At 47.4% G+C, this 57671-nt stretch carries 40 protein-coding genes and 2 pseudogenes; 24 read left to right on the top strand and 18 right to left on the bottom strand.

All coding sequences use genetic code 11. The features are described 5' to 3' along the window. Positions 1-187 (top strand): annotated as a pseudogene (locus PN462_RS07145) (photosystem II q(b) protein); the annotation flags it as partial. Positions 188-400: 213 nt separating this feature from the next. Here PN462_RS07145 and PN462_RS07150 read toward each other — a convergent pair. The 6 genes from PN462_RS07150 to PN462_RS07175 all read right to left on the bottom strand — a co-directional run bounded on the left by PN462_RS07150 (position 401) and on the right by PN462_RS07175 (position 6392). Further along, entirely contained in the window at positions 401-2299 is a 1899-nt protein-coding gene (locus tag PN462_RS07150) for a GTPase family protein (RefSeq protein ID WP_272127360.1), read from the bottom strand. 91 nt (positions 2300-2390) lie between these two features. Then, the gene (locus tag PN462_RS07155) at positions 2391-4652 is read right to left on the bottom strand and encodes a CHAT domain-containing protein (RefSeq protein WP_272127406.1); all 2262 of its coding nucleotides are present in this window, start codon (positions 4650-4652) and stop codon (positions 2391-2393) included. Between the two features lie 9 nt (positions 4653-4661). Further along, on the bottom strand, positions 4662-5264 hold the full coding sequence (locus PN462_RS07160) for a tetratricopeptide repeat protein (RefSeq protein ID WP_272127362.1): 603 nt from the start codon (positions 5262-5264) through the stop codon (positions 4662-4664). Continuing rightward, on the bottom strand, positions 5233-5571 hold the full coding sequence (locus PN462_RS07165; RefSeq protein ID WP_272127363.1) for a type II toxin-antitoxin system PemK/MazF family toxin: 339 nt from the start codon (positions 5569-5571) through the stop codon (positions 5233-5235). The genes PN462_RS07160 and PN462_RS07165 overlap by 32 nt, the downstream gene beginning before the upstream one ends. Continuing rightward, positions 5571-5807, bottom strand: a complete 237-nt coding sequence (locus PN462_RS07170) for a hypothetical protein (protein ID WP_272127364.1) — start codon at positions 5805-5807, stop codon at positions 5571-5573. The genes PN462_RS07165 and PN462_RS07170 overlap by 1 nt, the downstream gene beginning before the upstream one ends. Before the next feature lie 75 nt (positions 5808-5882). Beyond that, a complete protein-coding gene (locus PN462_RS07175) occupies positions 5883-6392 on the bottom strand; it encodes a hypothetical protein (RefSeq protein WP_272127365.1) in 510 nt (169 codons plus the stop codon). 108 nt (positions 6393-6500) lie between these two features. Here PN462_RS07175 and PN462_RS07180 point away from each other — a divergent pair, with 108 nt between their 5' ends. Together PN462_RS07180 and PN462_RS07185 are read left to right on the top strand one after the other, a co-directional pair. After that, on the top strand, positions 6501-7463 hold the full coding sequence (locus PN462_RS07180; RefSeq protein ID WP_272127366.1) for a hypothetical protein: 963 nt from the start codon (positions 6501-6503) through the stop codon (positions 7461-7463). Between the two features lie 56 nt (positions 7464-7519). After that, a complete protein-coding gene (locus PN462_RS07185) occupies positions 7520-7684 on the top strand; it encodes a hypothetical protein (RefSeq protein ID WP_272127367.1) in 165 nt (54 codons plus the stop codon). A 51-nt stretch (positions 7685-7735) separates the two neighbouring features. Here PN462_RS07185 and PN462_RS07190 read toward each other — a convergent pair whose 3' ends face one another. From PN462_RS07190 to PN462_RS07210, 5 genes are all read right to left on the bottom strand, one after another. Continuing rightward, complete coding sequence (locus tag PN462_RS07190; protein WP_272127368.1) at positions 7736-9175, bottom strand: glycoside hydrolase family 13 protein; 1440 nt, start codon at positions 9173-9175, stop codon at positions 7736-7738. Positions 9176-9659: 484 nt separating this feature from the next. Beyond that, positions 9660-10289, bottom strand: coding sequence for an SH3 domain-containing protein (locus PN462_RS07195; protein WP_272127369.1), 630 nt, complete (start codon positions 10287-10289; stop codon positions 9660-9662). Positions 10290-10331: 42 nt separating this feature from the next. Further along, on the bottom strand, positions 10332-10919 hold the full coding sequence (locus PN462_RS07200) for a hypothetical protein (protein ID WP_272127370.1): 588 nt from the start codon (positions 10917-10919) through the stop codon (positions 10332-10334). A 307-nt stretch (positions 10920-11226) separates the two neighbouring features. Beyond that, entirely contained in the window at positions 11227-11379 is a 153-nt protein-coding gene (locus PN462_RS07205) for a hypothetical protein (protein WP_272127371.1), read from the bottom strand. 357 nt (positions 11380-11736) lie between these two features. Continuing rightward, positions 11737-13188 (bottom strand): bifunctional orotidine-5'-phosphate decarboxylase/orotate phosphoribosyltransferase, encoded by a 1452-nt coding sequence (locus tag PN462_RS07210; protein WP_272127372.1) that lies wholly within the window; start codon positions 13186-13188, stop codon positions 11737-11739. 108 nt (positions 13189-13296) lie between these two features. Here PN462_RS07210 and folK point away from each other — a divergent pair, with 108 nt between their 5' ends. The 4 genes from folK to PN462_RS07230 all read left to right on the top strand — a co-directional run bounded on the left by folK (position 13297) and on the right by PN462_RS07230 (position 22815). Beyond that, entirely contained in the window at positions 13297-13791 is a 495-nt protein-coding gene (gene folK, locus PN462_RS07215) for a 2-amino-4-hydroxy-6-hydroxymethyldihydropteridine diphosphokinase (RefSeq protein WP_272127373.1), read from the top strand. A gap of 6 nt (positions 13792-13797) precedes the next feature. Next, positions 13798-14352: an NUDIX hydrolase gene (locus tag PN462_RS07220; RefSeq protein ID WP_272127375.1), complete on the top strand. Its 555-nt coding sequence runs from the start codon at positions 13798-13800 to the stop codon at positions 14350-14352. A 300-nt stretch (positions 14353-14652) separates the two neighbouring features. Next, positions 14653-21195: a S8 family serine peptidase gene (locus tag PN462_RS07225; RefSeq protein ID WP_272127376.1), complete on the top strand. Its 6543-nt coding sequence runs from the start codon at positions 14653-14655 to the stop codon at positions 21193-21195. Positions 21196-21366: 171 nt separating this feature from the next. Next, a complete protein-coding gene (locus PN462_RS07230; RefSeq protein WP_272127377.1) occupies positions 21367-22815 on the top strand; it encodes a DnaJ domain-containing protein in 1449 nt (482 codons plus the stop codon). A gap of 208 nt (positions 22816-23023) precedes the next feature. On the opposite strand, the gene hisD is transcribed toward PN462_RS07230, so the two are convergent. Further along, positions 23024-24328, bottom strand: coding sequence for a histidinol dehydrogenase (gene hisD, locus PN462_RS07235; RefSeq protein WP_272127378.1), 1305 nt, complete (start codon positions 24326-24328; stop codon positions 23024-23026). 711 nt (positions 24329-25039) lie between these two features. Here hisD and rpsT point away from each other — a divergent pair. The 9 genes from rpsT (at position 25040) to PN462_RS07280 (ending at position 40196) form a co-directional block, all read left to right on the top strand. Then, positions 25040-25369, top strand: a complete 330-nt coding sequence (gene rpsT, locus PN462_RS07240) for a 30S ribosomal protein S20 (protein WP_272127379.1) — start codon at positions 25040-25042, stop codon at positions 25367-25369. A gap of 148 nt (positions 25370-25517) precedes the next feature. Beyond that, positions 25518-26297, top strand: coding sequence for a TatD family hydrolase (locus PN462_RS07245; protein WP_272127380.1), 780 nt, complete (start codon positions 25518-25520; stop codon positions 26295-26297). A 242-nt stretch (positions 26298-26539) separates the two neighbouring features. Beyond that, a complete protein-coding gene (locus tag PN462_RS07250; RefSeq protein ID WP_272127381.1) occupies positions 26540-30469 on the top strand; it encodes a DNA-directed RNA polymerase subunit beta in 3930 nt (1309 codons plus the stop codon). Between the two features lie 198 nt (positions 30470-30667). Next, positions 30668-32617, top strand: coding sequence for a DNA-directed RNA polymerase subunit gamma (locus PN462_RS07255; RefSeq protein ID WP_272127382.1), 1950 nt, complete (start codon positions 30668-30670; stop codon positions 32615-32617). Between the two features lie 162 nt (positions 32618-32779). Beyond that, positions 32780-36730 carry a DNA-directed RNA polymerase subunit beta' gene (locus PN462_RS07260; protein ID WP_272127383.1) on the top strand — a complete coding sequence of 1317 codons (3951 nt, stop codon included), beginning with the start codon at positions 32780-32782 and terminating at the stop codon, positions 36728-36730. Positions 36731-36918: 188 nt separating this feature from the next. Continuing rightward, positions 36919-37224, top strand: a complete 306-nt coding sequence (locus tag PN462_RS07265) for a metal-sensing transcriptional repressor (protein WP_443029094.1) — start codon at positions 36919-36921, stop codon at positions 37222-37224. A gap of 23 nt (positions 37225-37247) precedes the next feature. After that, positions 37248-38216: an undecaprenyl-diphosphate phosphatase gene (locus PN462_RS07270; RefSeq protein ID WP_272127385.1), complete on the top strand. Its 969-nt coding sequence runs from the start codon at positions 37248-37250 to the stop codon at positions 38214-38216. Positions 38217-38232: 16 nt separating this feature from the next. Further along, entirely contained in the window at positions 38233-38862 is a 630-nt protein-coding gene (locus PN462_RS07275; protein WP_272127387.1) for a hypothetical protein, read from the top strand. A 2-nt stretch (positions 38863-38864) separates the two neighbouring features. Then, on the top strand, positions 38865-40196 hold the full coding sequence (locus tag PN462_RS07280) for a TIGR03279 family radical SAM protein (protein WP_272127388.1): 1332 nt from the start codon (positions 38865-38867) through the stop codon (positions 40194-40196). A 125-nt stretch (positions 40197-40321) separates the two neighbouring features. On the opposite strand, the gene PN462_RS07285 is transcribed toward PN462_RS07280, so the two are convergent. Further along, positions 40322-42004: a M48 family metallopeptidase gene (locus PN462_RS07285; protein WP_272127389.1), complete on the bottom strand. Its 1683-nt coding sequence runs from the start codon at positions 42002-42004 to the stop codon at positions 40322-40324. 286 nt (positions 42005-42290) lie between these two features. Here PN462_RS07285 and PN462_RS07290 point away from each other — a divergent pair, with 286 nt between their 5' ends. Continuing rightward, positions 42291-42794, top strand: coding sequence for a hypothetical protein (locus PN462_RS07290; RefSeq protein ID WP_272127390.1), 504 nt, complete (start codon positions 42291-42293; stop codon positions 42792-42794). A gap of 105 nt (positions 42795-42899) precedes the next feature. Here the strand turns inward: PN462_RS07290 and PN462_RS07295 are convergent, their stop codons facing one another. Further along, positions 42900-44234, bottom strand: coding sequence for a dihydroorotase (locus PN462_RS07295; RefSeq protein WP_272127391.1), 1335 nt, complete (start codon positions 44232-44234; stop codon positions 42900-42902). A gap of 120 nt (positions 44235-44354) precedes the next feature. On the opposite strand from PN462_RS07295, the gene lepB reads away from it, so the two are divergent. After that, positions 44355-44930, top strand: a complete 576-nt coding sequence (lepB, locus tag PN462_RS07300; protein ID WP_272127393.1) for a signal peptidase I — start codon at positions 44355-44357, stop codon at positions 44928-44930. Between the two features lie 137 nt (positions 44931-45067). On the opposite strand, the gene PN462_RS07305 is transcribed toward lepB, so the two are convergent. Continuing rightward, the gene (locus tag PN462_RS07305) at positions 45068-46060 is read right to left on the bottom strand and encodes a ribose-phosphate pyrophosphokinase (protein WP_272127394.1); all 993 of its coding nucleotides are present in this window, start codon (positions 46058-46060) and stop codon (positions 45068-45070) included. A 196-nt stretch (positions 46061-46256) separates the two neighbouring features. Here PN462_RS07305 and PN462_RS07310 point away from each other — a divergent pair, with 196 nt between their 5' ends. Next, positions 46257-48155, top strand: coding sequence for a serine/threonine-protein kinase (locus PN462_RS07310; protein WP_272127395.1), 1899 nt, complete (start codon positions 46257-46259; stop codon positions 48153-48155). Next, positions 48152-48826 carry a dethiobiotin synthase gene (gene bioD / locus PN462_RS07315; protein WP_272127396.1) on the top strand — a complete coding sequence of 225 codons (675 nt, stop codon included), beginning with the start codon at positions 48152-48154 and terminating at the stop codon, positions 48824-48826. The genes PN462_RS07310 and bioD overlap by 4 nt, the downstream gene beginning before the upstream one ends. Positions 48827-48840: 14 nt before the next feature. On the opposite strand, the gene rnc is transcribed toward bioD, so the two are convergent. After that, positions 48841-49584: a ribonuclease III gene (gene rnc, locus PN462_RS07320; protein ID WP_272127397.1), complete on the bottom strand. Its 744-nt coding sequence runs from the start codon at positions 49582-49584 to the stop codon at positions 48841-48843. A 279-nt stretch (positions 49585-49863) separates the two neighbouring features. On the opposite strand from rnc, the pseudogene PN462_RS07325 reads away from it, so the two are divergent. The 3 genes and pseudogenes from PN462_RS07325 to PN462_RS07335 form a co-directional block, all read left to right on the top strand. Next, positions 49864-51174, top strand: a pseudogene (locus PN462_RS07325) (glutamate-5-semialdehyde dehydrogenase); the annotation flags it as partial. A gap of 18 nt (positions 51175-51192) precedes the next feature. Then, positions 51193-51600: a dihydroneopterin aldolase gene (gene folB, locus PN462_RS07330; protein ID WP_272127399.1), complete on the top strand. Its 408-nt coding sequence runs from the start codon at positions 51193-51195 to the stop codon at positions 51598-51600. Positions 51601-51987: 387 nt separating this feature from the next. Next, positions 51988-53235, top strand: coding sequence for an L-lactate MFS transporter (locus PN462_RS07335; RefSeq protein ID WP_272127400.1), 1248 nt, complete (start codon positions 51988-51990; stop codon positions 53233-53235). A 119-nt stretch (positions 53236-53354) separates the two neighbouring features. On the opposite strand, the gene PN462_RS07340 is transcribed toward PN462_RS07335, so the two are convergent. Next, positions 53355-53999, bottom strand: a complete 645-nt coding sequence (locus tag PN462_RS07340; protein ID WP_272127401.1) for a DUF3386 domain-containing protein — start codon at positions 53997-53999, stop codon at positions 53355-53357. Between the two features lie 289 nt (positions 54000-54288). Here PN462_RS07340 and radA point away from each other — a divergent pair, with 289 nt between their 5' ends. After that, complete coding sequence (gene radA / locus PN462_RS07345) at positions 54289-55848, top strand: DNA repair protein RadA (protein ID WP_272127402.1); 1560 nt, start codon at positions 54289-54291, stop codon at positions 55846-55848. Between the two features lie 167 nt (positions 55849-56015). Here radA and PN462_RS07350 read toward each other — a convergent pair whose 3' ends face one another. Further along, positions 56016-57611, bottom strand: coding sequence for a glycoside hydrolase family 57 protein (locus PN462_RS07350; protein ID WP_272127403.1), 1596 nt, complete (start codon positions 57609-57611; stop codon positions 56016-56018). Positions 57612-57671: the final 60 nt, after the last annotated feature.

The raw sequence follows: 57671 nt of genomic DNA on the forward strand, positions 1-57671 counted from the left end.
GTTCAACTTCAACCAATCCATCCTTGACTCTCAAGGACGAGTGGTGAACACCTGGGCTGACATCCTCAACCGCGCTAACTTAGGTTTCGAGGTAATGCACGAACGGAACGCTCACAACTTCCCCTTAGACTTAGCTAGCAATGAAACCACTCCTGTGGCTCTGCAAGCTCCTTCCATCAACGGGTAAGTTAAAGCGAACTAAGATTTAGTTCTCCGCTAGATAACTAACCGCTAGATAACTAACACAACCCCCTCACCTCCGGGTGGGGGGGTTGTTGTTGTGTCTGCGAAGGTTTTAGGCTTTCGGGGAAGATGGGGGAGATGGGGAAGATGGGGGAGATGGGGGAGAAAAAAGAAACAACTGTTCCCTGTTCCCTTGTTCACAAACAACCAACAACAACTAACTAACTTGTTCTAAATAATCATGATATTTTTGGCGTAATTGCTCGATTGATAAATCCTGAGTCCAATATTCCACCAAACTATGACCAAACGCCCACGCATTTTGATCGGGAGTGGCAGGGTTTTCTAGGAGTAACGGCCAGAGACTGAGTAAATTAAATTTGCCAATATTATGATCGTCACTCAACAGGGAAAAGAGGTCATAGGTCATTTGTAATTTACCGATGACGATGGGTAATTGTTCTACGGGGATTTGTTCTGCGAGGAGATAGGCCAAGGTGGGTTGTCCGGTGGTGAGGGTGGAGATAAATTGCAGGACGGGACTTTTTAAGAGGGAGGTGAGTCCTTGGGTGGTGGACATTTGGAAGGTATAGCGATCGATAATTTTGGCCGCGGCATGGGTGCGAGTTTCCCGATCGCGCAAAAACCGTGCTAATCGAGATTGTTTTGCGGGTTCAAGGGTTTCTAACAGCGTCAGCGAGAGGATGTCCGCGTTCCAAGGTTGGCGGTTTTCGTTGGGTTTGCGGGTGACGAGGGGTAAGATTAAGTTGCAATATTGTTCTAATTGTTCAGCCCGGTATTGGGTAGCCTCGCGGATTGCTTTTTCTTTGGGGCGAGTGCCTTGTTTCCAGTCGTAGGGGGGTTGCCATTCCCGGACGGGCCGCAGACGGTCCACTTGGGTGACAATGGCGATCGCAGGTAAATCCGCCACTTCCTCCGTAAAATCCGCCAAAAACTCCATATCCATCTGTAAAGCCGGATCAAGGGCCGGTGTCACCAGTAGTAATAAATCGGCATTTTGGGCATAATCTAAGACCAATTCCCGTAAATCCTCCCGATTCACCTGTTCATAACCCGGAGTATCCCACAGGGTGAGAGACTCGCCAGTGGGGGATTGCCAGTGATAATTTTGGATGCGATCGGTACTGGGTAACACATCCACTTCCGCTAAATCGGCTTGAAAGAGGGTATTAATGAGACTACTTTTCCCGGCCCCCGTTCGCCCCACCAACAGCAAATTAACGGGTTTTTCCTCAATTTTCTCTGCGGGTTCGGCATTTTCGAGAATCTCCCGCAGGGTTTGGGTTTTGGCTTGGGGTAAGGCTGACTGAGACACCTCAAAGGTAGAAGCGGGCAGAGTATCGCCACTATATAACTTAGCTGCTTGGCCGCAGAGATTCCGTAAAGCAGCTTCTCGCAGCATTTGGTTAAGGTTGCCGAGGAGTTGTTCCGTTGCGCGATCGTTACTAGGTTTACTCGCCAATCTAGCGGCTGCTGCTGCGGGATTAATAAACCACTGCGCCCAATTCCAAACCTGCCAAAGTTTGCGGGCCGAGGGTTCAAGTTTTTGGTAGGTTTTATAGGCTTGATACCCTTGGCCAACGGTAACTTGTCCTAAAACAGGCGAAAGCTGCTGCATCCAGCGATCCATATCATCCACCGTCCCCCGAATTAACGCATAGGCTTGGGGGATGTAGATATTGAGGAGGGGGTATTCGACTTCCGGGTGATAGGTATTGGCCACCGCCAACACCACCTCTTGGCCTCGTTGCCAAAAGGTTTGCCAGTCCTCCCAAATGGGGGGATCATGGCGAGAATCTTCAATAATTTTATTGAGGCGAGTGGTAATCGTTTCGGTAGCCTCATCGTCTCCGGTGGGGGTAGTGGTAGCCAAATCTTGGTTGACTTGGGTGATCACATCTTCAATTTGGGCAACCGCCGGTTTTGTCCATCTCACCAGCAACCACCGCCAAGCCGCCAAGAGGAGGACAAATATCCCCCATATCCAGTTAATCCCCCAAGTATGGATTTGCAGTCCTGCTGCCACAAGGAGGAAGACGACAAGGAGTATGATGGGAGTTGCAAGGATAACCAGTTGCCAAGATTTTAAACGCATAGGTTTGAGGGAGTGAGAGTTTGGTTCTATTTTGACTCAATTTGGGAAGACCGTACGGTTAAGGAACAAAAGAAACCCGGTTTCTCCCTCCTCACCGTTTCCCCATCACCGTAAACCCCGCCCAATGTTTCGGTTCAGGATGTTCTTCTTTAATCCTCAGCATCGCCTCTCGCATCGCCTGAGCCTTATTCTGTCCATTTTGCAAATTTTCATAAAACATCGTCATTAAATCGGCTGTAGGGGCATCTGGCACATCCCAGAGGGACATGACCACCGTGGGTACACCTGCGTTAATGAAAGCGCGAGATAACCCCACAATGCCATCACTGGTGACTCGTCCCAGTCCCGTCTTACAGGCACTTAGGACAACCAGATCAGCGTTAAGCTGCATCTCGTAGATTTCTTGGGCGGTGAGGAGTCCGTCGTTGGCGGTGTTGAAGGGGTCTTGGGGGTCGTAGTTGGGGTCAGAGGCGAGGGCAACTGCTCCTAAATTATAACGGGTAATCCCTCGGAAACCATCTAGGAGGCCGTGGGTGGCGAAATGGAGGAGTTTCGCTTGGGGCATTTTTTCCGTGATGGCGGTTTCGTTGGCCGCATCTCGGAGGAGGGGAGACGTTTGCAGCAGTTGGGCGATGGTTTCCGCTTCCCGTTGACTGTGGGGGAGGGGGTCGAGGCTTTTAACTCGTCGGGCAATAAGATCGTAATAGTCCGGCATGACGGGGTTGCCGACGATGAGGGCGTTTTCCCCTTGGAGGGTGGCGAATGTTCCGGTTTTCTGTTGGTGGGTGGCCTCTAAGAGTTGGATGGAAGGGGCGGTGGAGAGCGTGTGATGGTCGATGAGGTAGTCCCCAGAGGGGGTGATGAGGGCAGGGAAGGGGACAAAAAAGAGGTCTTCGTCTGGAATAAAGATTACAGCGTCGTTGGCGGTGTTGGGGAGGAGGTCGGCTATCGGTTCAATGAGCAGGTTATGGAGTTTTTGCAGGGACTCTTTATCCCGTTGACCGAAACTCTCTCCAAAAATATCCAAACGGCCTCGCGTTTGTCCACTGGCGGCGGCGTGGCTTTGGTTGACCAGTTGACCCAAGGGGGTTTGGGGGCTTTGGTTGTGGGCGGTTGCGCTGCGACTGGCGGTAATTTGACGGTTTTGGCTGAGGGTGAGGAAAAGTCCGGAGAAACTGGTGAGGGTGAGGAGTCCGGTAAGGGTAATGAAGCGTCGGGAGGGGCGGTTTTTGGGGTCAACATAGAAGGCATAAGCGAAAGTCATGCCACTGACTACGAGGGTGGGAAGCAGGAGAATGATGAGGAAGACGCGGTAGGGCTTGTCCCAAAGGAATTTCAGGTCAGTGGAACGAAAGGTGATTGTGCCGTCGGGTTGGATAACCCAGATGTAGAGTTCTGATTCTTTGTATTGTTCTCTCCCTTCCAGTTGGAAGTCATCGTACATCACTTTATATTCAACCACGGTGGCGTTTTGTTCTTTGGCCACTTGTTTTAAGTCTGCAACGGTGGGGAGTTTGTAGGTGATGTTCTGTTTTTGGCTGAGTTGTTCCATGAGGGAGCGAGTTCGCCCCCATTCGGATACGGCTAAGGCTTCTTCAGGTTGGTTGAGGGCAATAAGGGTTTGTTGTAATAGGCGATAGGTTACAGCTTGGGTTTCAAAAATGCTGATTCTTTGTGTATCGGGTAAGCCTTCTCGTAGTTTTTCTCGTAGTTGGATTCCTTGGCGGAGGACTGATTCCGCTTGCTTGGGTTTATTCGATTTTAGGTAAGCTAGTCCTAAATTGTTTAAAGAAGCGGCTTCACCCCCTCTGTCCCCAATTTGGCGTTTAATTTCCAGTGATTGCTCATAGAAGGCGATCGCCTGTTGGTACTCTCCCAAGGATCGGTAAGCCAAGCCTAAATTGCCTAAAGAAGCAGCTTCACCCTGTCTGTCCCCAATTTGGCGTGCAATTTCCAGTGATTGCTCATAGAAGGCGATCGCCTGTTGGTACTCTCCCAAGGAATCGTAAGCATTGCCTAAATTGTTTAAAGAATTAGCTTCACCCTGTCTGTCCCCAATTTGGCGTTTAATTTCCAGTGATTGCTCATAGAAGGCGATCGCCTCTTGGTACTCTCCCAAGGATCGGTAAACATTGCCTAAATTGCCTAAAGAACTAGCTTCACCCTCCTCGTCCCCAATTTGGCGTTTAATTTCCAGTGATTGCTCATAGAAGGCGATCGCCCGTTGGTACTCTCCCAAGGATCGGTAAACACTGCCTAAATTGGTTAAAGAATCAGCTTCACCCACTGTGTCCCATATGTCTATGTCCCTAATTTGGCGTTTAATTTCCAGTGATTGCTCATAGAAGGCGATCGCCTGTTGTTACTCTCCCAAGGAATTGTAAACATTGCCTAAACCCATTAAAGAACCAGCTTCACCCTGTCTGTCCCCAATTTGGCGTTGAATTTCCAGTGATTGCTCATAGAAGGCGATCGCCTGTTGGTACTCTCCCAAGGATCGGTAAACACCGCCTAAACCGTTTAAAGAATCAGCTACTCCCCCTCTGTCCCCAATCCTTCCATAAATCTCCAATGCACGTTCCCAAGACTGCAACGCCTCCCGAAACTGACCGCCGTCATACTCCAATATCCCCCGGTGAAATAACCAATCCGCCTCCACCTTCTCTGCGGCCTCACCCTGCGCCAATAAAACCATTTCCCCCCGCACAGGAGACCCCACTTCACCCCCCATCATCCCCAACAACACCGCCAAACCCACAATCGCCAAACGTTTCATCGCCCTGCTGGTAAACCGTCCTCCTTCCAATATAGCGCATTCCTCAAAGAGTGTAGAAACACCAACCCTAAAAAAATCAAAAATCCATCCCTCCAAAAACCGTTCTACCGTAGGTTGGGTTAGCGACAGCGTAACCCAACAAAACCAAACAAACGGATTAAAGGTATAAAACTGTTCGGAGTCCTTCATCTACTTCCTCTTGTAAATCTTCAGATAATGACCCGACATACTCCACCAAAAAACTCTTATCAATCGTCAAAATTTGCGAAACATTAATCACAGAGTTCTTAGATAAACCAGAGACCTTACGCGGCAACAAGACATTACCCGGTGCTTCTGCTAATGACGTATTAGACGTAATGACAACCACAATAACTGTACTAATACGACTTTGATTAAACGTATCATCCTGAACAATCAAAACTGGACGACGATAACCCGGCGATGAACCCACGGGATCAGGTAAATTTGCCCACCAAATCTCTCCTCGATACATTACCAATCCTCATGGGGGAGAGACATAAACTGCATTTTCGCCATCACTGGATCGACTTCAGACGAGGCTTGAGTATAAACATGATTGAGTTGATTGAGCATCGGGGAACGATTATATTTTTCTAAATAGACTTGCAGAGCTTTCGTATAAAGTTCACTACGCGATAACCCCAACTGTTCCGCTAACGCCTCCGCTTCTGCAAACACCGAATCAGGTAAAGAAATGGCAGTTTTCATACTTCAATGACCCATAGCTCCCGTTATTTATCCTTTAATTGTACCCATAAAAACCAACGCTTTGAACCCAAAGACCTAATCCTGCTCAATCACCGTTAACTCTAACCGAGTCCCATCATCCCCTTCACCATCAACCCTTAACTCCTGCACCGCATACTCACTAAAACTAGACTCCGGTTCAATTTGAAAAGCATCTTCCTCAATTATCGCCTTTTGGGAATCTTCCACCTGAAACCCCGTCACAGGTTGAACAATCCAAGTTTCATCCCCCTCTCGAATAATAGGAGACCCCCCTCCTTCTGGAATATCCTCCTGTACAAACTGAACCATCTCCACCGCATCCACAGGAAAAGACTCCGATTCCCCGTTATACTCAAACGTAAACTCCTCTGCCGTCACCCCCGTTAAATAGCGTCCGTTGAGCATTTCCCCATCCGCTAATTCCACCATCACCGCAGACAGTCGCACCTCCACCGATGAAACCTCCCCCTCAGACATAACTCGCTCCGAGGGAGGAGTTTGGCAACTACTCACTCCCAAGAGGAGAAGGGAGGAAAGGAGAAAAGACGAGAATTTAGTTTTCATCACACATAAGAGGCGACACCTTATAACATTTTAACATCGAGTTCAGAGCGCAACCCTGCCCCCCACAGGAGAGAGCCAACCTAGATAGCTGAACCGAAAAATACGACTATGAACAACCCAAAAACACCCAATTTATTCCAAAAATTTGCCGGACTCCTCACCCTTCTGGGGGGTGGATTATATTTCACAGGTTGGATTTATCGTTGGTCGTATTTTAGCTTCTTTCAACTAGAAATTACCACCCTAGACTTCCCCCATCAATCCTTTCTCTTTGTCCCCTTACAAGTTTTCTTTGGTAGTTTCGCAAGTTGGTTCAGTATCCTCCAAACCCTGTCTTCTATCCTACTGTTTATCCTCGTCATTTATGTAGGCATTCCCACCAGTCTCTGGCTACTCAAACAAACGAGTCGATGGATTGTAACAGGTTTAAACCGTTTAAAAATAGTCTCTCTCAATCAATATAAAAAACTGAGAAAAACTAATTCCTCTATTTCCCAAGATTCTGCAAAACCATTGCTTTTAAAACTCCAACGTTTCAGCTACTTTATCTTAAATAAAATCCTCAATCAAATCAACTTAAAACCCATCGACTATAAAACCAGTCTTTGGGATGAAATCATTATTATTTTGTGGATACTACTATTATTATTTTTCCTCGCACGTCATCAAGGGATCAGTGATGCAAGGAGAGATGCAGGAGTCAACTCCAAATTACCCAGTATCACCTTAATTACCCCTGATGATACCTTAGCCTTTGGCAACACCCCAGACAACCCCCAAACCTTAGAGGGATTTCAAATTATTGGGGATATAAAACGCTATAGAAATATACAAAATACCCCAATCAATGATCCTGATGCGGCTAGAGTATGGCGATTATTACTCGATCATGAAGGGTTTTTCTATTTATTTAAAAGTTTACCGAAAGATGCCAGTTTAGAACAACGTCCCATTGTGTTAGTTATTCAAGGGAGTTTAAACGGAAATCAATTGGTCATTCTCAGTCCTTCTCCCGTGGAAGCTGAGAAAGCGCAGTCGGAAGAAAATAATGAACAGTTTTCAGACGAATAAAACAACGATTTTCTCCCCCCACAAAACCCTAGCAAAAGCTAAGAAACCAGGTTTCTATGGGGGTGGAATGGTTACACAGTCCAGTTAAGACAGAAACCCAGTTTCTCCCCCCGCAAAACCCTAGTAAAAGCCAAGAAACCGGGTTTCTATGGGGGTGGAATGGTTACACAGTCCAGTTAAGACAGAAACCCAGTTTCTCCCTCCGCAAAACCGACGACTGATCACCCCCAGTTTAAGGCCAGGTGTAGAAACCATTACACCCAACCCAGTCCCTAATTTGCCAGAATACAGCCACTTCTAGGGGGTAAACTCACTTGTAAGGTTTGCCCCGACTGTTGTAGAGTGGGTTGCCCAAATTTTGCGGTTAACAGAGAGGGTCCTACCTCTAGGGTTGTGGTGGCACTGTCCATCCCTGCATTGACAAACACAAACACCTCAGACCCCTCTAAAACGCGCTTAAAGCCGTACAATAGCCCCTCGGCGACTAATACCTCATATTTCCCGGTTCGTAGGGCAGTATATTGATGTCGGAGGGCAATCAGTTGTTTGTGCATTGCTAGAGTCGGTTGATCCCAGTTTTTCTCCTTGGGAAAGGTGCGTCGAGAGTCGGGGTCTAATGCACCTGGTAAACCCACTTCATTGCCATAATAAATGCTCGGTGCGCCAGGATAGGTAAAGAGGAGGAGGGTGGCTAATTCCACACTCCCTTTATCCCCTTGTACCACCGAGAGTAACCGGGCCGTATCATGACTATCGAGGATATTCAGTTGGGTGAGTTGAATTTCCCAGGGGTACAGTTCGATTAAATCTTGGATTTTGGCTGCATATTCCTTGGCATTGAGGGGAGGATAGGGGTAGTAGTCGGGGCCTTCTACTAGGTCGGATTTTACGCGATCGCCCCCCGTAAAAGCAATAGTCGGCCCCGTGAATAAATAATTCATCACCCCATCAAACTGAGTCCCATCTAACCATTGTCGGGAGTCTCTCCACACCTCTCCCACAATATAAGCATCGGGGTTAATGGCTTTCACGCGATCGCGGAATTCTTGCCAAAACCCAGGAGTCTCCACTTCGTAGGGGACATCCAACCGCCACCCATCAATCCCTTGCCTGAGCCAATATTCCCCCACCCGCATGATATACTCCCGCACATCGGGATGATCGTGGTTAAATTCCGGTAAAGCACGATTATCCACCCAACCGTCATAATTGGCAGGTTGATCCCCATCATAGGCAGACACGGGCCATTTGTGGATTTTGAACCAATCCACCCAAGGAGAATAGGGGCCATTCTCCAAAATGTCATTAAAATAGAGAAATCCCCGACTAGCATGGTTAAATACCCCATCGAGGACTACTTTTAACCCTCGTTGGTGCGCTGCCGCTAAAAGCTCTTGTAAGGCTTCATTCCCCCCTAAAATGGGGTCAACTTGGTAATAGTCGTGGGTGTGATAGCGATGATTACTGGCAGATTGGAAGATCGGGGTAAAATAAATCGCTGTAATGCCTAAATCTTGTAAATAATCTAACCGATCAATGACTCCCCAAAGATTGCCTCCCTTATATCCTTGCATCGTCGGGGCTGAATCCCAAGGTTCAAAGGAAACGGTCATTTGTACCGCCTCTGGGGGACGGTCTCGTTTAGCAAAGCGATCGGGAAAAATTTGGTAAAATACTGCGTGTTTCACCCAATCGGGGGTTTGAATATCCATCGCTCTCTGTTCAATGCTTCCTTACGTTAGGGTAACAGGTTCATGGGACAGTGGTTGGGATTTTCTGTACAGGATAGGGGGAATTGCAGAAACAATCAACGAAAGCGGGGAAATCGGTTGAGTTGCAGGGGTCAAAACACTAGGGTTTTGTAGCTCAATTCTAATTCCTTTTATTGGTCTAGGCTTGAACTATCTTAAAATTCACCAAGAGAAAGAAAATATTGTCCAAGAATTGAGTCAAGCAAAGCACACCCTAACGCAACACAAAAATGGCCTAAAACAGACCATTCAAGAACAACTTAAAAACACCCCAACTAAACTGCTCCAAAGTGAAAAAATGTCAAGTTGGAGAACTTCTCGGTTTGTCTAATCCCAAAACAGGCACAGAGTTTACCATCATAATTCCCCAGAAAATTGCCAGTAAGAATTAGATTTCAACGCCTGAGATGAGAATCTCCGGTTTTTAAACCGGAGAGAAGGCAACCTACTCGCATAAAACCAAATTACTACCCCCATCGCGGCCACCCGATATCCAACCCGCAACAGGAGCAGAAATTTCTAACCAAATACGCTCATCCTCGTCTAGGGAAGTATTCCCGGTTAAAGTGGCGGTTCGTCCCTCTCGGACACTGCCTAATGAGGGTTCGAGTCCTGCTTCCGGTCGAGAGCGAATGGCTAAATCGGTGATTGCTCGACGACACCGGCCTTCTTTAATGTTTTCTAATGCTTCGGGAGAACCCACCGGACGCTCTGGACTGGTCTCGTCTTCTTCTTCTGGGGTTTCTTCGGGGGTTGCGTCTGCGGTGTCGATGGGACAGGGTTTGAGGTGACGGGCAATGACATAGCCTTCGGTGGGTTGGCTAATTTGCACCCATCCAGAAGTAATTTCTCCGGTGAGAATGACTTGGACATCGGGTTTTAGGGTGGCGAGAGAGCGACTCTCAAGGTTGACAGAGGGGTTTTCAAAGACATCTAGGGTGCGGTTGGTTTGGCGACAGACTCCTTCTAAGGCGGTGTCGGTTCGGGTGGTTTGGGCATAGACTGGGGTAGCCCCTAGAATAGTGACTAGGGTGACAATTCCCAGTTGTGCGACTCTCCAAGTTAATTGTTTCACGGCACTCCTCCCAAATAAAGATTCGTAGAGATTTAATCCGTATTATAGGGTTTGCTGATACATTAATTCTTGCAGACGGGAGAGCCAGGGTTCGATGCCTTTGCGGGTGGGTTGTCCGGTGGGGGTGAAGGTCCAGAGGGCTTTTTTGTGTTGGGGCCCGTGGCTGAGATGGATGGGACGCTGGCTGCCGTAATAATAGAGGGAGTCAAAGGGGAGTTGTTGTTCTATAATCCAAGAGACGACTTGATCGCTAGATGTGCCGAGGATGGAGAAGTCACAGGCTGCCCCCCTGCGATCGCAATAATACCGACCATTACGATTCAGTTCACAGGCCATGTGTTGATCTCGACGGGGATCAATACGCCCATTTTTTTCTCCGGTTACGGGGTCTTTTTGGTTTAAATACCGTCGCAAGTCTGCCGAACAAAACCCGTAGGTTAACTGAAAGGAGTCGCTCCCATAATGAGCAATAATGGGGTCAAGGAGATATTGATTTAAGTCCTGTAAGGCTTGAATACTGGCTTTTTGCTGTGGCCATGGATCAATTTGACTGCTGTATTTTTGATAGGTTTTGCTGCACGTACAAAACTGTTCTAGGGTTAAATATTTTCCTAAATATAAGTTTTTCATGGGGTAAGTATTCAGAGAATGTTACCTTTATATGCCTTGGGTTAAAACCCAAGGCTAATAGCTGAAACCTGTTAAAACAGGTTGATAGACGCAAGCATTTAGCCGGGGTGCGTGATGGAGTATTAGTTTTAAGAGTCGCGGAGTTAACATTGATAGTTGAATGCTTATAAACACAGCAAAAAGGTGAGAACTTTAAAAGTTATCTCACCTTTATTCACTGTATCTCCATTTAACCAAGACTGATTGAATCAAGGTAATAGGTTGAAAAATTTTGCGCTCAAAAAGATCGCATTCAGCATTGTTCTCTCTACCATTCAACCTGTTTTTTCGGATGGCCTAAGTCGCCAGAAAACGGTTGAACTCCAATGGGAGTGTAGGTGTCATCGTTGCGGCTGAAAATTCGTGCGATCGCTTCGGACAAATAATCGTTAACGTCTTCTACCCATTTAAACATATTCATAATGCCTAACCTCCAATAAATCCGTATATATGCTCAGTGCTTATCATTTGTGAGACTATGTTTGTGAGACTATGTGAGACTAGCTGCGAGACTAGCAATTCACCTAGCGATTCACTTAGGTCGATTCACTTAGGTCGATTCACTTAGGTCGATTCACTTAGGTCGATTTCAGGCGACCTGATTTCAGGCGACCTGAGTTCACAACCTGAAACAACCGCTACACTTTCATTATTAGCAGATTTGCCCCACGAACGCCGTTATTTTAAGCAAATGCAATATTTTTTTGTATTGATTTGCATTACTTTGTTTCTATTAACATAAATTTGTAAGAAAATGAGTCATTACGTTACAATAGTTCTAATGGGCAGTTAACGCTTCAAACTGGTCTTGAGCAATGCGTCCGGCTTCATACAGGGTCTGGGTCACTTCAGACAGGGTTAACACGGAATGGGCGCGATATCCTTCCTTTTGGAGACGGTCTTTCACCTCCCGTTCATGGTCGAGAAAGACGACAATATCTTCGACAACTAATCCGGCAAATTCTAGTTTTTTCGCCCCTTCTATGGCACTATTGCCACTGATGAGGATATCATCCACCACCACCACCGTTTCCCCTGGTTGAAAGTTCCCCTCAATCACCCGACGAGTCCCGTGGGCCTTGACTTCCTTCCGGGGGAAAATCATGGGATGTTCCAGACGGAGGGAGAGTCCCGTTGCAGTGGGGAGGGACCCATAGGGAATACCCGCAATGCGGTCAAAGGTGAGAGTTTGTAAAATTTCTGCATAAGCATTGAGGACTTGTTGGAAAATTTGCGGTTGGGAGATAATTTTACGCAGGTCAATGTAGTAAGAAAAAGTAGCCCCAGAGGCTTGTTGATACTCCCCAAACAAGATACAACCAATATCGTAGAGTTGTAGGATTAAATCCTGATGGGGGTGTTTCTCCAGAAAACAGACATCGGGAGTCCAGAGGTGACAATGACTACCGGGTTGTTGTTGAATAGCAGTGCGAATGGGGTTGATGGTGTTGTTGAGGGATTGAATGGTGGTTGCAACGGTTGTGTCCTGACTGAGTAAGTCTTGGGGGACGGGAATTAATAATCCTTCTCCGTTTTCATTGAGTCCTGCTTTAAGGAGGTTTTCGAGGTTTTCTTCCCGTTTCCAGAGACTGCGTAATAAAATTAACCGTTCTGGTGCAAGGGTCCGCACTCTTGCAAGGGTGTCTGGGGTACTGGTTCCTATTTCTAGATAAACTTGTTCTGGAGTCCCCCATCCCTGGACCTCTTGGACAACTTTTAAAAAGAGGGGACTGTCTTCATCGGGATATCCTTGGATGGCCATGGCCGCAGGGTTGGAGGTGCGACAGAGGAGAAAAATGCCGTGGTCGGGATAGACTAAAAAAGGGGCTGCTTGGTCTTGTCCTGCGTAGGGGTTTAGGGTGACTGCATCGACCTGCCACTGTTCAAAGACAGTTCGTGCGAAAATGCTACTGGTGTTTAAGTCGCCATGTTTTGCATCGAGAATGACGGGAAGATCATCAGGAATAGAGTTTAAGACTTCTGAGAGTAATTCTAACCCTGGTGCGCCTAATGATTTGTAAAAGCCGAAACTGGGTTTATACGCACAGACGAGGGTTTGGGTGGTGGTGATGAGATGGTGTAACCAGTCGGCTAAGTCTTGTACCAGATGCTCTAGGGACTGGTCTTCTGCGGTAAAGTGGGGAAGCATTTCTGGGTTGGGGTCGAGGCCAACGACTAAGAGGCTATTATTTTTGGCGATCGCGCGATGTAATTTCTCAAAAAAGCTCATCAATGACAGTCCTATGGGGTTTACGATTAGCTTAAACGAAACCCCGTTCAAGTTGGCCGTGAACCCAATGCAGATTACATCTTGCTTGTTGCTGAATACTTGTTGGTAATGACACAACACCCATCCCCAATTCCTTGTATTATCGCCCTTGGGAGTAATTTAGGAGACTCTCCAACGATTCTCCAGGGAGCATTAACTCGTTTATCCCAACATCCCCAGATTACTTTACAACAGCAGTCTCGTTGGTATCGGACTGCTCCGGTGGGTCCCCCGCAACCGGACTATTTAAACGGTTGTGTGTTGCTTGCGGTGCAACTGTCTCCCCATGCTCTCCTGAATACCTTATTGGAGATAGAGCAAGAATTTGGTCGAGTGAGACGAGACCCCTGGGGCCCGCGATCGTTAGACTTAGATATTATTTTCTATGGGGACACCATCCTCGAAACCCCCTCCCTCACCCTTCCCCACCCCCGAATGCAAGACCGTGCATTTGTGCTAATTCCCCTCTGTGATATCGCTCCCCAATGGGTCGATCCCGTGACCGGAAAAACCGTCAAAGACCTCGCAAACAGGTTAGACTGTTCGGGAGTTCACCTGCAATAACAGATTATGTCTTTTGGTCCCGAACCCCCCAAAGTTTTACAAAATAACCTCACCTATCAAGGCCGTAAATTTAGCTTTACCGTTGATCAACTCCGTCTCCCCAACGGTGTAGAAGGGAATTGGGAATGTATTCGTCACCCAGGGGGAGCATTGGCCGTTCCCGTCACTTCAGAGGGAAAATTTGTCTTAGTGTATCAATATCGTTTTGCAGTAGAACGTCGTCTCTTAGAATTCCCCGCCGGAACAGTAGAAGTGGGAGAAAACCCCGCAGAAACCATTAAACGAGAAATTGAGGAAGAAACAGGATATAAAGCCAACCGTTGGCAACATTTAGGCGATTTTCCCCTTGCTCCAGGGTATTCTGATGAATATATTTACGCCTTTTTAGCCCAAGATTTAGAACAACTCCCCCACCCTCCCTATCAAGATGAAGATGAGGATATTGAGGTAGTTTTAATGACTCCAGAGGAGTTAGAAACGGTAATTCTAAAAGAAGGGACAGTGGATGCAAAGTCTGTCACCAGTTATTTCTTAGCGAAAAAGGTATTGGGGGATGGGTGATTAGGGATTGGAAACGCATTGATTGAGCGATCGGGTCTAGAATTAATTGTTAAATAGTTACACTTCTTGTCTGACAAAGGATTTGGGATTGAACATCAACAGAACCTCGCTCCTTTGTCCTCCCCTCACCCTTGTTGGTCTTCTTTGTGCTTAACACTTTTTCATAAAAGTATAACGTGATTAACAATTCTTCATTCAATTGTAACTTTGGCAGAATCTAGGTGATGTTAGTTTTGGAAGGAAGGGTGCGAGCGGTTGCAACCAGCATTTAGGTAGGTCACTTGAACTAGGGGGAATAGCATGGCTACTTTCACAGCGAACAACGTCAATGAACTGATTAACGTAATTAACCAAGCTAATGATACTCCCGAAGCAGATACAATCAACCTGATCCCAACTACCTTTAATTTAACCAGTTCCGTTGCAGGGGATATAGAATACGAAGGACTAACAGGACTGCCTCATATTACTAGCGAAATCACCATTAATGGGAATGGTGCAACAATTCAACGCGATCCTAGTTTACCTGATGATGATTCAAACAGTTTTCGTATTTTTTTAGTATCGGGTCCTGGAAACGGGCCGGAAGAGAATGGCAATTTAACTTTGAATGATTTGACGATCAAAAACGGTCGGGCTGTTGGTAATAGTAACTGGGCAGTAGCAGGAGGGGGATTATTTAATTTTGGAGGGGCGGTTGCTTTAGATAATGTCAAAGTTACTGAAAATATGTCTATTTCAGGAGGGGGAATCAGTAATCAAACGCCTTTTTTGGGTGAAGATCAAGAACCAGTTCAAGCTAGTATGACTATTCGTGACAGCGAAATTACAAATAATATCGCTGGTTATCCACAAATAGCAAGCGGTTGGGGGGGTGGCATTGAAAATAATAATTCTAGTGTCACGATTGAAGGAAAAACTGTTATATCAGGTAACTCTGCTTTAACATTTGAAGATTCTGAAGGTTCTTATTCATGGGGATTAGGTGGAGGAATCTACAATGGTTATGAAGGAGATATCACAATTAACGCAGCGAATCCCGATGATATTCAAATTATCAATAACAAAGCAACAGTTGAGGGATCAGCTATTTATATTACAGACGATAAAGCTGTCTTAACTGTCAATGCAGAAACTCAATCTAGTGTCAAAATAAAAGAAAATTCTTATACTTCTCCAGAGGTTTTTCCGGTATCAGCAATTTCTTTAATAGATGGAGCAACTCTTAATTTGAATGGAGAAGAAAAGGGAGCAATTTTAATAACTAATAATGGTTCTAACTCTGTAGCAAGTAATGGAAGTGGTATTAGCATAGGTGCATTTTGGGAAGATTATGAACCTGATCCTGTTTACTTAAATATCAAAAACACAATTATTAAAGGCAATAAAGGTGGATACGATACATCTGAAGTTTACAGTTCCTTCTATGTTAAATCTACAGATAATTTAAAATCTGAAGAACTAATTTTGGTTAACAACGGAGGTAATGAAATTGGATCAAATAATATTCCAGAGCTTGAAGTTCACCCAAAAGAACAATACTTTACAGGTGATTTTGGCCCAAGCAAACGGATAGGATATTACAGTCAGCCAACACCATTTAGTACATTAAAATCCCTACAATCTTTTACCGCCCCTACATTGGCTGATGTTGACGGAGATGGTGATTTAGATGCTTTTGTTGGAAGCAGTTGGGGAACTTTAGCGTATTATCAAAACAAAGAAGATAATACATTTGAGTTTCCCACTGCACTCAATAATGACAACTCTATATTTCCGGGATTAGTTCCTCTGAAGACTGCAACACCAGATTTTATTAAAGGAATTATCCTAGAGAGTGGGCTGAAAGCAGAAGATGTATTTGGTCAAGTTACTAAACCCAGTATTGTTGATATTGATGGTGATGGAGATTTAGATATTTTCATTGGAGAACATTTAGGATTTACTTATTACTTTGAAAATAATGGGGATAATACATTTAAAGACCCTGTAAGTGCTGACACTATTGGTCTAGAGCAACCTACGGTTAACAGCGGAAATTTAGTTACCCCCTTTTATTATGCGTCTCCTACGTTTGTGAATGTAGATGGCGATTCTGTAATTGAATATGCTTTTGTCGGAGGTTTGCTTGATAATGAGAATGTTACAGATATAGATAGTGTTCTCAAAGTTTACAAAAACCAAAGCAGCAATCCTGCCAATCCTCAGTTTAGCGTATTAGAAACTAACAGTTTATTTGAAAATAGCGTTGAAATCCCTGAAAACCAAGGACTCCGAATAGTTCCAGAAGTCGTTGATTTTGATTCAGATGGAGATTTTGACCTTTTCTTAGCCCAAACGATGCTAGACGATGAGACAGGGGAAATTCGCTATTTTGAAAATATAAGAACTAATGAAAATCCTCAATTCATAGAAATCACGCTTCTAAATGATCATCCATTTGCTTACCAGTATCTAGATACGCCAGCCAACTCTGATCCTTGGATTGGAGATTTGAATCAAGCAGTTCCTGAGATTGTAGATTTTGATAATGATGGCTTATTTGAAGTTTTTGTCGGTACACGAAATCCTCAATCTACTGCACAGTATATTCCACGCCTCAACAGTATCTTATACTTGGTACAACAAGGTGACTGGACACCGCCTCAATCTCCTGAAATTCCTTCTCAAAACTCTGCTTTTAATTTAATCGGACTCACCCAACTCCGCCAACTCCGCAATGACCCCCAAATTAGCTGGACTATTGATGGCACACCTAATCCCTATAACTTACTCACAGGAAGTCAACGCTTTAGTGTAGCCGTTATTGATACCGTAGTTGACCCAGAACATCCACTCCTCAGTCCCAATTACATTACAGGAGAAACATTTGCTGGAAATGGCAATATCCCAGCAACAGTGAACAATAACACTGACTTTCAGCACGGAACTCATGTTGCTGGCACAATTGGCGCAAATGATTCTAGTATAGGAGTCGCTCCAGGAGTTGGCTTAATTGGGTTAAATATAGCTTATCGCAAAAAAGAAACCGATGATGAAGGAAATATAACTTATGGCTCTAAATTAAGCTCTTTAGGCATTACTAACGCTCTGAAATGGCTATCACAAAATCAAGAACAATACAACACTGTTGCTGTGAATATGTCTTTAGGCGGTGGACCTTATCTTGAAAAAAATTTACAAACATTAGAGACGACGAGCCGTTATGAATTAGTCAAAACATTAGAGAAATTAGGTGTTACTGTAATCGCTACAGCAGGCAATGATTATGGAGAATTTGCTAGAGAAGATAATCCTGATATTAACGCTGAGAACAAAGGGGTAAATGCACCAGCTATATACAGTAGTTTACTCATCGGTGCAGTTTGGGGTGACGGACGATATGAGTCAACGACATGGCCAAGTTATTTTAATGCAAAAGATAATACTACAGGTGCGGATAAAGTAGTTAGTTTTAGCCAACGTCTTGACGTTCCAAATATGCTTTTTGCGCCCGGAACTTCTATCCGTAGCACAATACCAGAAAAAGAAGGGAATTTAACTATTGGAGCAAGTGGAACTAGCATGGCAGCCCCTCACGTTTCAGGTGCGGTTGCCCTCATGCAAGAAGCCTCTCTTGAACTAGGCGGACGCAAACTTGCTCCTGAAACGGTAGTTGACTATTTTACAACCCATGCCGATCGCATTTTTGATGGGACTCCTGATGAGGCAACGCTTCAAAAATATCCAAACCTTGTAAACGATCCCGTTGAGAATACCAATGTTTTAGAAACGAATAAGACTTATAAACGCCTCAACATCTATAAATCTGTCACCGCACTCCAAGACAAATTCAACGAACTGAAAGGAACAACCCAAGATATTGACGGCACACAAAAAGGAGCAGACCTCTTTACCCCTGTTTATGCGCCCCTCTTCTTCGATAACGAACAAGGCGAACCCACTCAATACAGCTTCCCCTTCCTGGGTAGTATCGGTATTGATGGCGTATCCAACCAAGTTGGACCCAAAGACGTTGACCTCTATCGCATTATAGTGGAAGACAGCATAACGCAACTGAACGTTAACCTCCTTCCCCATCCCACCTACCCCACCAATGACTTCAACGCGACACTCCGCCTCTTTGACTCAACGGGAACTCCTTTAAACAGTGAAGAACTCCCTGTCAATGGGTCATCGGTCTTTACCTACAGCAACAACTCACTCTTAGATATCAATCCCGACAACCCCACAAACTACTACATCGGCATTAGTGGAGCAGGTAACACCACCTACGATGTAAACGAGGCAGGCAGTGGAACAGATGGCACTCAAGGAAACTACAAACTCTCCTTTAACTTCGAGATTCCCGACCCCGACGGCACAAAAGACACCGCCAGTAATGCCGAATTGACCACCGACGGAACAACCAACTCCATTCAAGGCAACATTGGTCAAGACCAAGGCACTGATATTAACGCCTTGTCCGATGTCGATATGTATAAAGTCGTCATTCCTGATAATGGCGTAGTCTTTATTGATATCGACACTCCCAATAACAACTTTGTCCAGTCCTTCCTCCGAGTCTTTGATGAAGCGGGAAATCCAGTGGTTCTCAACGGCGGAGCAGTTGCCGAAAATGATAATGGGGCTGCCGTTGCCACAACCCCCACAGGGAATGAATTTAACTCAGAAGAAACCCCCAGTAATAACACCGATAGTTTCCTCTACTTTCAAGCCGCCAAAGGCCGAACCTACTATATCGGCATATCCGAAGAAGGAAAGCAAGCCTATGACTCAGAATACCTTGCTCAACGTCCAGACCCCGGAACAGGAGGGGACTATTCCCTCAACCTGACCCTCTTTAAAAATAACCCCAATAGCAACCCCCTCAATGCACCGAGCGATATTAGTGACCCTGACGGTAGTATTAGTCTTGCTCAAGGACTCGAAGCCATTTCCTTACCCATGACCAATCAACGGGGAGAAATTGGTACAGATACCGACCCCTTCGACCAAGAAACCCTAGAGGTGGGGGAAAATGACGTTGATTTTTATAAAGTGAACTCCCCCACCTCTGGACTCCTCAAAGTTGATGCGAGTGCCTTCAATGCTTCAGAAAGTGACGACCCCCTTCAAGCTGTTCTCCTCCTCCTCACTGAAAACGGAACTCCCATCGCATCTACTGGAAGCAGTGGACTGGATGCAGACCAACCCGTTGTCATTGACCGCAACCCTCGTATCATCTACGAAGTTGAAGCGGATACCGATTACTATGTGGCTGTTACAGGATCAGGAAGTGAAGATTTTGACCCCGAAATTATGGGGAGTGGTTCTCCTGGGGATACAGGGGAATATGTCCTCAATAGTGAAGTTCTTGACTTGGAAGAACTAGAACGCTTCTCCGATGACAAAATTAGTAACCCGGCAGTTCAAACTATTTCCCTAGAGGAAACAATTTTTGGTGAAATTGGCTCGGATGAAGATTTAGTTGTTGGTGCAGATGACGTTGATCTCTATCGTTTTGTCGCCACCTTTACAGGTAAACTTCGCATTCGCACCACAACCAATAGCGCACGGAGTGCCGATACCTTCTTGCGTTTGTTTGATGCTGACGGACAGGAATTAGCTGCCAATGATGATGAAAACGAGGAAACGCGAGGTAGTTTTCTGGAGGTCGATGTTGTTCAAGGAGAAACTTATTTTGTGGGGGTGAATGGAGCGAGTGAAAACGCAGGGAATTATAATCCTGTTGCGGGAACGGGTAAAGTACCGGGAAGCGTAGGAGACTATCAACTTAGTTTAACCGGAGAAGCGACAGATAAACCCACACCACCTGAACCGACTCCCCAAAAGTCTCAGGTTCTCAACGCAACGAGTAATAATATCTTTGTCTTAGGAGGAACACCAGGTCAAGCCATTCCGTTACAACTCTCCATTACTCAAGTGAATAGTATGAATGCGGTTCACGAAATTGGGGTAATTAAAGTGGATGATGACCAAGGTGCGGTCGATGGTCTTCTTCCTGGTGAGAGTCAATACTTTCAAGCGGCGGCCAGTCGGACTACAACGATCGCATCGGGATTGCCAGATACAGTATTTGAACGGTTTTCCTCCTCTCGTACTGTCAATTTTCAAGCAGGCGATCGCCTTCTATTTTATATGGTGCAAAATAGTACCAGTGACACCGTTCTCAATGCCTTAAAACAGGGACAAACACCGCCTCAAGTTTTCTTTGCCAACAATGGCAATGCGCTGCAAGTGACTTCATCGGGAACGGAACAATTTACCCTGAAATGGGAGGATGGCATGGGAGGAAGTCCCGATTTTAATGATCTTGCCTTATCGCTCAGTTTCTCCCCCAATGGGAACTCCCCTCTAGGGACTGGGTTACAAGGACAACCGGAAGGAGAATTAATTGATTTACGAGGGTTGGGGGTGAAAACGGCAACTCTCGATATTCGCAGTGAGGCCCGTTATTCTAATACAGTTGGGTTCTATCGCATTGATGATGAAACGGGAGAAATTAATGGTTTAATGCCGGGGGATGAAAATTATGCTCAAGTCGCTCTTGAAGAACGTCGTGTTATGGACTTTCAAACCGGAGAAACGCCTCCGATTGATTTTGAAGGGTTACTCGCTCCCTTTATTATTGCGAATGCAACGGTGGCAGAATTCCTAGAGGAAAATGTCCGCAATTTAAGCGGAGGAGAGGCGATGGCGTATTTTCCCTTTATGGCGGCTAATCCTGATGGGGTCGATCATTTACGGTTATTGGGAGATAATGTGTTTGGGTTTGAAGATTTACCAGGTGGGGGCGATCGGGATTATAATGATATGGTTTTCCAAGTTGAGTTTGGCTAAAGTGGCGTGGTCAATCGAAAAAAAATTGACAAAATGCAGAAAATATGCAGTAAGCTCCTAACCCCACAACCAGAAACGAAACCCATCAGGCAAAATTGGTAATAGAGAATTAAGACTTGGTACATTGAAGAAGGCACAATTGCCCACCTTCACCTCCCACACTCCCTGAAAATGCCTGATATCAACGAATATTATGCAATATTAGAGATCAAACCTGGCACCCCTCCAGAAGAAATTAAGCTCGCTTATCGTAATCTGGTCAAAGCCTGGCATCCTGACCGCTTCGTTGATGACCCTTTACAGAAACAACAAGCCGAAGAAAAAATCAAGAAAATTAACGAGGCTTACGAGTACCTGAAATCCTATCGGCCTAGGGGATCACCAACCGCCTCACAGACTGCTGCTTCTGCCGCTAAGACCCAATGGGATAAAGTCGAAGCCCAAGCAGAATTATACTACCATCGGGGGGTAGAACGGGCGAAACAGGAACGTTACTCAGAAGCCTTAGAAGACTTTTCCCTCGCTATTTTCCTGAAACCCGACTATGCCGACGCTTACCGTTATCGGGGTTTAGTCTATTCTATGTTAGGTCGGGAGCGTAAAGCCAACGCGGATTTGCGGCGGGTGGCTGAATTAAAGCGGAAATGGGGAAAAACGTCCAATTATTCCCGTTATGCTGCACCTCCCCGTAATCCCTACGTTGCGACTCAATCCACTGCTCCTTGGACTTGTGTGGGGACATTACGCGGCCATAGTGATATTGTCACCTCTATTGCCATGAGTCCCGATGGCCGCACCTTTGCCACCAGCAGTTATGATGAGACAGTGCGACTGTGGCAACTTAGTACAGGACAACAGTTGCGGGTGTTTAATGGTCATGGGGACCAAGTGTATTGTGTGGCCATTAGTCCGGATAATCGTATGATTGCCAGTGGTGGGGCCGATCGCAATATTAAATTGTGGAATCTAGACACAGGACAACAGATCCGCACCTTGGGGGGATGGTTTATGGGTCATACGGACTCGGTGTTGTCGGTAGCTTTTCACCCCGACTCGAAGCGTTTGGCCAGTGGTGGTGCAGATCAAACGGTCCGTCTCTGGAAATTAACGACGGGAAAGGAAATTAAAACCATTTCGGGGTATTCCAGTGCGGTGACTTCTGTGAATATTAGTCCCAATGGTCGAACGTTGGTGACGGCGGGGTTAGAAAAGGCGATAAAATTGCGTTATATGGGGAGTGGTCGCTTGATTCGGTCATTGCGCGATCGCTACAAAATTTTAGCTGTGGCCTTTGCTCCCAATGGTGCAACCTTTGCCAGTGCTGGATCAGATCATTTAATCCGTCTCTGGGAATTAAAAACCAGTCGAGTGTTAAAATTATTTCGCGGCCACACCGATCAAGTGTGTTCACTGGCTTTTACTGCCGATGGCAAGATGTTAATTAGTGGCAGTTGGGATAATACTATTAAGGTGTGGCAAGTGGCCACAGGACGAGAAATTTGTACGTTAAATGATCACGAAAACCGAGTGTTAGCGGTGGCTGTCTGTCCTGAAGGCCGTAAATTAGTAAGTTGTAGTGCCGATAAAACCATTAAAATTTGGTGGCCTACGCAGGACTAACCAAGTCACTGGACAATGATTGACATTCGTGTTGTTAACGCACCAAACCCTAATTATTCCTAAATTTTTAAATTTCTGATTAGTCTATCAACCCGTTTTAACGGGTTTCAGCTATGGGCTTTGGGTTTTAACCCAAGGCATATAAAGGTAGCATTACCTAAAGACATACAAAACAACTAACAACCAACAACAAACAACAAATCACCAATCACCCATTATCCATTTCCCGCCGTAACCGCACCGACTCGGAGTGAGAATGTAACCCCTCTGCCTTCGCTAAGGTTTCAATGGCATTAGACACCTTTTGTAACGCCGTTGGAGAATATTGAATTAAACTCGAATGCTTCATAAAGGTTTCCACCCCTAAGGCCGAAGCATACCGCGCAGCCCCCGACGTAGGTAATGTATGATTCGGCCCCGCTAAATAATCTCCTACCGCTTCTGGGGTAGAATTACCCAAGAAAATTGCTCCGGCGTGGCGAATTTGCTCTAATAAATCCCAAGGTTCAGCAATTTCTAACTCTAAATGTTCTGGAGCGAATAAATTCGATAATTCCGCCGCCCTGGAGAGAGAATCCACTACCACAATTAAACCATAATGCGCGATCGCTTTCTCCGTTAACAACCGCCTTGGATGATTCCGTAACTGTTGCTCCACTTCCTGTTTCACCTGCTTGGCCAAAGTTTCATCCGTCGTCAGCAAAATTGCAGCCGCCATGGGATCATGTTCCGCTTGCGCCAATAAATCCGCCGCCACATGAACCGCCTTCGCCTGTTGATCTGCAATAATTAACACCTCAGACGGGCCCGCTAGGGAATCAATCCCCACCACCCCATAAACCATCTTTTTCGCCAAGGTGACATAAATATTCCCCGGCCCCGTAATCACATCCACCTTTGGCAGGGTCTTCGTCCCATAAGCCAACGCAGCCACCGCCTGGGCCCCACCCACGCGATAAATCTCACTCACTCCCGCTTCTTGGGCCGCCACCAACACCGCCGGATTCACCTTACCATCCTCTCCGGGGGGCGTAACCATCACAATCCTTGGCACTTGGGCCACCTGTGCCGGAATGGCATTCATTAACACCGTACTCGGATAGGCGGCCCTTCCCCCAGGCACATATAATCCTGCGCGATCGACCGCATTATAACGCTTCCCTAACACTATCTCATCCTGGCCAAACTGCACCCAAGACTTAGGCATCCGTTGCCGATGAAACGCCTTAATTTGCCGACAGGCCAGCGTAATGGCATCCACAAACTCCCGTGACACCTGATGATAGGCCGCATCCAATTCCGAACCACTCACCCGTAATTGTTCCGCCTTCAACACCTGACCATCAAACTTGGCCGTATAATCTAACAGAGCCTCATCTCCGACTCGCTTAACCGCCTGTAAAATTTCGCGGACTGCCGCCTCTTGTTGTAGCGTCTCACCGCCCTGAGTACGCCCACTAATTCGTTCTAATTCTGTTTTTGCCTCAGTTGGCTCGGTGATAATTCGCAGCATGGAGTTAAAAGCCTTCTTCTGATTGCGATCGTCATCGGGGGATATCCTCAGCAGTAACCATCCACTATCCCCTATCCCTCTCTATAGGTTAGCTTGAATTTCTCCGAGAGGGGGCTACTTGAGGGGAGGAATTTTACACTTTCCCAAGACTACTTCCAATCTCCCCCCCCCATTCACTCTTGTCGAGTGACTCAAAACGATGTTATATTAGTATGTCCTAAGTTTACCACCCAAACCTTCTGTCGCTGACTTGCTGTTTTGGAACTCATTACCGACTGTATGAACTGACTGTATGAACTGACTGTATGAACTGACTGTATGAACTGACTGTATGAACTTACTGTGTCTAACAGACACCTTATGGATTGGATGGCTTAAAATTAAAATCTTTGCCTTTCCCAGGACGTAACCGAAAAACGTGACTCAATAAAAACGTGACTCAAAAGGACGTAACCCAAGAAAATACCCTCAACTGTAGCCCCACGGGGACTTACAGAACAGCAGACTGTCTAGAAAACCTAGACCTGTCAAAACCTAGACCTGTCAAATTGTTTTATTTTCCGCGTTTTGTTTTCCGCGTTTTATTTTTCGTGTTTTTCGCCCAAGGTTCGCGTCCCATCCGGGAAAACCTAACTAAATAAATTCTCCTAGCATTAAACTAGGGAATTGTCAATGTAATCTTTTCTTTGTAATCTTTTCTTGAGGAAGACTGTGGCTAACTCAAAATCTGCAATCAAGCGTATCGAAATCGCGGAACGAAACCGCCTCCGCAACAAAGCCTATAAATCGTCAGTAAAAACCTTAATGAAAACCTATTTTACTGCCGTCGATGAGTATGTTGCCCAACCCTCATCGGAAGCCCAAGAACGAGTGAATCAAGCACTCTCCAACGCTTACCGCAAAATCGACAAATCTGTAAAACGGGGAGTGCTGCACGCCAACAACGGTGCAAGAAAAAAAGCCCGTCTCGCCAAATATTGGCGACTTAGCACCACCAACCCGGAAACCCAAACCACCCCGGCAGCCACAGCAAGTTCCTAAACTTGCCATTCTCACCCCCCACTTTGGATTTAACATCCTAGAATGAGAAAGGAGCGATCGAGCCATCTAGCTCCAGTCGCCAAGGGGGTGATTGACAGTGGCCAACACTGTATTATCCTCACAAGCAAGGCCGAACAACTGGGTTTCAATGCAGTTAATTGATACGCACGTTCACATTAACTTTGATGTCTTCCAAGCTGACTTGGAAGCCTTACAACAACGCTGGAAAGAAGCAGGGGTGGTGCGTCTCGTCCATTCCTGTGTCGAACCCAGTGAATTTCCAAAAACACAAGCATTAGCTGATCGACTTCCCGAATTATCCTTTGCGGTGGGGTTACATCCCTTGGATGCCCACCAATGGACCGCCGACACCGCAGACCAAATTCGGGAATTTGCCTGTGCAGACTCCCGAGTCGTCGCCATTGGTGAACTCGGGCTAGATTATTATAAAGCCGAAAATCAAGCACACCAGAGGGACGTTTGTCAAGCCCAACTGGAAATTGCGGCAGACCTCGACAAACCCGTCATTATTCACTGTCGGGACGCAGCCTCAGATTTGCGCGAGCTACTCCAACAGCAAAAACAGCCCCCACGGGGCGTAATGCACTGTTGGGGCGGAACACCAGAAGAAACCGCTTGGTTTCTCGATCTCGGCTTCTATATTAGCTTTAGTGGCATCGTCACCTTTAAAAACGCCAAAGCCGTGCAAGAATCTGCCAAAATTGTGCCACGCGATCGCCTCCTGATCGAAACCGACTGTCCCTTTCTGGCCCCCGTCCCCAAACGAGGGAAACGCAATGAACCCGCCAACGTTCGCTATGTTGCCGAAACCTTGGCCCAACTGCGTCAAGAAGACTTGGACACCTTAGCCCAAACCACCACGGCCAACGCTTGCCAACTCTTTGGCTTGCCGCAACCCACCCCATAACACCCCCCTAGACTCACCGAGAGAGGTAGGGTGGGGACTCCAAGGGAGAGAAAAAAAGCATTCAACCCCCTCCCCCACAGCCCCCTAGAGGGTGTCTCATTAAACCCCTTGTCGTTTATCGGGAGTAACTCACATCCCCAGTTTAAAAAAACCGTCCGTCTAGTACGAGTGTAAACCCCGTTCATAAGTTCGTAGTAAGTCCTTGAGGGCTTACAATGTCAGCCACCTTGAGCCAAAAAAACATGACTAACCTAACCTACCATCTTCTCCCCGACCTCATCGAAATTCAACGCGCCAGCTTCCGTTGGTTTCTTGAAGCCGGGTTAATCGAAGAACTGAACAGTTTCTCCCCCATCACCGACTACACAGGCAAACTCGAACTCCACTTCATCGGCGAAAAATACACCCTCCACGCCCCCAAATACGACGTTGACGAAGCCAAACGCCGGGATGCCAGCTACAGCGTACAGATGTACGTCCCCACCCGCCTAATCAACAAAGAAACCGGAGAAATCAAAGAACAAGAAGTCTTCATCGGCGACCTGCCCCTGATGACCGATCGCGGCACCTTCATTATTAACGGCGCAGAACGAGTCATCGTCAACCAAATCGTTCGTAGCCCCGGCGTTTACTACAAATCCGAAACCGACAAAAACGGACGGCGCACCTACTCCGCCTCCCTCATCCCCAACCGAGGGGCCTGGCTGAAATTTGAAACCGACAAAAACGCCCTCGTCTGGGTCCGCATCGACAAAACCCGCAAACTCTCCGCCCAAGTCCTCCTCAAAGCCATCGGCCTTACCGACAACGAGATCATGGACGGCCTGCGGCATCCCGACTACTACCAAAAAACCCTCGACAAAGAAGGCAACCCCACCGAAGAAGAAGCCCTCATGGAGTTATACAAAAAACTCCGGCCCGGGGAACCCCCTACCGTCAACGGCGGTCGCCAACTCCTAGAGTCCCGCTTCTTCGACAACAAACGCTACGACCTCGGCAAAGTCGGCCGCTACAAACTCAACAAAAAACTACGACTCAACACCCCCGACACCACCCGCACCCTCACCCAAGAGGACATCATGGCCGCCATCAACTACCTGATCAACCTAGAATTTGACGCAGGTAGTACCGACGACATCGACCACCTCGGCAACCGTCGGGTTCGTTCCGTTGGGGAACTCCTACAAAACCAAGTGCGCGTGGGACTCAACCGCCTCGAACGCATCATCCGGGAACGGATGACCGTCTCGGAAGCCGACAGCCTCACCCCCGCCTCCCTCGTCAACCCCAAACCCCTCGTCGCCGCCATCAAAGAGTTCTTCGGGTCTTCCCAACTCTCCCAATTCATGGACCAAACCAACCCCCTCGCAGAACTCACCCACAAACGGCGACTCTCCGCCCTCGGGCCTGGGGGACTCACCCGTGAACGTGCCGGCTTTGCCGTCCGAGACATTCACCCCTCCCACTACGGACGCATTTGCCCCGTAGAAACCCCCGAAGGCCCCAACGCCGGACTCATCGGGTCACTCGCTACCTATGCCCGCGTCAACGAATACGGCTTCATCGAAACCCCCTACTATCGAGCCGAAAACGGGCGCGTTCGTTATGACCTCGACCCCGAATACCTCACCGCCGACCAAGAAGACGACCTACGGGTAGCCCCCGGTGACGTAGCCACCGACGACGACAACCACATCCTCGGAAGCCAAGTCCCCGTCCGCTATCGGCAGGAATTTTCCACCACTTCCCCCGAACAAGTGGACTACGTGGCTGTTTCCCCGATGCAAATTGTCTCCGTCGCCACCTCCCTTATCCCCTTCCTCGAACACGACGACGCAAACCGCGCCCTCATGGGGTCAAATATGCAGCGTCAAGCCGTCCCCCTCTTAAAACCGGAACGGCCCCTCGTAGGAACAGGCTTAGAAGCCCAAGCCGCCCGCGACTCCGGAATGGTGGTCGTCTCCCGTCATCACGGCACAGTGAGTTATGTGGACGCAGAACGAGTCCGAGTCCGTGTGGAAGAACCAGTCATTCCACCTACAGATAGCGATTTACTAGATATGTTGGTTCGCTTTGTAGGTAGCCGTTTAAGCGATGTATTGGCTTACGCTATCTATGGCAAACTAATAAGTCTGACAGGGGGAGCTATTGGTGCTTCTGCTATTGGTAGTGTACTGGATCGAATTGCAGATCCTGATGTTCTGAAAACTACCATCTCTGACTCTATCAAGGAGGCAATTGCACAATTTCTTCCTGGAAAAGGCGTTCATCTTCCTAAAATAGTAGAACGCTCGATAGATTGGTTAGCTGACATTCTGGCCAATTGGTTAATGAATATTGGCATTGATTGGCTAATCAAGATGACAATAGCGAAACTACCTGCCAAATTTACTCCTAATATGTTTATTTCGCTCTTGTCAACGAACCTCAAACCTTATGTGACTCAGGCAATAGATTTCACTGCTTTATCAATTCAAGCAATTGTTAAGCAAAATGTATTCAACAACTTTGTTCGATTGGGAGTAAATGTTAAAACAGCACTTGAGGAAGATACGATACTTCGCCGTATTCCTCAAATTCTGGGTGATGCAGTCAAAGTTTTGAGTAGTATTTTCCGGAAACAAGCAAAAGTAGAAGTTAAATTGCCTCCCAAACCTCCGGTTATTATTGATGAAATCGAATATGAACTGCAAAAATATCAACGGTCCAACCAAGACACCTGCTTAAACCAACGGCCCCTCGTCTTCCCCGAAGAACCCGTCGTTCCTGGTCAAGTCCTCGCCGACGGGTCAGCCACCGAAGGCGGTGAAATTGCCCTCGGTCAGAATATCCTAGTGGCTTATATGCCCTGGGAAGGCTACAACTACGAGGATGCCATCCTCATCAGCGAACGACTGGTTATTGACGACGTTTACACCAGTATTCACGTCGAAAAATACGAAATCGAAGCCCGACAAACCAAACTCGGTCCCGAAGAAATCACCCGTGAAATTCCCAACGTCGGGGAAGATGCCCTCCGTCACTTAGACGAACAAGGTATTATCCGCATCGGGGCCTGGGTCGAGTCTGGCGACATCCTCGTCGGGAAAGTCACCCCCAAAGGGGAATCCGACCAACCCCCCGAAGAAAAACTCCTCCGCGCCATCTTCGGAGAAAAAGCGCGAGATGTACGGGATAACTCCCTGCGCGTCCCCAACGGAGAAAAAGGGCGCGTCGTCGATGTGCGCGTCTTCACCCGTGAACAAGGAGACGAACTGCCCCCCGGTGCGAACATGGTCGTTCGGGTTTACGTCGCCCAAAAACGGAAAATCCAAGTCGGGGACAAAATGGCCGGTCGCCACGGGAACAAAGGGATTATTTCCCGTATCCTGCCCATGGAAGATATGCCCTATCTCCCCGATGGTCGCCCCGTCGATTTAGTCCTCAACCCCTTGGGAGTCCCCTCCCGGATGAACGTGGGACAAGTCTTTGAATGTCTCATTGGTTGGGCGGGGGAAAACTTAGGGGTTCGCTTTAAAGTGACTCCCTTTGACGAAATGTACGGAGAAGAACAAAGCCGGGAAACCGTCCACGGCAAACTCACAGAAGCCAGTAATAAAGCCGGACGGGATTGGGTCTTTGATGAAAATAACCCCGGTAAAATCCAAGTTTACGACGGACGCACCGGAGAAGCCTTTGACCACCCAGTAACAGTGGGTATTGCCTATATGCTGAAACTGGTTCACCTAGTTGACGATAAGATTCACGCCCGGTCCACCGGTCCTTACTCCTTGGTCACGCAGCAACCCTTGGGCGGAAAAGCGCAACAAGGCGGACAGCGTTTCGGAGAAATGGAGGTGTGGGCATTGGAAGCCTACGGGGCAGCCTATACCCTGCAAGAGTTACTGACGGTGAAATCCGACGATATGCAGGGACGAAACGAAGCCTTAAATGCGATCGTCAAAGGCAAACCCATCCCTCGCCCCGGTACACCGGAGTCCTTCAAAGTGTTAATGCGCGAACTCCAGTCCTTGGGCTTAGACATTGCCGTTCATAAAGTCGATCCCGCCATGGATGGCACAAGCGATGATGCCGAAGTTGACCTAATGGCCGACCATGAACGCCGTCGCACTCCCTCTCGTCCCACCTATGAATCTCTCACCACCGAAGATTTACAAGAAGACGAAGTTTAGACAGTAAACAGTAATCAGTAAACAGTAAACAGTGGGGAAGGCCATGCAGTTAGAGGATAAAACTTTCACGTCAACTACTGTTTACTGTACTGTTCCCTGTTCAAGGCCATGCAGTGAGAAGATCAAACTTTCACGTCAACTACTGTTTACTGTACTGTTCCCTGTTCCCTTCCTTAACCAATCACCAATCACCCAAATATGAGCAAACAACCACAACGCTTTGATTACGTCAAAATTGGTTTAGCCTCGCCAGAACGCATTCGTCAGTGGGGAGAACGGAGTCTGCCCAATGGTCAAGTTGTTGGCGAAGTGACCAAACCCGAAACTATCAACTACCGGACACTGAAACCGGAAATGGATGGCTTATTCTGTGAGCGAATTTTTGGCCCCGCCAAAGACTGGGAATGTCACTGCGGCAAATATAAACGGGTGCGCCATCGGGGCATTGTTTGTGAACGCTGCGGTGTAGAAGTGACCGAATCTCGCGTCCGTCGTCACCGCATGGGCTATATTAAACTGGCCGCCCCCGTCACCCACGTTTGGTATCTCAAAGGGATTCCCAGTTATTTGAGTATTCTCTTGGATATGCCCCTGCGAGATGTGGAACAGATTGTTTATTTTAACGCCTATGTGGTTCTAGACTCCGGTAACGCCAGTAACTTGCAGTATCGCCAGTTATTGACCGAAGACCAATGGCTGGAAATTGAAGAACAGCTTTTTGTTGAAGATACCGAGTTAATGGGAGTCGAAGTCGGCATTGGGGCTGAGGCCGTCCAGCGTTTACTCGAAGAAGTGAACCTGGAAGAAGAAGCGGAGAAACTCCGGGAAGAAATTGCCGGGTCTAAAGGACAGAAACGTGCCAAGTTAATTAAACGCCTACGGGTCATTGATAACTTTATCGCCACTGGGTCGCGGCCAGAATGGATGGTTGTGACGGCCATTCCCGTTATTCCGCCGGATTTACGGCCAATGGTGCAGTTAGATGGGGGACGGTTTGCCACCTCGGACTTAAACGACTTGTATCGCCGGGTGATTAACCGTAATAACCGTTTGGCGCGGTTACAGGAGATTTTGGCCCCAGAAATTATTGTCCGTAATGAGAAGCGGATGCTGCAAGAAGCGGTGGACGCATTGATTGATAATGGACGACGGGGCCGCACCGTGGTGGGGGCGAATAACCGTCCTCTCAAGTCCCTCTCGGACATTATCGAAGGGAAACAAGGGCGTTTCCGGCAAAACCTGTTAGGGAAACGGGTGGACTATTCTGGACGGTCGGTTATTGTGGTGGGGCCGAAGCTGAAGATTTATCAGTGCGGGTTGCCGCGAGAAATGGCCATTGAGTTATTCCAACCCTTTGTCATTCACCGTCTGATTAAAAGCGGTATGGTGAATAACATTAAAGCCGCTAAAAAGCTCATTCAACGGGGCGATGCCTCGGTTTGGGGGGTATTAGAGGAAGTCATTGCGGGACACCCCGTTATGCTCAACCGTGCGCCTACCTTGCACCGTTTGGGGATTCAAGCCTTTGAACCGATTTTAGTAGAAGGGCGGGCTATTCAGTTACACCCGTTAGTCTGTCCGGCCTTTAATGCGGACTTTGACGGGGACCAAATGGCGGTTCATGTGCCGTTATCCCTAGAGTCGCAAGCGGAAGCGCGGTTATTAATGTTGGCTTGTCACAACATTTTATCCCCCGCAACGGGTAAACCCATTGTCGCACCGTCTCAGGATATGGTGTTAGGTTGCTATTATTTGACTGCCGAAAACCCTGCACCGGATTTTCATAAAACCTTTGATTCTCAGCAAGCGGTGTTAGATACCATTAAAGCGCGTACAATTCGCCGTTTTGGGTCGATGGAAGATGCCATTAAGGCGTATGAACAAGGTCAACTGAAAACCCATGAGTTTATTTGGTTGCGTTACCCTGGCAAAGTGGATATGCAGCCGAAACAAGATGAGTTACTCCATGAGGAAAAAGAGGGCGACGCAACCCTTGAGTATTATGGTCATCGACAAGGAGAGAATGGAGACATTCATCCCACGCGCTTTTTACGGAAAACGCCGGATGGCCGGGAGTTTCAGTTTATTTATACGACACCAGGACGCATTATTTATAACAAGACTATTCGGGATGCGTTGGTGAGTTAGTTGTTGGTTGTTGATTGTTGGTTGTTGAACCTTGGGTTAAAACCCAAGGCTCAGAGCTAAAACCCGTTAAAACGGGTTAAGATCAACTATAAATTGCGAACTGAACTGATTACTGGTAACAGATTACTGGTTACTGATTACTGATTACTGATTACTGATACCATGGCCAAAGAACCGACGTTTTATAACCGGATTGTTGATAAAGGGCAATTAAAGAAACTCATTGCTTGGGCATATACGAACTATGGGAGTGCGCGGTGTTCTCAGGTTGCTGATGAACTCAAGGCGATGGGATTTCGGTATGCGACGCAAGCTGGGGTTTCGATTAGTGTTGATGACTTGCAAATTCCGCCGATTAAGAAAAAAATGTTGGCGGAGGCGGAGTCGGAAATTCATAAAACCGAGGAACGGTATCGGACGGGCGATATTACCGAGGTTGAGCGTTTCCAAAAGGTAATTGATACGTGGAATAGTACCTCGGAAGCTCTGAAAGATGAGGTGGTGGTGAATTTTAAAGCCACGAATCCGCTTAATAGTGTTTATATGATGGCGTTTAGTGGGGCGCGGGGGAATTTATCCCAAGTCCGGCAGTTAGTGGGAATGCGGGGGTTGATGGCTGATCCCCAAGGGGAGATTATTGACTTACCCATTAAAACGAATTTCCGGGAAGGACTGACGGTGACGGAGTATATTATCTCCTCCTACGGTGCGCGGAAAGGGTTGGTGGATACGGCATTACGGACTGCCGACTCTGGGTATTTAACCCGTCGTCTGGTGGATGTGAGTCAGGATGTGATTGTTCGGGAATTTGACTGTGGGACCGAACGGGGAGTTACGCTGACGGCCATGAAGGATGGGGAACGGACGTTGATTCCGTTGAGCGATCGCCTCTTTGGTCGTCTCTTAGGGGAAAATGTGGTTGATCCTGAAACCGGAGAAATTATTGCCCACCGTAACCAAGAAGTCACCGATGATTTAGCCAAACAAATTGAGGAGCGTGTGGACACAGTGAAAGTGCGATCGCCCCTCACCTGTGAAGCGGCCCGCAGCGTCTGTCAACACTGCTACGGCTGGAGTTTAGCCCACGGGAAGAAAGTGGACTTAGGGGAAGCCGTGGGCATTATCGCCGCCCAATCCATCGGTGAACCAGGAACCCAGTTAACCATGCGGACCTTCCACACCGGAGGGGTATTTACCGGGGAAGTGGCCCGTCAAGACAAAGCCAAATACTCTGGCACCATTGACTTTGACAACAAACTGAAAAGCCGCCCCGTCCGCACCCGTCACGGGGACGAACGGGAACAAGTGGAGCTTCCTGGGGATTTAATCCTCCTAGGAGACAACGGCGAACGCTTCACCTATCCCGTCACTGCCGGGTCTCTGCTCTTTGTGCATAAAGGGGATAAAGTGGAGGAAGGCCAACTGTTGGCAGAAGTCGCCCTGAAACGGCAACGGTCCACAGAAAAAGCCACCAAAGACGTGGCCTCCGACTTGGCCGGAGAAGTGCTTTTTGATCGGTTGATCAGCGAAGAAAAAACCGACCGTCAAGGGAACATCACCCATATTGCCCAACGGGGGGGACTGCTTTGGGTGCTTTCTGGGGAAGTGTATAACTTACTGCCAGGGGCCGAAGCGGTGGTACAGAACGGCGATCGCGTAACACCCGGAGATGTCCTCGCCCAAACCCAACTGAAAACCGCCCACGGTGGGGTTGTCCGTCTCACCGCCAACAGCCGGGAAATTGAAATCATCACCGCCTCCGTCCAACTGGACCAAGCCAAAGTCCAACGGGCCGGCACCGGAGGCCGGGAACAATACATGATCGAAACCGCCAACGGTCAACGCTTCCTCCTGAAAGCCACCCCCGGCACAAAAGTCCAAAATCATCAAGTCGTGGCCGAACTCGAAGACGACCATTATCGCACCAACACAGGCGGCGTAGTGCGCTATGCGGGGTTAGAAGTCAGTAAACAAGGGAAAAAACAAGGCTACGAAATCACCAAAGGCGGGTCTTTAATTTGGATTCCCGAAGAATGCCACGAAGTCAATAAAGACATCTCCCTCCTAGTCGTCGAAGAAGGGCAATATGTAGAAGCCGGGGCCGAAGTCGTCAAAGACATCTTCTGTCAATCCTCCGGTATCGTGGAAATTGTCCAGAAAAACGACATTCTCCGAGAAGTCACCGTCAAACCTGGTGACTTACACCTCTTAGACGAACCCCCCTTAGTAGATGCCGACGAACAACTGCTGCAACCCGGCACAGAAATTATCCCTGGGTTAGTCCTAGAGGAATTGAAATACGGGGAATATGTGGACACCCCCGAAGGGATGGCCTTATTACTGCGGCCTGTGGTAGAATATCCCGTGGCCGATGAACCAGATGTTCCCTCCCAAGACTCCATCAACGAAAGCAGTGGTCAACGGATTTCCCTGCGGGCCGTGCAGCGCATCGCCTATAAAGACGGAGAACGGATTAAATCAGTAGATGGGGTGGATCTCCTCAGTACCCAACTCATTTTAGAACTGGAGTCGCCTAACTTAGAAGAAAGCGATGTAGCCAGCTTAAACGCCGACATTGAGTTAGTCGCCATTGATGAAGAAGCAGACCTCCCCGAATATCAATTACAAATTGTCATTCTGGAATCTTTGGTCATTCGTCGGGATGTGGAAGCCGATGCGTTAGGCGGCGGCACGAAAACCCGCATTCTCGTAGAAGATGGGCAAGAGATTGATCAAGGTGCCGTGGTGGCCCGCACGGAAATTCAATGTCGAGAAGAAGGGGAAGTGCGCGGCATTCGCTCTGGGTTAGAGGCCATTCGCCGGGTGTTGATTGTTCGGGAGAGCGATCGCTTTACCCTAGAATTAGACAAACAACCCAACGTCCAAGTTGGGGATTTAGTGGTAGCCGGCCAAAACCTTGCCACCGGAGTCACGGCCCACAACTCCGGCCAAGTCGTGGCGGTGGAAAATAACAACGTCACCCTCCGCACCGCCCGTCCCTACCGCGTCTCCCCAGGGGCAATTTTACAAGTCAATGACGGCGACTTAGTACAACGGGGGGATAACTTGGTGTTACTGGTGTTTGAACGGTCAAAAACCGGGGACATCATCCAAGGTTTACCTCGGATTGAAGAACTTTTAGAAGCCCGTCGGCCCAAAGAAGGCTGTATTATTGCCCGTCGTCCTGGACAGGCCCAAGTCATTTACGGGGAAGATGAATCGGTCGAAGTGAAAGTCATTGAAGACGATGGCGTGATCACCGATTATGCCCTCAGCCCTGGGCAAAATGTCATCGTCACCGATGGACAACAAGTGGGTGTGGCTGAACCCCTCACCGACGGACTCCCCAACCCCCACGAAATCTTAGAAACCTTCTTCGAGCATTATCAAGAAGAAATGGGGGTTTACGAGGCGGCTTTATTTGGCTTACAAAAAGCGCAAATCTTCCTTGTGGAAAGTGTCCAAGGGGTTTATCAGTCCCAAGGGATTGATATTTCCGACAAACACATTGAGGTAATTGTCCGGCAGATGACCTCGAAAGTGCGTATTGACGATGGTGGGGATACCACCATGTTGCCTGGGGAGTTGGTGGAATTACGCCAAGTTGAACAGGTGAACGAAGCCATGGGCATTACCGGGGGTGCGCCTGCGCAATATACTCCGGTGTTATTGGGGATCACCAAAGCCTCCCTGAACACCGACAGCTTCATCTCGGCGGCTTCCTTCCAAGAAACCACACGGGTTCTCACCGAGGCGGCCATTGAAGGAAAATCTGACTGGTTGCGCGGCTTGAAAGAAAACGTGATTATCGGGCGTTTGATTCCCGCCGGGACTGGGTTTAATACCCCCGAGGAGGCCATGCCCAATGGGGCGTTAGATTGGGATGGCAATGGGTCATCTCGCGCCGGAAATGGCGACGGGGCTGCCTATGAGTCTCAGTACACCCCTGGGGGCGCGATGGATGAGTCCCATACTCTGGGAGAGGATATGGTTTTAGATGACCAAACGGCCCGGAATTACAATTTAGACTATGATCCGGAGAATCCGACGGAGAATGACCCTAGTTTTATTGAGAGTAATCCCGATGTCCTCTTAGATCACGAGGAGGAATAACCTAGGATAAAGACTTCCGGGCGACAGATGCTCGCTACGGGAAGAAATGAGGACAATAAGAGGAGAGAGAAAGGTAATTTTCTTTGTCCTCTTTCTCTTCCTTTGATTGATTAATTCAGGAGAAACGAGCATTGACACAGGTAAATTCTAATCATCCCAGTTCCCTTGATCGATATTTAGACGAAGGGATTCCTCCTCACGATCATGATCATGGCCATAATCACGCTCATAGTGCGGAGTCAAGGCGAAAAATTGTCAATCGGCTTTCCCGGATTGAGGGGCATATTCGGGGGATTAAAACGATGGTGAGTGAAGATCGTCATTGTCCGGAGGTGTTGATCCAAGTGGCGGCGGTGCGGGGGGCCCTAGACCGGGTGGCTCGGCTCATTTTGGATGAACATTTAAGTGAGTGTGTGGCCCGGGCCGCCCATGAGGGGAATATTGAGGCGGAGTTAGAGGAGTTAAAGGCCGCTTTGGATCGGTTTTTGCCTTAGTTGTTGTTTGTTGTTCAAATGAAATGACCACAGAAAAAGTTTTTAATTGGCTGGGGGGAATGGCGATTGGGTTGGGTTGGGCGATCGCGCTTTCGGCCTTAACCACTCAACTGGCCCTGGCCCAAGATACTCCGACTCCCAGTTCTCCCGCGCAATCCCTGAATTTCCTACAAGCGGTGATCTTGGGGGCAGTTCAGGGGTTGACGGAGTTTATCCCTATTAGTAGCACGGCCCATTTGAAGGCCGTACCTGTTTTTTTGGGGTGGGGTGATCCGGGGGTGACGTTTACGGCGGTGATTCAGTTGGGGAGTATTGCGGCGGTATTATGGTATTTTTGGGCGGATATTGTTCATTTGAGTTTTGGGGCCTGGACTGCGTTACAGAAGAAGAATTACCAGGCGACGGATTTACGAATAGCGGTGGGGATAGCGGTGGGAACGTTGCCCATCGTATTTTTTGGTTTATTATTAAAGGCATTAGTGCCGGATTTGGATAATTCACCGATTCGCAGTATGACGGCCATTGCGATCGCTTCCATTATTATGGGCTTACTGTTAGGATTTGCAGAGAAACTGGGGTCTCGGTTACGCGGGTTTGACAAACTGGGCACAAAAGACGGCATTATTATGGGAGTTGCCCAAACCTTAGCTTTAATTCCTGGGGTGTCTCGTTCCGGATCAACCATTACCGCCGGGTTATTTTTTGGCCTTGAACGGGCCACGGCGGCGCGATTTTCCTTTCTGTTGGGGATTCCTGCCATTACGCTGGCTGGCTTGGTACAATTAAAAACCGATGTCATTGATGCGGGAGTCAGTGGCGCGAATTTAATGCCGTTAATAGTGGGGACAATTTCTTCGGCTATTTTTTCTTATTTAGCGATCGCGTGGTTAATTCGCTATTTACAACGACAAAGCACTTGGGTATTTGTCTGGTATCGGGTAATATTTGGCGTGTTCATTCTCGGTGGAGTCGGGTTAGGGTGGTTTATTTAACCAGAGAGAGAACATTATGAGCTTTTCAGATGCCGATCAACCTCAAGAGAAACAATCTACCAATGTTTGGAAATGGATCGGAATTGGTTGTGGGGGATGTTTTTCCCTCGTTGTGTTAGGTAGCTTGGGATTGGGGTTTTTACTCAGTCGAACCATAGATGTCTCCATTGAACCAGAAGAAGCCAAAAAGAAAGTTCAATCTCTATTTAGTTATGAGATTCCGGGGGGAGATCAAGGGTATATGACGATGACCTTGTTGGGATTTGAAATGTCTCAAGTCACTAGCACAACTGATCCGCCTAATGTGCTTTTAACGGTGAGTAAAATTCCCCAAGAGATCGAAAAAAGTCAACATCAGCAGTTGCAAGAACAATATCACCAAACGATTGCTGCTCAAGTCGGTACAACTTATACGTTTACCACGACACGCCAGATGGACAGTACCCTTTGTGAGCAACCGGTCACCATTATCATTCAAGAAGGAACCGTTAACGCGCCAGAATTTGCGAACCCCCAACCAGCAATCACCTATAGTACGATTTTAGATAATTACCAAGGGAGCGATCGCTATGTCTCGATTTTTACCCATGGACAACAGCCCGAACAACTGGCACAAACCGTCTATAATTCTCTAGACTGCAAGTAATTATGAGTCTTTCTACCCTTCGTCCGGCAAAAATTAGTAACGTTCTCCCCCAGTCCATCGCCGCAGAAATTGGCTTTGAAGTGGGAGATGCTATTATTGCGATTAATGGGACACAACCTAGAGATTTAATTGATTATCAGTATCTTTGCGCTGAGGAAATTTTAGAATTAAAAGTCCTTGACGCAAACGGAGAAATTCACGAAATTGAAATTGAAAAAGATTACGACGACGACTTAGGATTAGAATTTGAAACCGCCTTATTTGATGGGTTAATTCAATGTAATAATCGTTGTCCCTTCTGTTTCATTGATCAACAACCCCCCGGTAAACGAGAAACCCTTTATTTAAAAGACGACGACTATCGGTTAAGTTTCCTCTACGGCAGTTATTTAACCCTCACCAACTTAACCCAAAAAGAATGGGACCGCATTGAAACCCTACGTCTCTCCCCTCTCTATGTTTCCGTCCACGCAACCGAACCAGAAATTCGCAGTCGCTTATTAAAAAATCCTCGTGCTGGACAAATTTTAGACCAGTTTCAATGGTTTCAAGAAAGACGCTTACAAATTCACGCGCAAGTCGTCGTTTGTCCTGGTATTAATGACGGAATTCACTTAGAAAAAACCCTCTTAGACTTAGCCTCCTTTCATCAAGGAGACATCCCGGCCATTATTTCTGCGGCAGTCGTCCCCGTGGGGTTAACTCGCTTTCGGCCTCAAGAAGATGAGTTAATTCCTGTAAGTCGAGAAAAAGCCAAAGAAGTCATTAACCAAGTTCAACAATTACAAACTAAATTTCAACAACAATTTGGCACAACATTTGCTTGGTTAGCGGACGAATGGTTTTTAATTGCCCAAGAAGAATTACCCCCAGAATCCCATTATGAAGACTATCCGCAAATTGGCAACGGAGTCGGTTCAATTCGTCAATTTATTAAACAATTTCAAGCTACCGCTAAAGCGATATTACCTGCTAAAATTGAAACCCCAAAATCTTATACATGGGTTGTCGGAAATGCCGTTGAGGTAGCATTTCAGCCCTTATTAGACCAATTAAATGCAGTGGAAGGATTAACGCTAAAAATCGCCCCATTAAATAGTCAATATTGGGGACAAGACATTACAGTAACCGGACTGTTAACCGGACAAGATTTAATCAAAGGATTAAAAGGAAAAGACTTAGGGGAAGCCATTTTATTACCTTCTGTCATGTTAAAACATGATGACACAGTATTTTTAGATGATGTCACTGTTGCCGAAGTCTCCCAACAGTTAAAAACTCCCATTATTCCAGTCATGGGAGTCGAAGCATTACTAGAAACTTGTGTAAAATAAGTTTTTTATTTTGTTGTTAGTTATTGTCCAAGTAAATGAGAAACCAGGTTTCTATCCAAAGTAATAATATTGGGACAAAATGGTCAACAGAAACCCAGTTTCTTCCCCCCATAACCAATCACCAATTATTCCTCCTTTTCTTCCGCTAAAATATCCGCCACTCGTTCCCGGATACGGGTGTGAGTTTCTACCCCTTCAAACCCATAACGGTCATAATCATTATTTAAAATTAATGCCTCTAAATATTTAACCCGGTTGTCCGTATCTGGGTGAGTAGATAACCATTGCGGAGGAGTGGGGTGATCTTGTTCCCCTAATGTTTCCATTAAATTCCGCATTCCATCAGACGCATAACCACTTGCAGACAAAATGCGCGTCCCAAAATAGTCCGCTTGTTGTTCCATCTCCCGACTGTAACTAAACACCAAAACATTAGTCGCTAGGCCCCCCACATACGGCACAAACTGCACCACACTAGCAGTTAGTTGGCCTTGGGTGACTAACTGAAACCCGTGAGATAAGACCGCATGGGAGATTTCGTGGGCTAATAACCCCGCAAACTCCGCTTCTGAGTTAGTTTCTAGAATAGCCCCCGCATTCACGAAAATTTTACCCCCAGGGAGAGCAAACGCATTGAGGTCTTCTTCTAAAATGACGTGAAACTCGTAATTAAACTCATCCCGTCCTGCCACTTCCGTGAGCTTATTGCCCACCTCTCGAACATAATTTAACACCTCCTCATCTTCTAGGAGAGGGGCCTGGTCTAAAATCCGGTTGGTGTACACTTCCCCCACCCGGTCCTCTCCTCGCATCAATAACATACTGCTTTGTACCGCAGAAATTGGCCCTCCTAGATTCCCGGTTAACGCAAACCCGGCGGCCCCAGTGATGACATTTGCGATCGCATTTTGCGTTAATTTAGAGCGAAGATGACTCTGATACCGTTCCCAATTTTGCTCCGCCAATTGTAAAAACTCCTCAGATCGGGGATGATCAGGATTAAACACCGCAAACTGACGAGCCGTGAGAGACGCTTCTAACCACTGTTCCGCCTCATTTTGCACCTCAACCGCCAAATCCACCAATTCTGGTTCATTGGGATAGCGCGTCGTCCCCAGCGTCACAATTTCGACAGCTTCCTCAATCCGGTTGCGATCGCGCAGTGCCTCCGCATAACTCACATACCCCGGAATAAACGCCGGTTGTTCCTCCAACAATAAATCCAAAGGCGCGAAAATCTTACTCTCTAAATTCGCCGCCAACCCCTCCTGATGATTCCGCCAATACACAGACCCGGCAGGGGACAACTCCTCCGCCTCATAAAACGCCTTATCCAAAACCGCCAACTCCTCCTCCTCAAGACTAAACGGCGGTTTAGCCTGCCGATACTGTTCCCGCGCAGCCTCCTCCTCTCCCGCTAACCAAAGGCGATCGGCTTCCGCCAACTGCTCATTCATCGCCTCCTCGTCTGGCGTTAACTCCAATAAATCCTCACCCGTCTCCTCCGCTTCCTCCGTCTCCCCGTCCAAAGCGTCCTCGCTACCCTCTGGACTCGTCTCCTCCTCCTCCGGACTCTCTTGGGCCACCGTAAACGGTTCAGACGTAAACCCCGACAAATTAACCGTCGTAGAAACCGCCAACTCCTCCTCCTGCACCGTAAATAAAGAATCCAGCGACCCATCAGTAGGACTCATCGGAGCGACAAAAACCGCAGGAGACGGCGATTCGGTTTCCCGAGATTCGGCCAGCGCGGCAGGAGACAACACAATACCAAGAGAAACGAGAAAGCAAGAAGACACAAGTTTCATAACAGACCCACAGACAACCAGTTTTCCCCCCATTGTGACGCAACCCTCCCCAAGATGTTCCCCCCTTTCGGGGAGATGGGAGTTGGGAATTGAGAGTTGATAGTTGACGGTTGAACCACAAAGACACAAAGGACACAAAGGGAAGATGGGGGAGATAGGAGAGATGGGGAAGTAATACTGACTAAAATCAGTTGACTGATTACTGATTACTGATTACTGTTATATGAGAATTCTCGACAAAATCGTTACCATAAACAAGAAACTGTCGAGACTTGCAGGAGTCATCATGTCAGAGTCGAACAAGCCCAACGAAACCAACCAGACTGAGACCAGAACATCGGAAATCAATCCGGAAACCAGAGCATTAGTCGATCAAAAAATGCCCAACGAATCCGATGAAATCCGTTACCACATGATGTCACTGATCGATGCCATCAAACAACAGACCGAAGATCAACTCGAATCCGCAGGAGACATGACACGGGAAGCGTATGTCGAAGCCATGCGTCAAGCCCAAAATACCCTGCAAAATACCGGACTCTTGTTAGACGAACAACGAGAATCCCTCGAAAAGACCATCACAGGCATCGAAGACACCGCCACCCAACAATGGGAAACCTTCGTCAATGAGTTCCAAAATTTCAGCGATCGCTTTGAACGGGCCGTAGATGCTGCGTGGAAAATCCTCACTGAACCTGAGTCCAATACCTCCTCCTCCTCTACCCCCACTTCAACTTCAACCAACACCCAGTCCTCCACCTCAGACTCTGAGCAAATCGAATCTAAATAAATCGGGTTGACTGCATAAATCGGGCGGTACACCCAGCAACCCACCCCCCTTAATCCCTACTCCCAACCTTGGGAGAGGGAGTAAGGGGGCTATCAGTCACACAAATTACCCATTGTCACTGATGCCAAACTGCAACGCCTTTCCACGCACCTCCGTATGAATGTGTCCTTTTTCATAAACCACTTGTCCCCCCACCAGGGTATATTGTGGCCAACCCGTTAACCGCCACCCCTCAAAAGGACTCCAGCCACATTTCGAGACAATTTCCTCCCGCAACACCGGACGATACTCCTGTAAATCCACCAACACCAAATCCGCATCATATCCCGGTGCAATTAACCCCTTTTGGGCAATTTCATAGGCTTTCGCCGGAGCAGTGGACATCCAATTGGCCACCTGAGCATAAGTACACCGCCCCTCTTTCGCTTGGGTGAGCATCAACGCCAACGAAGTTTCCACCCCCGGCATTCCCGACGGAGACTGGGGATACCCCTTGCCCTTCTCCTCCAACGTATGGGGAGCATGATCTGTGGCAATAAAATCAATCACCCCATCCTGCAACGCTTGCCACAACACCGCATTATCGTCCTCCGTGCGTAACGGTGGGTTCATCTGGGCCAACGTGCCAATCTTGTCATAGGCCGACACATTCAGTAACAAATGCTGGGGAGTAACCTCCGTTGTCACCCAACTGGGTTTATCTTGCCGTAACAACTCCGCTTCCTCCCCTGTGGAGAGATGGAGAATATGTAACCGTCGTTGATACTTCTTAGACAATTTCAGGGCTAATTTCGTGGCATTGAGGGCGGCCTGTTTATCCTGAATTTGCGAGTGTATGGCCGGGTTAGTGGCCCCTTTGAACTCTTGACGACGTTGGTTGATGCGGGCTTGATCTTCCGCATGAACGGCAATTAAGCGCGAACCTTCGGCAAAAATCGGCTCGATTTCTTCTTCCGTACTGACCAACAAATGGCCATGGGACGATCCCATAAAGATTTTAATGCCGCAACTGGGATTAGCGTCCCGTAAATCCGGCAGATTTTCCGCCGTTGCCCCCATAAAAAACCCATAGTTCACCAAACATTTCGCCGCAGCACGCTCTAATTTGTCGTTTAAGGCACTTTGAGTGGTGGTGAGGGGTTTTGTATTAGGCATCTCTAAAAAGGACGTTACGCCCCCCTTAGCGCAGGCACAGGAGGCAGTAAAGAGGTCTTCTTTATGCTCTAACCCCGGTTCGCGGAAATGCACTTGGGGATCAATGACTCCAGGCAACAAAGTGAGTCCTTCTGCGTCTATGACTTTACCGTGATCATCAATGTTGGTGTCAATAAAAGAGGCAATATCCCGGATTTTCCCATTTTTGACGAGAACATCCCCTAACAGCATTTGACCATCGGGGAGTAAAATATGGGCTTGGCGAATCAATACATCAGTAGTCATGAAGCGTTAAAATTGAGCAACGTAATAGCTATGATAGATAAAGGTGTCCTCTATAAATACTGGTACTACTCAAAGTTTTAGTTAAGTTTTGTGTTGTAATTTCTTTCTTTTGGTGCGATTATGTCCCGGTTACAAAGCACTTCTGTTGAAGCTCTCAAAACGATCGCGCTGAGTGCGGTTCTGGCGGTTGGGATACGTCAATTTGTGGCGGAAGCTCGCTACATCCCCTCCGAGTCCATGTTACCGACTCTCGAAGTGAACGATCGCTTAATGATCGAAAAAATCTCCTATCGTTTCCATGATCCCCAACGAGGCGATATTGTGGTATTTAACCCCACCGAAGCCTTAGAACGCCGTAATTTTCGAGATGCGTTTATTAAGCGGGTAGTCGGTTTACCAGGAGAAACCGTCTCCCTCAAAGATGGCAAGGTGTATATTGATGGCGAACCCCTAAACGAAGATTATATTGTCGAAGGCGGCAATACTGGCGTTGATGTCTGTCAACTCCAACAAGACCAACCGTATCTGGCCAATTCTGTGACCATTCCCGAAGATTCCTATTTAGTGTTAGGAGATAATCGGGAAAATAGTTACGATAGCCGATGTTGGGGCATTGTCCCCGAAGAAAAAATTATTGGACGTGCCGCCGTTCGCTTTTGGCCGTTAGGCCGCATTGGAGGAGTTAAAGAACAGTAAATGGAAATGGCACAGGGGAGAAACCCGGTTTCTTAACCAAATCTTAGGGTTTCTCCCCCAGTTGGCCAGAGAAACCGGGTTTCTGGGACTAGGAATAGGAAAGTCAAAATTACCCATTACCCATTACCCATTACCCCTTATCGAAACATACTGCTCACCGAACTGTCTTCGTGAATGCGCCAAATGGTTTCCCCAATTAAATTGGCCACCGATAACACTCGTAACTGTTCAAAGTGCTGATGTTCAGGGAGAGGAATAGTATTCGTGACAATAACTTCCTCAAAAACCCCACTAGACAGTCGTTCTAAAGCAGGAGGAGAGAAAACCGCATGGGTGGCACAAGCATAGACTTGGCGGGCCCCTTCTTCCCGTAAAAAGCGGGCCCCTTCGCAAATTGTTCCGGCAGTATCAATCATGTCATCGACTAAAACCGCCGTTTTTCCCTTGACATCGCCAATAACATTCATCACTTCCGCGACATTATGTGCTTGACGACGTTTGTCAATAATAGCGAGGGGTGCATCATTAAGTTTTTTGGCAAAAGCTCTGGCGCGGGCCACTCCTCCGACATCTGGAGACACCACCACTAAATCCTCTAATTGCTTACTCGCAAGATAATTGAGAATGACAGGTGAACCATAGACATGATCAAAGGGGATATCAAAATAGCCCTGAATTTGGGCCGAATGTAAATCCATAGCCACAATACGATTGGCCCCTGCTTGGGTCATCAAATTGGCCACCAGTTTAGCGGTAATGGACTCACGGCCAGCGTTTTTCCGGTCGGCCCTAGCGTAACAATAATAAGGAATCACTGCCGTAATTTGTCGGGCTGAAGCGCGACGACAGGCATCAATAATAATTAATAATTCCATTAAATGATCATTGACCGGATGGCAGCAAGGCTGAATTAAATAGACATCACACCCCCGAATAGATTCTTGGATTTGTACATACATTTCCCCATCGGCAAACCGTTTGCGGACCATCGGGCCTAAGTCCATTCCCAAGTAGCGAGCAATTTCTTGCGCGAGGGGGGCATTGGCTGAACCCGAAAATAACCGCAAACGATTATTATCAGAAAGAGGAGTTAGCGTTGGCTGAAGATTAAGTGTTGCAGTACGGCTCACGGCAGATTTTTGAACCTCATCTCTTGGTCATCTTACCATTTTCACTGGGAGAGCTTGGGGAAAGACAAAAATTTAAACGCTATGATGAGCGAAAAATAATGAAGTTTTCATAATTTCAGCAAAAATACGGATGTAATTCTCCCTGGTGGGATCATTCACCAACAGTTTACTCAAGATAGATTTTGGAACGATACAAATGCAACCCCCCCTGACACCAAACACGATTTTAAATCAACGGTATCGCCTGATCCGCCTCTTGGGACAAGGGGGATTTGGACGAACTTACTTGGCGGTGGATCAAGCTCGCTTCCAAGAGCATTGTGTGTTGAAAGAGCTTGTCCCCTATGATGATTCGCCCTTTGCTTTGGAAAAATCCAAGGAACTGTTTCAACGGGAGGCGGCGGTTTTGTACCAAATTAACCATCCCCAAGTCCCCCAATTTCAGGCGACGTTTGAGGCGGAGGGACGGTTGTTTATTGTCCAAGATTATATTGAGGGGAAGTCACTCCGGGAACATTTGCAAGAGCGTATGGTGAAGGGAGAAACCTTTGAGGAAGGGGAGGTGCGAGGGATTGTTGAGCAGTTGTTACCCTTGTTGAGTCATCTCCATAACCGCAATGTAATTCATCGGGATATTTCACCGAGTAATGTGATGTTGCGGGAGTCGGATGGGTTGCCTGTGTTGATTGATTTTGGGGTGGTGAAGGAGTTGGCCACCCGTATTCAGTCCCCGACGGGAGAGGGGGGTACGATTGTGGGTAAGGTGGGGTATGCTCCTAGTGAGCAAATTCAAACGGGGAATGCTTATCCCAGTAGTGATTTGTATAGTTTAGCGGTGACGGCCTTGGTGTTGTTGACGGGACAAGACCCCCAAGCGTTGTTTGATGAGGATCAGTTAGGGTGGGATTGGTCGGAGTGGGTGACGTTGAGTGAGGAGTTTGCTGAGGTTTTAGAGCGAATGTTGAGTTATCGACCGGGCGATCGCTTTTCTTCAGCAGAACAGGCGTTAAAAGCCCTACAAACCCCTCCTGCACCGCCCCAACAGCCTCAACCCTCCCCAGGTCAAGAGATGTCCCAAATGGCGACGATGGCGGTGGGACGGCGGCCAGATGCTCCCTCCCCACGACCTAATCCTCAATCCCAAAATCGCAGTCCTGTGATTCCTTTTCAACCCCCGACCGAGGAGGAGAATGTGTTGTTAAAGGTGGTGGGGTTAACGCTGTTGGTCAGTGTGTTAGCGGGGTTGGGGACTTGGGCCCTGGTGAGTTTTTTATTGCGCGATCGCGTTACCACTCAAAACCCTCCCTCTCCTTCTCCCACCCCCAGAGAAACGGTGACGTTTTCCCCGTCTCCCTCCCCTAGTCCCTCTCCCTCTCCCTCCCCCTCTCCCTCCCCCCAATTCTCGGAAAAACGCATTCAACTGGCCCCAGATGAACCGTTTGCAGAACAAGGTGAGTTATCCCCCAATGAGACTCAGCGTTATTTTTTCAATGCTGAACAAGGACAGACTTTAAATATTATTCTCGATAGCAATGGGACGGAATTCACCCTCCGTAACCCCAATGACCAAGAAATTGTCCAAGGGGTACAAACTTGGATGGGAACAGTCCCCCAAAATGGTAATTATACGGTGGAGGTTCGCTCTATATCGGGAACAGACAACGAAAGGATAGCCTATGATTTGCGCTTGTCTCTAACCCCAGACATTGACCCCTCTCCCAGTCCGTCTCCCTCTCCCAGTCCGTCTCCCACTCCATCTCCTAGTCCCAGTCCCACTGCAACAGAAACCAGCTATAATATTGAACCCTTAAGAGTGACTCCTAATGTAGAAATGCGGGATATTGGGGGTCATACTTCCTCAGATGTGACCCAACGATATTTGCTGTATTTAGAAAAAGGACAAGTGCTGAGTGTAGTCGTTTTATCGGGACGAGTTTCCTTAAACCTCCGGTATCCCAACGGGCAAACCGTCGGGAGAGCAAATAATGTACTGTCGTGGCAGGGAAAAGCACCGCGATCGGGAGATTATAAAATTGATGTAGTTTCGAGAGAAGATACTGATTTTAGTCTGCGTTTGGGAGTGAAAGAACAGTGAAACCCCTTTTAATTACAGGAACAGATACCGAAGTGGGTAAAACGGTACTCACCACTGCATTGGTGGCCTACTGGCAAACCTACAAAACCTTAGATCGGTTGGGGTTAATGAAATTATTACAAACGGGAGAGGGCGATCGCGAGTTATATCAAGACCTATTTACCCTCCCCCAACCCCCAGAAACCATCGCCCCCCTAGTTTTTAAAACTCCCGTAGCCCCTCCCATTGCGGCGGAACGAGAAGGGCAAACCATTGATTTAGCCCCCATCTGGCAAACCTATCAGTACCTCCAACAAGACCGAGATTTTGTCATTGTAGAAGCATTGGGGGGGTTAGGGTCTCCCGTCACTTGGGAGTTAACAGTGGCTGAAATTGGCGCAGCGTGGCAAATGCGGACGATTTTAGTAGTTCCGGTCAAGTTAGGAGCAATTTCTCAAGTAGTGGCGAATGTCGCATTAGCACGACAGATGAAATTAGAAATTGCCGGAATTGTTTTAAATTGTGTACAAGAGGTGACTGCCGAACAACAAGCGCAATGGACTCCGATAGAGTTAATTGAGTCGTTAACCCAAGTCCAAGTCTTAGGCACAATGCCTTATCTCGCGGATACACGGGATATTGATAAATTAGCCCAAGTTGCTGCAAATTTAACGTTAGAGTTGATGATGTGACGCTATATCACTCATTACCCATTCCCCATCACCACTCCTGAAGTAGGCGTTTTAACTTGAGAGTTGACGGATAAATAGGCAACTTTAGCTGCGGCCTGTTCTGCGGCCTTTTTAGATTGACCAATGCCTGTTCCTAAATAGCGATCGCGCAACCAAACCTCTGCCGTAAAGCGTTCCGTCGGGTTATGATTATTCTCGGTTTCATAGACCCGATATTCCGGCCTAATTTTATACTGCCCTTGACTCCATTCCTGTAGCGCATCTTTATAATTATAAAACGCCGGGTCTTGACGGACTTTTTTGGCGTGAGACAAGAGGACAGAATCTAGCCAACTGCGAACTAAATCCATAGAATGGGTACTGAGGTAGAGTGCGCCTAAAACCGCTTCAAAGGCATCTGCAAGGCGTGATTGTCGTCCATTGCGGTCAGTGACGGCCCCTCCTGCAACTTTTAAATAACGGTCGAGGCCATAATTGTCTCCCAAAGCTGCTAAACTGCGATCGCTCACTAAAACAGACCGAATTGCAGTAAACTCCCCCACAGGAGCATTGGGATACGTCTCCAACAACACTTCCGAGGCCGCTAAACGAACCACCGCATCCCCCACAAACTCCAACTGCTCATAATTTTGCTTCCGGTCTGCACTAGAATGAGTGAGAGCTAGATCGAGGAGTCCCCAGTCCACCGGAGAATTAGCCGGGAGTCCTAGTTTCTCAATCAAAGATTTTAGTTCTTTTTGGCGTTTTTCTGTGGTCATGGGTCATGGTTGGTCTTTTGCTATAGGCCATTTTGTCCTATCGGGGGAGAATTGTGATAATGGATGTTGAACCACAGAGATGGGGGAGATCAGTATTCGGGGATAGTATGCACCCCTGATTGTGAGATAATGCTTGTAGTTTGGGCATCTTGCCCACTATAATGCCAAGAACCAACAACGTGGAGAGTTGATAATAAAGGATTGGTTACTGTTCCTATTCCCAGTTCCGGAGTTCCCTGTTCCCTTTTTCAGAAATAACCAACAACAAATAACAAAACAAAAATGGTTGCTACAGATATTTCTCCGACAACTCGTGAAACTGCACAACAAACCAAGGCCGCAGCGCGACAATTAGCGGTATTATCAACAGAAGATCGCAATGCAGCATTAAATGTTATTGCCGATGCTTTAACCGCAGCGAGTGAAGACATTGTAGCCGCAAACCAAACCGACTGTGCAAACGCGGAACAAGACGGCATCTCCTCTGCATTATACGCCCGTCTCAAGTTAAGCGAAACTAAATTAAAGGCCACTATTGCCGGAGTCCGAGATGTGGCTAATTTAGCCGATCCGGTGGGTCAAATGCAAATTCATCGGGAGTTAGATGAAGGGTTAGTCCTGAAACGGGTAACTTGTCCGTTAGGGGTGTTAGGCATTATTTTTGAGGCTAGACCGGAAGCTCTTATTCAGATTACCGCATTGGCGGTTAAATCGGGCAATGGGGTGATTCTTAAAGGGGGGAAAGAGGCCATCCAGTCTTGTCAAACTTTAACCCGTGTTATCCGTGACGCATTGAGTCAGACGAATATTAATCCTAATGTTGTGCAACTTTTAACGACCCGTGAGGAAATTCGGGAGTTATTAGCATTGGATGAGGAAGTGGATTTAATTATTCCCAGAGGGTCTAATTCTTTTGTACGCTATGTACAGGAAAATACGCGCATTCCGGTGTTAGGCCATGCGGATGGTATTTGTCATGTTTATGTGGATGCGGCGGCGGATTTAAAGCAAGCGGTGGATGTTACAGTGGATGCTAAGGTGCAATATCCTGCGGCCTGTAATGCGGTGGAGACGTTGTTGGTTCATCAACAGGTGGCTGGGGAATTTTTACCTCAAGTGGCGATCGCGTTACAGGAAAATGGGGTAGAATTGCGAGGGTGCGATCGCAGTTTAGAATTCCTCTCTATCCCCCAAGCAACCCCAGAAGACTGGTCAACGGAGTACAGTGATCTGGTTCTCTCCATTCGGGTGGTAGAATCTCTAGAGGATGCCATTGGCCATATCAACACCTACGGATCGAAACATACCGACAGCATTATTACTCAAAACCCCGATACAGCCCACAAATTCCTCAAAAGCGTGGATGCTGCGGGAGTGTTTCATAATTGTTCTACTCGCTTTTCAGACGGGTTTCGTTACGGGTTTGGGGCCGAAGTCGGAATTAGTACCCAACAAATGCCTCCCAGAGGCCCGGTAGGATTAGAAGGGTTAGTAACATATAAATATCAGTTAGTCGGAGATGGCCACATCGCAGCTACCTATTCCGGAGAAAATGCGAAACCGTTTACCCATAGAACAATTAACAATTAACAATTAACAATTGATATTTTGAGCAACAAACAACAACCGACAACCCACAACCAACAACCAACCCAAGATAAAATCCATGTTACTGGAATTCGGGGTTATGGGTATAGTGGGGATTTACCGGAAGAACAGGTTTTGGGACAATGGTTTGAGGTGGATTTGATTTTGTTCTTGGACTTGACAAAAGCAGGAGAATGTGATAGTTTAGCCGCAACTTTTGATTATCGAAGCGCAATTACTATTACCCAAACCATCATTGAACAGCAAAAATATAGCCTCATTGAACGTTTGGCCACAGTAATTCTAGAGCAAATTTTAGCCTCTGATTCTCGTCTTGAACAAGTGCAAATTCGCCTCAGTAAACTAGCTGCACCAATCCCGAATTTTAGTGGCAAAATTACAGTAGAATTGAGTAGAATGCGATTATAAAATGAGGAAAGGTTACTAATTTATTGTCAGTTTTTAAGCTCTAAAGAGCTGACTACGAACCTACGTAGGATGCGATTATAAAATGAGGAAAGGTTACTGATTTATTGTCAGTTTTTAAGCTCTAAAGAGCTGACTACGAACCTATCATGATTTACCCGATTTGGTATTAGAAGTCAATTGCTGTATCTTTTCGATTTTTTGTTCCGTGTTTCCCTGCTCCCTTCTGGCTGAAATCTTAAATTGATCTTAATTACAAATGCGTATAAGCCATTACAGCATTTATTAAAGAGAGTAGGTAGAAATAAGACGACTTGAAAGAGTTTTCAATTGTTCTCAAGCACGAGGATAATTTTTTTGTATTAATGATTTCATCAAGGAGTGTCGCTGATGACAATTACCTCCGATAATTCAACATTGAAAGTGTTAGGACTCCCCGCAGAGCAGGGAAGATGGCTACTCATTCCCCTCGGAATGACCATTTTACTCTGTTTGGGGACAGTTTACTCTTGGAGCATCTTTAGAAACCCCCTAGAAACACAACTGGGTTTGACTGCCACAGAAAGCCTGTTACCCTACACCGTAGCTCTTTTCTGTTACGCGCTACTGATGCCCATTGCCGGATTTTATATTCCTCGTGTTGGGACTCGTGTAATGACGGCCATTGGCGGAGTTGTGGTTGGTTTAGGCTACATTCTCTCCAACTTTGCGGGGAATATTATGACCATGACCCTCTCCTATGGCATGATTGCAGGGATCGGAGTGGGTATTACTTATGGTGTGCCGATGGTGGTGGTTGCCCGTTGGTTTCCCGATAAAAAAGGGCTGACAGTGGGGTTAACCCTAGTGGGGTTTGGGTTATCTCCCTTAATTACTGCTCCCCTCGCTAAAAGTTTAATTGATGCTTACGGAGTCCAATCCAGCTTATTCATTTTAGGAATTGCCTTTATCCTCATTATTCTGGCCATCGCCACCACGATGAAATTACCCCCTAAAGAATGGCAACCCTCCCAAAAGCGAACCACAACCACCGCAATTCCCGCCACAACCACCTATCCAACCAATTTGCTGAAAAGCCCCTCCTTTTACGGGTTGTGGATTTGTTATACCATCGGCACGTTTGTGGGATTGAGTGCCATTGGCATTTCTAGTCCAGTGGGTCAGGAAATTATCGAAATTGATCCCGGAGTAGCGGCGAGAAGTGTGGCGTTATTTGCCCTGTTTAATGGGGGGAGTCGTCCTTTGTTTGGCTGGCTAGCAGACCGCTTTAAACCTCGGTATGTGGTGATTGGAGCTTATACCTTGATTTTAATTGCTTGTATTTTGATGGTGAATGCAGGGGAAGGCCAAGTGGCGACCTACTTAATTGCTTTTGGTCTGTTTTGGTTTTGTTTAGGGGGCTGGTTGGCGATCGCACCCACGCTAACCCTACAATTGTTTAATCCTGAAGATTACGCCCAAAATTACGGGATTGTGTTTACGGCCTATGGGGTGGGGGCGTTATTAGGAACGCTTGTGGCCGGACAAATGCGGGATTGGTTTGGGAGTTATACCTATGCGTTTTATCCTATGGCGGGATTGGCGATTATTGGTATTGTAGTGGCTAGTTTGATGCTGAAACGCGATCGCGCGGCGTAAAGCCCATCATCACCTCTAGGGTAGGCAGGTTTAGAGCATCCCTTAGCCTTGAGTAACCTGGCCCACCCTACAGGAATCCAGTTGGAATCCACGTTTTGAACAACGTGGAGAACTCAATCCTAAGACGATAATTCAATATTGGAGAACACAAACTCTTGGGTTTCTTCCCCTTTCTCCGTCTCCGTCTTCACAAAACGACGACTGAGAATAAAATAATCGCCCACCTTTTCGTAATCATCCTCAAACACGCTATGACCGCCCCGTTGTTCCCCGGTTTTGGGGTCGTGATAGACTGAATCATAACGATGGGATAAATAGCCCTCTCCCGTGTCGTGGGTGCTGAAAGTGTGAATGGTGACGACAACCCCGTGAATGTGACGGTGAACCATGGACACCACATTATCTTTGACTTTATAGCGATCGCCTTCCGCTTTACCGCCCATAATAATCTCAACTTCCCCATTCTCATCCGTCTCCCCATAGGAAAACGTATTAGCCCCATGGGTTTGCTCAAAGTCCCGGCGGATGCGGTGAATGGCTACTTCCCAAAGTTGGTTTGCAATAGCTTTCTCGGCGGCTTCATCCTCAATTCCGGAGACTTCACCCTTTAACTCAGGAGTCACCTTTGCTTTCCCGGTGAACGTCTTGTCACCCGTCTTATAAGTAACATCTGCGGTATATCCCGGAAAACTGTGATCCCAAGTGTAGCGATTGTCATAAGCAGACCGAAAAAAGTCCCGTGCCGACGTTTGTGCAACAGTCATAATAATTTTTCCCTTATTAGTGTTTCAAGGTCTCTAGCTTACTATTTTGACGGGTTTTGAGTCATTCGTCATTATTTGGGTAATGGCTAATGGGTTATCCCCCATCTCCCCCATCTCCCGACTCCCAATTCCCGACTCCCAATTCCCGACTCCCCTATCAACTATCAACTATCAACTCCAAACACTCCCGATACTTCCAAGAAAACCTGACACTTTTTTCAGTAAATCCCACTGAACGAGAGAAAAATACGATTAAATGTAGGAAGACCTGCATATTGCCTCAATTGCTATGCCGAAATCCCGCACGATTTATATCTGCAATGAATGTGGCTCGGATTCTCCCCAGTGGTTTGGGAAATGCCCCAGTTGTGGGACTTATGGCTCATTAGAAGAACAGGTGGTTCAATCAGGGGGGGTGAATAGTCGCACGGGATGGCAAGGGCAAAAACAACAGAATCAGAAAGCTGGCGGAAAGGCTGAACCTCGCGCCTCAAAACGCTTTTCAGAAATAGTCGAGGAAGCCCAACAGCGTTTTCCCTCTGGGTATGGGGAGTTAGACCGGGTGTTAGGGGGAGGGGTGGTCCCTGGGGCATTGGTGTTAATTGGCGGTGATCCAGGGATTGGGAAATCGACTTTATTATTACAAACGGCGAACCAGTTGGCAAAACAACACCGGATGCTCTATGTGAGTGCGGAGGAGTCGGGACAACAGGTGAAGTTGCGGGCCGGACGCTTGGGGGTGGGGACGACTCCGGTTCAAGGGGCCAGTAATGGACAGTCTAATGGGAAGTCGAATTCTAATGGCCATCATCCCTCCCCTCCAGAGCAACCAGAGGCTCTCGAATCCTTCTCCACCGATTCTAACCTCTATGTTTTGGCCGAGACGGATTTAGAGGAGATTTTACGGGAGTTGGAGTCCTTGAAACCCCATGCGGCGGTCATTGATAGTATTCAAACATTATATTTCGCTTCCTTGAGTTCGGCCCCCGGTTCGGTAGCCCAGGTGCGGGAATGTACCTCGGCCTTGATGCAGGTGGCCAAGCGAGAGAATATTACCCTGTTAATTGTGGGTCACGTGACTAAAGAGGGGGCGATCGCTGGGCCCCGTGTCCTAGAGCATTTAGTCGATACGGTATTATATTTTGAGGGCGATCGCTACGCCTCTCACCGTCTCCTCCGGTCCGTGAAAAACCGCTTCGGGGCTACCCACGAAATCGGCATTTTTGAGATGGTGGAACATGGTTTACGAGAAGTGGAAAACCCCTCTGAGTTATTCTTGGGCAATCGAGAAGACCCGGCCCCCGGTACGGCCACGGTGGTCGCTTGTGAAGGGACTCGTCCCATTGTGGTGGAGTTACAAGCCTTAGTCAGTCCCACCAGTTACACTTCCCCCCGTCGGTCCACCACGGGGGTTGATTATAGTCGTCTCCAGCAAATTTTAGCGGTTTTAGAAAAACGGGTGGGGATTCCCCTGTCTAAATTAGATGCCTATGTGGCCTCGGCAGGGGGGTTAGGGGTGAATGAACCTGCGGCTGATTTAGGGGTGGCCGTGGCCGTGGTGGCTAGTTTCCGCGATCGCATTGTGGATGCCCGGACTGTCTTAATTGGTGAGGTTGGGTTAGGGGGGCAAGTGCGTTTAGTGTCCCAAATGGAACTCCGGTTAAAAGAGGCGGCCAAACTGGGATTTAAACGGGCGATCGTTCCTAAAGGTCAAGCCTACGCGGATGATATTGGTATTGAAATTGTCGCTGTGGGCAAAGTGATTGATGCAATTATCGCTGCTATTCCCCCCCAACCCCGTTTCGGGAGTTTTGCTGAGGAGTCCAATGAGGAAGAATTGGAGAGTTGATTGGTAATTGGTAATTGGTAATTGGTAATTGGTGAACCACCAAGACACAAAGGACACAAAGCAGCAAGTCTAGTTGAAACCCACAAAAAATAACAACCAACAACCAAGAACCAACAACAAATTATTAATTGTTTATTGTTAATTGCTAATTGTTAATTGTTAATTGTTCATGGATCAAGTGGTCGGTAGGTGCGATAGTCGAGATTGGGGAAGATATTGTCGATTAACTCCACTTTTTCTAACCAACCGGAATCAATTTTTCCGTGACCAATATCCTCGTAGAGTTTATTAAACCGCATTAAATGCGATCGCGTGCGTCGTACTGCATAAGGAACCATTGTTCCCGTCCGCATGATAAACGCCCAATCTGAAGATTGCGCCAATAATAACTCCCGTGCAGCCTGATTTAACGCCCGTTTCTCTAACTCATCGGTAGCCTCCCGACGACTTAATTCGATCATCCGTTCGGTTGCTTTGTGGAGGTGGGGATAAACCCAAGCATTGGTCTCATTCATCCAAAACTCATGAAACCCTTTATATCCCCAACTGGACTGGGCCGGATGACTCACCTGTTGGGTAGGTTCTTGTTGGAGATAGTTGGCTAAATGGATCATCCCGTAACTCTGTTGATCAAACCAACTTTTTCGGAATAGATAATCTAAAAAACGGGGCCCTTCATACCACCAATGACCAAATAACTCTGCATCGTAGGGGGACACCACCAAGGGAGGACGCTGCATGACGCTAGAGAGATAGCGAATTTGCTGCTCTCGGTTAAAGACAAAATTCCCCGCGTGTTCGGCGGCCTTTTCCTTAGCCCAGTAGGGATCATATAAATCTTTCCGGCCTAAGTCTGCCATGCGACTGGTAATTTTGTGATATTTAATGCCCGTATTTTTCCGTTGACCGTTGGGCATAATGTAGGGTTTGATGTACTCGTATTCGGCTTCCCAGCCTAAATCTTTGTAGAATTCTCGATATACTGGGTCGCCGGGATACCCAACTTGGGACGACCACACCTGTTGAGAAGATTCCTGATCTCGCCCAAAGACGGCCACTCCGGTTTCGGTGAAAATAGGGGCATAACTGCCAAAGCGAGGCCGCGGTCGGGCATAGAGAACCCCATGACCATCGGTGAGAAAATAACGGAGGCCGGCATCGGCTATCATCCGTTCTAAACCGTTATAATAGGCGCATTCGGGCAACCAGATGCCTTTGGGAGGGCGGCCAAAGGTGTCCTCGTAATGTTGACACGCGACTTCAAGTTGGGCCCAGACCGCTTGGGGGTACATTTTCATTAAGGGGAAGTAACCGTGGGTCGCACCACAGGTAATAATTTCGAGATTATTACTGTCGAGAAATTGTTTAAAGGCGGTTACTAAGTCCCCGTCGTACTTCTCCCAGGTTTGTCGGACTCCTTGAAATTCTTGGGCGTAATGTTCTGCCAGATACTTGAGATGACCGTGATGCTTGTTGCGTTCAATTTCTTTTTCGGCGAGGTCTTGGAGAAGTTTGAGGTGTTGGTCGTAACGGTCTTGTAAGAGAGGGTCTCGAAGCATGGACACCAAGGGAGGGGTCAAACTCATGGTGATTTGGAATTCTACCCCGTCCCGCTTTAACCCCTCAAAAATTTGGATCAGGGGGACGTAGGTTTCGGTAATGGCTTCAAAGAGCCATTCTTCCTCAAGAACGTAATCACTCTCTGGGTGACGGACAAAGGGCAGATGAGCATGAAGAACAAGGGCAAGGTAGCCAAGAGCCATAATAATTCTTTGGGGTCAACAGGATGGGAAATTGAACAGATAGAAAGATGTTATCTTGCG

It is taken from the genome of Spirulina sp. CS-785/01, from assembly GCF_028330525.1.
GTDB lineage: Bacteria > Cyanobacteriota > Cyanobacteriia > Cyanobacteriales > Spirulinaceae > JAQMSD01.

Bases quoted from the DNA above. Each gene is read 5' to 3' on its own strand.
- PN462_RS07200 (WP_272127370.1), bottom strand. From the start codon at position 10,919: ATGAAAAACTTATATTTAGGAAAATATTTAACCCTAGAACAGTTTTGT.
- rnc (WP_272127397.1), bottom strand. From the start codon at position 49,584: ATGACCACAGAAAAACGCCAAAAAGAACTAAAATCTTTGATTGAGAAA.
- PN462_RS07170 (WP_272127364.1), bottom strand. From the start codon at position 5,807: ATGAAAACTGCCATTTCTTTACCTGATTCGGTGTTTGCAGAAGCGGAG.
- PN462_RS07160 (WP_272127362.1), bottom strand. From the start codon at position 5,264: ATGAAGGACTCCGAACAGTTTTATACCTTTAATCCGTTTGTTTGGTTT.
- PN462_RS07340 (WP_272127401.1), bottom strand. From the start codon at position 53,999: ATGACTGTTGCACAAACGTCGGCACGGGACTTTTTTCGGTCTGCTTAT.
- PN462_RS07295 (WP_272127391.1), bottom strand. From the start codon at position 44,234: ATGACTACTGATGTATTGATTCGCCAAGCCCATATTTTACTCCCCGAT.
- PN462_RS07180 (WP_272127366.1), top strand. From the start codon at position 6,501: ATGAACAACCCAAAAACACCCAATTTATTCCAAAAATTTGCCGGACTC.
- PN462_RS07260 (WP_272127383.1), top strand. From the start codon at position 32,780: ATGGCCAAAGAACCGACGTTTTATAACCGGATTGTTGATAAAGGGCAA.
- radA (WP_272127402.1), top strand. From the start codon at position 54,289: ATGCCGAAATCCCGCACGATTTATATCTGCAATGAATGTGGCTCGGAT.
- folK (WP_272127373.1), top strand. From the start codon at position 13,297: ATGACACAACACCCATCCCCAATTCCTTGTATTATCGCCCTTGGGAGT.
- PN462_RS07185 (WP_272127367.1), top strand. From the start codon at position 7,520: ATGGGGGTGGAATGGTTACACAGTCCAGTTAAGACAGAAACCCAGTTT.
- PN462_RS07230 (WP_272127377.1), top strand. From the start codon at position 21,367: ATGCCTGATATCAACGAATATTATGCAATATTAGAGATCAAACCTGGC.
- PN462_RS07150 (WP_272127360.1), bottom strand. From the start codon at position 2,299: ATGCGTTTAAAATCTTGGCAACTGGTTATCCTTGCAACTCCCATCATA.
- PN462_RS07245 (WP_272127380.1), top strand. From the start codon at position 25,518: ATGCAGTTAATTGATACGCACGTTCACATTAACTTTGATGTCTTCCAA.
- PN462_RS07285 (WP_272127389.1), bottom strand. From the start codon at position 42,004: ATGAAACTTGTGTCTTCTTGCTTTCTCGTTTCTCTTGGTATTGTGTTG.
- PN462_RS07175 (WP_272127365.1), bottom strand. From the start codon at position 6,392: ATGAAAACTAAATTCTCGTCTTTTCTCCTTTCCTCCCTTCTCCTCTTG.
- PN462_RS07225 (WP_272127376.1), top strand. From the start codon at position 14,653: ATGGCTACTTTCACAGCGAACAACGTCAATGAACTGATTAACGTAATT.
- PN462_RS07255 (WP_272127382.1), top strand. From the start codon at position 30,668: ATGAGCAAACAACCACAACGCTTTGATTACGTCAAAATTGGTTTAGCC.
- PN462_RS07165 (WP_272127363.1), bottom strand. From the start codon at position 5,571: ATGTATCGAGGAGAGATTTGGTGGGCAAATTTACCTGATCCCGTGGGT.
- PN462_RS07220 (WP_272127375.1), top strand. From the start codon at position 13,798: ATGTCTTTTGGTCCCGAACCCCCCAAAGTTTTACAAAATAACCTCACC.
- PN462_RS07275 (WP_272127387.1), top strand. From the start codon at position 38,233: ATGAGCTTTTCAGATGCCGATCAACCTCAAGAGAAACAATCTACCAAT.
- hisD (WP_272127378.1), bottom strand. From the start codon at position 24,328: ATGCTGCGAATTATCACCGAGCCAACTGAGGCAAAAACAGAATTAGAA.
- PN462_RS07190 (WP_272127368.1), bottom strand. From the start codon at position 9,175: ATGGATATTCAAACCCCCGATTGGGTGAAACACGCAGTATTTTACCAA.
- PN462_RS07335 (WP_272127400.1), top strand. From the start codon at position 51,988: ATGACAATTACCTCCGATAATTCAACATTGAAAGTGTTAGGACTCCCC.
- PN462_RS07350 (WP_272127403.1), bottom strand. From the start codon at position 57,611: ATGGCTCTTGGCTACCTTGCCCTTGTTCTTCATGCTCATCTGCCCTTT.
- PN462_RS07270 (WP_272127385.1), top strand. From the start codon at position 37,248: ATGACCACAGAAAAAGTTTTTAATTGGCTGGGGGGAATGGCGATTGGG.
- PN462_RS07310 (WP_272127395.1), top strand. From the start codon at position 46,257: ATGCAACCCCCCCTGACACCAAACACGATTTTAAATCAACGGTATCGC.
- PN462_RS07290 (WP_272127390.1), top strand. From the start codon at position 42,291: ATGTCAGAGTCGAACAAGCCCAACGAAACCAACCAGACTGAGACCAGA.
- PN462_RS07280 (WP_272127388.1), top strand. From the start codon at position 38,865: ATGAGTCTTTCTACCCTTCGTCCGGCAAAAATTAGTAACGTTCTCCCC.
- PN462_RS07210 (WP_272127372.1), bottom strand. From the start codon at position 13,188: ATGAGCTTTTTTGAGAAATTACATCGCGCGATCGCCAAAAATAATAGC.
- PN462_RS07205 (WP_272127371.1), bottom strand. From the start codon at position 11,379: ATGAATATGTTTAAATGGGTAGAAGACGTTAACGATTATTTGTCCGAA.
- PN462_RS07250 (WP_272127381.1), top strand. From the start codon at position 26,540: ATGACTAACCTAACCTACCATCTTCTCCCCGACCTCATCGAAATTCAA.
- lepB (WP_272127393.1), top strand. From the start codon at position 44,355: ATGTCCCGGTTACAAAGCACTTCTGTTGAAGCTCTCAAAACGATCGCG.